This is a genomic window from Neotabrizicola paludis, from assembly GCF_044142105.1.
Taxonomy (GTDB): Bacteria; Pseudomonadota; Alphaproteobacteria; order Rhodobacterales; family Rhodobacteraceae; genus Pseudogemmobacter.
Genome location: NZ_JBGTYM010000007.1, coordinates 55,565 through 111,288 on the forward strand (window position 1 = coordinate 55,565; position 55,724 = coordinate 111,288).

Genomic DNA, 55,724 nt, shown 5'->3' on the forward strand with positions numbered 1-55,724 from the left:
ACCGCTTAGCGAAGAGGATTTCGTCCGCATCCTGACCGAGACCGACAATGCGCTAACCCGGCAATATGCCGGGCTGATGGGCACGGAAGAGGTGAAGGTCAGCTTCACCGAGAACGGGATCGCTGCTTTGGCCCGCATTGCGGCCGAGGTGAATCGCAGCGTCGAGAATATCGGGGCACGGCGGCTGTATACGGTGATGGAGCGTGTGTTCGAGGAACTGTCCTTCACCGCGCCGGACCGCGGCGGCGAGGCGGTGGTGGTGGACGAAGGCTTTGTCGAGGCCAATGTCGGCAAGCTGGCGCGGTCGGCCGACATCTCGCGCTACGTGCTTTGAGCCCCTGATTTCGGCGTCTTCCGAAGGTCTTCCAAACGTCTTCCGAAGGTCTTCCGCCTTGTCTTGCACGGGCGGCCCCGCAAAAGGGCCGCCCGTGGCGTCTCAGAAGCCTTCCAGCACGATCTTGCCGCGCGCTGTGCCGGTCTCGATCAGGCCATGCGCCCGGCGCAGATTGGCGGCGGTGATGGGGCCATAGGTCTCGGTCAGGGTGCTGCGCAGCTTGCCGCTGTCGACGAGCGCGGCGACCTGCGCCAAGAGCTTGCCCTGTTCGTCCATGTCCGGCGTGGCAAAGAGCGGGCGGGTGAACATGAGTTCCCAATGGACCGACACGGATTTGCGCTTGAACGGGCGGATGTCCAGCTCGGTCGGGTCGTCGATCAGCCCGAAGCGACCCTGCGGGGCGATCAGCTCGACAATGCCGGCAAGGTGGTCTTGCGTCTGGGTGGTCGAGAAGACATGGCCCGGCGCGCCAAGGCCCAGCGCGGCGACCTGCGGCGCGAGAGGCTGGCGGTGGTCGATGACGTGATGCGCGCCAAGCTCGCGCACCCAGGCCTGCGTTTCGGGGCGCGAGGCAGTGGCGATCACGGTCAGATCGGTGCGGGCACGCAGAAGCTGGATCGCCATCGACCCGACGCCGCCCGCGCCGCCGATGATCAGCACGGCAGGGGCCGCGCCGGGCACCGGGCGGATGACATTCAGCCGGTCGAACAGCATTTCCCAGGCGGTGATCGCGGTCAGCGGCAGGGCGGCGGCCTGCGAAAAGGACAGGCTGGCGGGTTTCGGCCCGGTGATGCGGGAATCGACCAGGTGATATTCGGCATTGGTGCCCGAACGCGCGATGGACCCGGCATAAAAGACCTGATCGCCCGGTTTGAAGCCGGTCACCTCGGGGCCGGTGGCAACCACGGTTCCAGCGGCATCATAGCCCAGAACCTTCCATTCCCCGGCGGGCGGCGCGGCGGATTTACGCACCTTGGTATCGACGGGGTTCACCGAGACGGCCTGCACCTGCACCAGAAGGTCATGGCCCTGCGCCACGGGCAGCGGCAGGTCGATATCGACAAGAGCTTCGGCGCGGTCGATCGGACCGGGGGATTGATAGGCGACGGCTTTCATCTGGCTCTCCATTGTTCTGGGCCAGAGGATAGGGTAACTACGTCAAACGCCAATACGCACAAAACTCGCCAGTAGTGTCGAAAAGGATACCATGATGGGCAAGCTGCCCCATTCGCGGTTCAATTGCAGCCCGGGCTGCGCGGTCGAGGCGGCGGTCAGCCTGATCGACGGCAAGTGGAAATGTGTGGTGCTGTGGCATCTGCTGAACGAGGGCACGCTGCGCTTTGGCGATCTGCGGCGGCGCGCGCCGGGGGTGACGCAGCGGATGCTGACCAACCAATTGCGCGAGCTGGAGTCGGATGGTCTGGTCCATCGCGAGGTCTATGCCCAGGTGCCGCCGCGGGTGGACTATTCGCTGACCGAGATGGGCCGCGGACTGGAGCCGATCCTGCGCGCGCTGAAAGGTTGGGGCGAAGAGCATATGTCTCTGTTCCAGCCCAAACCGGCCTCGGCCGCCTGAGGCCCGCGCCGAAAGCGTGGCAACGGCCGGGGGACCCGACCGTTGCCCGAGCAGGGGTTAATCCTGGACGCAGAGCTGCTTCTGGGTGCCGAGACCGTCGATCCCCAGTTCGACCACCTCGCCCGCCTTCAGGAAGCGCGGCGGCTTCATCCCCAGTCCGACACCGGGCGGCGTGCCGGTCGAGATGATGTCGCCCGGATGCAGGGTGAAGAATTGCGACAGGTAGGAGATCAGGAAGTTGACCCCATAGACCATCGTCTTGGTCGAGCCGTTCTGCATCATCTGGCCATCGACCGTGAGCCACATCTTCAGGTCCTGCGGATCGGCCACCTCATCCGGGGTCACCAGCCAGGGGCCGGTCTGACCGAAATTGTCACAGCTTTTGCCCTTGGTCCATTGCCCCGAGCGTTCGGCCTGGAAGGCGCGTTCCGAGACGTCGTTGATCACGCAGAAGCCGGCGATATGGGCGGGGGCCTCGGCCTCGGTCACATATTTCGCGGGTTTGCCGATGACGACGCCCAGCTCGACCTCCCAATCGGTCTTCTCACTGCCGCGCGGGATCAGGATCGGGTCGTTCGGGCCACAGATGGCCGAAGTGGCCTTCATGAAGATGATCGGCTCGGGCGGGACCTTGGCGCCGGTCTCGGCCGCGTGGTCAGAGTAGTTGAGGCCGATGCAGATGAATTTGCCAGTGCCGGTGACGCAGGGGCCAAGGCGCGGCGTGCCCGAGACAACGGGCAGGCTGTCGGGATCTGGCAGGGTGGACAGGCGGGTCAAGACCTCTCCCGACAGGTCGGGGATCACCCCGGAAAGGTCACGGATCGTGCCGTCCTTGTGCAGAAGGCCGGGCTTTTCCTGGCCGGTCTCACCATAGCGGAGAAATTTCATTGCGGTTCCCTTGTGCTGGTCGCTGACATGCTAGCGGGGTGCCGGGGTCAGGCCAAGGGCGGAAGACCGGCGGCGGCGCGCAGATCGGGATCGCGGATGTCCAGCTCCTTGCCGATCAGCGGATCGGCGGCTTGCGTGCAGAGCCAGGCAAGGGCCTGACCCGGCTGGTCGGGCGACGCGAGCGCGCTGCGGGGCAGCTGCGAGACGGGGTTGATGCCCGAGGCACGGATGACGCCCTGCATCGCGGTGTCGACCACGCCGGGGGCAAGGCCGAAGGCGCGGATGCCCTGATCGCCATATTCCAGGTGCAGCGAGCGGGTGAGCATGGCTAGCCCCGCCTTGCCGGCGCAATAGGCCGACCAACCCTCTTGCGGGCGATGGGCGGCGCCCGAGGAGACATTGACCACTGTCCCCCGCCCACGCGCCAGCATGGCGGGCAGACAGAGGCGGATCGCGTCGAACTGGGCGACGAGATTCGTCTCTATGCTGGCGGAAAATGCCTCGACCGTCAGGTCGGTGATGCGGCCGATCGGGTTCACCGTGGCGGCATTGTTGATCAGGATGTCAAAGCCGCGCCCGGCCAGCGCCGCAAGTGCCGCCCGGTCGGTGATGTCGCAGAGCACGCCGGCGGCGATGCCCGCCAAGTCGGTCTGCGCCGCGTCAAGGCTGGCGGCGCTGCGGGCGGTGAAGGTGACGCGCGCGCCCAGCGCGGCCAGCGCGCGGCAGGTGGCAAGGCCGATGCCGCCGGCGCCGCCGGTGACGAGGGCGCTTTGGCCGGTAAGGGATTGGGTCATCTGGGCCTCCTGTCCTGGGTCATGGCGGTGATATGTGACGGCGGCGTGTAGGTCACGGCGAAAACGCGCCGCAGCCCTGCAAGGTCCGGCCTTGACCCGGCGCCGCGCCGCCGCATTGATGTGCAGATGATGCGCCATATCCTTGCCCCTCTGCTGATCCTGCTGCTGGTTGCCTGCTCGCCGCGCGGCGAATTCGTTCTGGTCGACCAGATGCCGCCCGAAAAGGCCGCCGCCGCCGCCGCGAGCGGGGTGCGCGAAGTGGTGTTCGTGGGCACCTCGCGCAAGAAAGACCAGGGCGCGTCCGGCTTTGGCTATGGCCGTTCGGAGGCCGCGACCTTTCTGCGCATCGATGTGCGCGTGCCGCCTGAACGTGCCGTGGGCGAGGTGAAATGGCCGACGAATGCCCGCCGCGCCAATCCCGACACCGAGTTCCTGACCTATGGCGAGACGGTCTATGACCGGCCGGAGGAGTTTCGGAAGGCGCTGCGCGGCGCGATGGATATCCGCAAGCAGCGCGACGTGGTGGTTTATGTCCATGGCTTCAACAACACCATGGCCGAAAGCGTCTATCGCGTGGCGCAGATGCATACCGACCTCAAGGTGCCGGGCGTGGCGGTGCATTATTCCTGGCCCAGCCGCGGCTCGCCCCTTGGCTATGTCTATGACCGCGACTCCGCGCTTTTCGCGCGCGACGGGCTGGAAGATCTGCTGAATCAGGTGGCGATGGCCGGGGCGAACCGGATCATCATCGTGGCGCATTCGATGGGCGCCGCGCTGACCATGGAATCGCTGCGGCAGGTCTATCTGTCGAAAGACCATCAGGTGAACCGTCATCTGGGCGGCGTGGTGCTGTTATCGCCCGATCTGGATGTGGATCTGTTCCGCGCCCAGGCCCATGCCATCGGCAAGCTGCCCGAGCCCTTCATCATCTTCGGCAATACGCGCGACACGGTGCTGAACATCTCGTCAAAGCTCTCGGGCGCGCCGGACAGGCTGGGCAATCTCAAGAACCTGACGCCGATTTCCGATCTGGACGTGACCTATCTGGACACAGCCGCCTATAGCGTTGACGGCGGGCATTTCAACCTGGGCAATTCCCCGGCGCTGATCCAGCTTCTGGGGGGCATCGCCAATATCGACGCGGCCTTCCGGGCCGAAGCGGCAGCGCGGGTCGGCCTGTTGCCGGGCGTGGTGCTGACGGTGCGCAATGCGACGGGCATCATCCTTGCCCCGGTCGAAGGGCTGGCGACGCAGAACTAGGCTCTAGCGCCGCCGGAGATAGACATAGAAGGCACCGCTGCCGCCGTGTTTCAGATGCGCCTCGGCGACCTGCTGGACCGACAGCGCCAGGGGCGGCAGGCGGAGCCAATGCGGCACCTGATGGCGCAGCGCGCCGATGGGGCGCGGCACCGGATCGGCCACGCCCTTGCCCTTGCCGGTGATGACCAGCACCAGCCGCAGCCCGTCACTCTGGGCGTTGAGGATGAAGCGGATCAGCTCGGGATGCGCCTCGGCCAGCGTCATGCCGTGCAGGTCGATCCGCGCCTCGGGGGCAAGCTTGCCGCGCGTCATCTTCTGATGGGTGCGGGCATCCATGCGCAGGGGGTCGGAGGGCGGCGCGGCGGGTGCGGGGGCGGCTTTCTCGCCCAGACGGAAGGCGGGAATCCGGCTCTGGGCCGGCTGTTTCACGGGCTGGGGCTCGGGGGTCGTCGGCTCGACCGGGTCGGGCAACTGCAGGTGGCGGTTGTGCATCGGCGTGATGCTGCGCGCGACCGTGCTCCAGAGTTCAGCCTCGTCCGAGGTCAGGCGGCGGCGCATCCGGCTAAAGGCCCGAAGCCAGCACATAGGCGCGGTCGATGGGCATCAGGATGACCATGCGTCCGCCATCCTTGACCTCGCCCGCCGCATCGCCTGCCGCATCGCCGAAGCCGTAGAAGATATCGGCCCGCTGCGCCCCTTTGATCGCGCCGCCGGTATCCTGCGCCACCATCAGGCGATTCATCGGCACCCGGCCTTCCTTCTCGATCCAGACCGGCGCGCCAAGGGGCGTGAAGGCGGGGTCGACCGCCAGCGAGCGCAGCGGCGTGATCGAGCGGCCCATGGCCCCGATCGGACCCTTGTCGGCGGGCAGATCGGCCAGTTTGCGGAAGAAAACATAGGACGGATTGGCATTCAGGAGGTCGTCGCCCAGGCCGGGATTGCGCCGCACCCAGGCGCGGATCGCCCCGGCCGAGACCTCATCCACCGTCATGATGCCGCGGCGCACCAGTTCCTGCCCGACCGAGCGGTAAGGATGACCGTTCTTGCCGGCATAGCCCACGCGGATCACCCGGCCATCGGTCATACGGATGCGGCCCGAGCCCTGGATATGCAGGAAGAAGACTTCGACCGGGTCGTCGATCCAGGCAATCTCCAGCCCACGGCCGCGCAGGATGCCGCTTTCGATCACCGCGCGGGAATGCCAGACCGCACCATCCTGCAATTCGGGCGGGCGGCGGTAGATCGGCCAGGCATAGCGCGCGGTGCGGACGGGGGAGCCATTCAGTTCCGGCTCATAATAGCCGGTGAACAGCGCGGGGGGCGTGCCCACGATCACCGGCTTGAAGAACAGCTCGAAAAAGGCGCGGGCCGAGGCATCGTCGGACGGCACATCGGCGGCAAGGGCGCAGAGCGGGCCCCATTCCGGCGCCTGAAGCTGATCACAGGTGACAAGAAAGGCCGCCAGAGCGGCGGCCTGACCATCCTCGCGCCACCCCGCGAGCCCTTCGAAATCGACGACCTGCGCCCGGGCCATCGGCGGCGCCATCAGCGCCAGAAGCAGGGCAAGGCAGCGGAGCGGCGGCTGGCCCATGGCAAGGCGTCAGTCGCCCGTCGCCACGAGCTGCCAATTCGGGTCGTCCACGCCCATGCGGCGGGCGAAGGTCCAGACATCGCGCTGGCGCTTGATGCTCTTGGCATCGCCCTCGACCACCTCGCCCGCCTTGTTGCGGACGACCTGGGTCAGCTCGCCCACAAAACGCACGGTGATTTCGGCAAAGCCCGAATTGCGATCGAAGGTCGCCTCTTGCAGCGCCATTTCCTTGAGGCCGACGAAATTGGCCTCGATGGTCAGCCCGTCGCGGGCGCGCTGTTCGATCACTTCGGTAAAGCTCGCCTCGACCTCATCGGCCAGGAAGGGGCGGACCGGGTCGATATCGCCACGTTCGAAGGCCATGAGGATCATCTCATAGGCCTGGCGCGCGCCGGCCAGGAAGGGGCTGACGCTGAACGAGGGTTCAGCCAGTTTCATCGCGGCGAGGGCCTTGGCGGAGGACGAGCCATCGGGCACATGGTCGATGATATCGCGGTCGGGGCCGCCCTCGATCACCTCAAAGTCACGCTTGACCTGGGGACGCACATCTTCCAGCGGGATGGGGGGCTTTTCAAAGCCGTCGCGAGTGCCCAGAACCGAGCGGAGTTTCAGGATCAGGAAGACCGCGATCCCGGCGAGAACAAGAAGTTGGATCAGCGAGGAATTCACGGGCAAGCTCCGAAGGAATAGGAAAGCCCGGCTTGAGGCCGGGGGGTTGGTCCCTATGTAGGGGCGGGGCGGGTTCAAGTAAACCTTGGGCCCCATCTTGCAGGCAAAGGATATGAGAAATGTGGTTGATCCTGGCGTTTCTTGCCTGGCCGCTGGTGGAAATCGCGCTTTTTGTCGCGATTGGCGGGACGATCGGGGTCTGGGCCACGCTGGCCTGGGTGCTTCTGAGCGGGGTTCTGGGCGTCTTGGTGATGCGGCTGACTGCCGCACGCAGCGCCCTGAAGCTGCGCCAGGGCCTGTCGGCCTTGCGCCAGCCGGGGGCAGAAATCGCAGGCGGCGCCTTCGGCATGCTGGCGGGGGTGCTGCTGATCCTGCCGGGCTTTCTGACCGACGCCCTGGGCCTGTTGCTGTTGGTGCCGCCCGTGCAGCGGCTTCTGGCCCGCGCGCTCCTGGCCAGGGCCGTGGTGATGACCCGGAGCACAGGCACGGCGCGGCCGGGTGGCCGCGACGATGTGATCGACGGCGACTGGACGGAAGTGCCCCCCGAAACGCCGCGCGGAATCGGACGGCCGCAGGGCACTTCGGGCTGGACGCGGGACGAGGGGCACCGGCACTAGACGCCTATTGCATTGAGCGTGCGCGGCCCCTCTGCTAGGCAACCGTCAGGTCATTCGGGCCGATAAGGCCCCCGAGGAGGTACTGATGACGGAAGACGTCACCGCGCCCAACGGCGCCCCATCGCCCGCCGCGCCGCAAGTGCGGATGCAGGTCCTGGCACAATATGTCCGGGACATGAGCTTTGAGAACATGGTCGCCCGCAAGGGTCTGGCCGGGGGCGACGTGCAGCCCGATATCGAAGTGGCGGTCAGCCTGGATGCGCGCAAACGCGCAGCCGAGCACCAGTATGATATCGTGATGAAGTTCAAGGTCACGTCGAAGAACAAGGTCAACAGCGAGATTCTGTTCCTGCTGGAACTGGAATATGGCGGGACCTTCCATGTCGAGGGCATTCCCGAAGCGCAGCTTCACCCCTTCCTGCTGATCGAATGCCCGCGCATCCTGTTCCCCTTCGTGCGCCGCATCATCAGCGACGTGACGCGCGATGGCGGCTTCCCGCCCTTGAACGTGGATCAGGTGGATTTCATGGCGCTGTATCGCCAGGAGATGGCCCGCCGCGCCCAGGCCGCGGCCGCGCCGGCCGCCGCCACGCCGAACTGAGGCGTCAGGCCAGCCTTTCCCCGCCGCGCCACACGCCGCGCAGGGAAAGGTCTGGCCCCAGATGCACGAAATCCGCCCGGGCGCCCGGGCGGAGATGCCCCAGATCGGCGCGGCCCAGCAGCGCCGCCGGGCGCGCGCTGGCCATGGCGAAGGCCGTCTCGGGTGCCACGCCGCAAAGCCGGACCAGATTGGCGATGGCCTGCGGCAGGGTCAGATCGGCCCCGGCCAGCGTGCCATCGGCCAGGGTCAGCCGCCCGTCGCGCCGCAGGATGCGCCGCCCGCCCAGCGTGAATTCGGTGATCGCGCTGCCCGCCGGGGCCATCGCATCGGACACCAGATAGATCCTGTCGCTGGCGGCCAGGGCGATCCGCATCACCGCCGGATGCACATGCAGCCCATCGGCGATCAGCCCGCATTGCACCTGCTGTGTCATCGCCGCCCCGGCAAGCCCGGGCTCGCGGTTGCCAAGCTGGCTCATGGCGTTGAAGAGATGGGTCACCGCCCGCGCCCCGGCGGCGAAGGCGGCTGTCGCCTCGTCATGGCTGCATTCGCTATGGCCCAGCGCCACGATCACGCCCGCCGCCGAAAGACGCGCGATCTGCTCGGGCGTGACCGCCGCCGGGGCGACCGTGATCAGCAGGGCGGGCAGGCGTTTCCGGGCATCGCAGAGCCTGTTCAGGTCGTCTTCCACCATCGGCCGGATCAGCGCCGGATCATGCGCCCCCTTGCGGCGCGGGTCGAGATGCGGGCCTTCCAGATGCAGGCCCAGGAAACCGGGATGGCGGCAGGCGGCCGCCGCCTCGATCAGCGCGGCGGTCGCCTGGGCCGTGTCGGTGATCAGCGTCGGCAAGACGCCCGTCGCGCCAAGCCGGGCATGGATGTCGCAGAAGGCATTCAGATCTTGGGTCGTGGTGGAACCCGAGATCATCCTGCCGCCCGCCCCGTTCACCTGCAGGTCGAGAAGACCGGGCAGCACGTAGCCGCCATCAAGCAGAATCGTCTCTGCGCCTGCGGATTCGGCGATCTTTCCATCCTGAACCGTCAGGCCGCCCGGGCGCAGCGCCGTGCCATCGAAGATCCGGGCGCCGGCATAGGTGACAGCCATCAGACGGTCTCCGTGACCTTGCGCAGATGCGGCGGGGTGTCGGGGTCAAAGCCGCGGCGGCGCGACAGGCCCTCGGCAAAGGCATAGAAGGAGACGCTGGCCACCAGCGGCGCGACAAGCGGATGCAGGTTGGCCACCGAAGGCAGGGTGACGGCACCCCTGGCATTGGCGCCGGTCAGGAAGACATCGGCCCCCTGCCCAGCCAGATGTTCCGCCGTGGCGACGACATGGGACAGCGCCGCATCCTGAACGCCCAGGGCGAAGACCGGGAAATGCGCCTGCACGATGGCGGCGGGGCCATGCAGCACCTCAGCCGCCGAATAGGCCTCGGCATGAAGGCCGCAGACCTCTTTCAGCTTGAGCGCCGCCTCGCTGGCAATGGCGAAGGCCGGGCCGCGGCCCAGAACATAGGCCTGACCCGCCCGCGACAGCCGGTCGGACAAGGGCGACCAGTCGAGCGTCAGCGCCTGATCAAAGGCGCGGGGCAGGTCTTGCAGGGCGGCAGCGAGCTCAGCATCCTGCCGCCAGGCCGCGAGAAGGGCCAGGCCCGCCAGAACCGAGGTCACGAAAGTCTTGGTCGCGGCGACGCTTTGTTCGGTGCCCGCGCGCAACGGCAGGCAATGGGCGCTGACCTGGGCCATAGGGCTGTCGGCGAAGTTGGTGATCGCCACCGTCGCCGCCCCGCCCGAACCCGCTGCGCGCATCATCTCGACAATGTCGGGGCTGCGGCCGGATTGCGAGATGCCCAGGCAGGCCGCGCCCTGAAGGCGCAGGGGGCGGCCATAGACCGACGCGACCGAAGGCCCGACCGAGGCGACGGGAATGCCCGCCAGCAACTCGACCGCATATTTCAGATAGGTCGCCGCATGATCGGACGAGCCGCGCGCCACGGTGATCACCAATGCCGGGTCGAGATTCCGCAGTGTCAGAGCCGCTTTTTCGACATCCGCGCCGCTGTCGCGCAGAAAGCGCGCCGTCACTTCGGGGATTTCTGCCACTTCGCGTAGCATATGCGAGGTCATGCCGGGCCTCCTTCGGGGGCGAGTTTCAGTTCGACAGCGAAGTCATAGGCATCGCCGCGATAGAGCGATCGGGTGTATTCGACGACACGGCCATCCGGCAGGTAGCCGATCCGCTCGATCCGCAGGCCGGCAGCGCCGGAGGCGACACCCAGATGCTCGGCATCACGGGGCGAGAGGTTGGCGGCAGAGATACGCTGCACGGCGCGGACCGGGCGCTGGCCATTGCGCTGAAGCACGGCATAGAGACTGGTCTCGACCGCTTCGGGGTCGGGCAGGGCGGAAAGCGGCAGGGCGGCGCGCTCGATTGCCAGGGGGACACCATCGGACCGGCGCACCCGTTCCAGCCGCGCCACCCGCGCGCCGGGGCCAAGGCCCAGCGCCATGCTTTCCTCGGGCGCGGGCGCGTCGATGCGGCGCGAGAGCCAGATCGAATCGACCGTGCGTCCCCGCCGAGCCATGTCTTCGGTGAAGGAAGTCAGCAGCGAGAGCGCCTGCTCCAGCCGTTCGACCCGGGGGGCGACGAAGGTGCCCGAACCCCGGCGCTGCACCAATTGACCGGCGGAAACCAGTTCTTGAATGGCCTTGCGCACGGTGACGCGCGACAGGCCGGTCATGGCGGCAAGGTCGCGCTCGGGCGGCAGGCTGTCGCCGGGGGCAAGCCGCGCGGCCTGGATGCTCTCGGCGATACGGCGCTGGAGTTGCAGGTAAAGCGGACCGGAGCCCGGATCCGCGAAATCGCCGGGATCGAAGGCCAGGTTCATGCTGCCTGCCCCGCCCGGATGCAGGCGGAGATATCCGTTTTGCCGAAGAAAGCCGCCATGCCGCACCCCCGTGCCGATCTGGCCATGGAAGATACCATGATAATACCAATTTGGAAGTGGTATTGCCAATCTTCGGCAAATCTAGCCAGATTCGGCGTTTCTGCACAAGAGGCTTTACAAGTGGTATTATTTTGGCATCATCAAATCATCAGGGGGAATCACATGGCCGAACGCTCTACCGAAGCGCGTCATCCGTCTGCGGACGGGCTGCACCGGGTTCCGGCTGCCGAGGCGCTGGCCCGGTTGCTTGCGGCGCAGACGGCGTCTTTGGGCTGTGTTCTGCCTGCCCTTCCGGCCTTGGAGCGCGCCGCCGTGGCGGCGACCGAGGCGCTGCGATCGGGGGGCAAGCTGGCCTATGCCGGGGCGGGGTCTTCGGGCGTGATGGCCCTTTCGGATTGTCTGGAACTGGCCGGAACCTTCGGCATCCCGCCGGAACGCACACCCATGCTTTTCGCGGGCGGGGCCGCGGCGCTGCTGCATATGCAGGGCGCGGTCGAGGATGATCCGGCGCTGGCCGCGGCGGATTTCGCCCGGGCCGGGCTGGGCAGGGGCGACGCGGTGATCTGTGTCTCCGCCTCGGGCGGCACGCCCTATACGGTCGAGGTCGCGCGGCTGGCCCGGGCAGAGGGGAGCACGGTGATCGGCATCGCCAATGTCGGCGGGTCAGCCCTGCTGGCGGGTGCCGATATTCCCGTGCTGCTGGAGACCGGGGCCGAAGTGGTGGCCGGGTCGACGCGCCTGGCGGCGGGCACCGCGCAGAAAGCCGCCCTCAACCTGATTTCGGTGCTGATGGGCCTGGGCCTGGGCCATGTGCATGACGGGTTCATGGTCAATCTGGTGGCCGACAATGCCAAGCTGCGCGACCGCGCGGCGGGGATCGTGCAGGCGCTTTCAGGCCGCGATTTCAGCCATGCCGGAGCCGCTTTGGAGATGACGCAGGGTGCCGTGAAACTCGCCATCCTGGTCGCGCGCGGGCGCAGCGCCGCCGAGGCCGCAGAGGATTTGCAACGGACGGCGGGGCATCTTGCCCCGCTGATGGACTGACGAACCAACCGGGCCGGGAACAGGCCCAGACAGCAGGGAGTTGACGATGATGAAACCGATCCGCTTGGCGCTTCTGACCAGCACGCTTCTGGCGGGCCCGGCGCTGGCCGAAACCACGCTGACCATTGAAAGCTGGCGCAATGACGACCTGACCATCTGGCAGGACACGATCATTCCGGCTTTCGAGGCGCAGCACCCCGATATCAAGGTGGTTTTCGCCCCTTCGGCGCCGACCGAATACAATGCCTCGCTGAATTCCAAGCTCGAGGCCGGATCGGCGGGCGACCTGATCACCTGCCGTCCCTTCGACGCCTCGCTGGACCTTTACAAGAAGGGCTATCTGGCCGACCTGACCAGCCTTGACGCGATGAAGAATTTCTCGTCGGTCGCGAAATCGGCCTGGCAGACCGATGATGGCGCGGCAACCTTCTGCGTCCCGATGGCCTCGGTCATCCACGGTTTCATCTATAACAAGGATGCCTTCGACGCGCTGGGCCTGACCCAGCCCGCGACGATGGACGAATTCTACGCCGTGCTCGACAAGATCAAGGCGGATGGCACCTATATCCCGATGGCCATGGGCACCAATGACCAGTGGGAAGCCGCCACGATGGGCTATCAGAACATCGGGCCGAATTACTGGAAGGGCGAAGAGGGCCGGCTGGCGCTGATCGCGGGCACCCAGAAGCTGACCGATGACGCCTGGGTCCAGCCCTATCGCGAGCTGGCGAAGTGGAAGGATTATCTGGGCGACGGGTTCGAGGCACAGACCTACCCGGACAGCCAGAACCTGTTCACCCTGGGCCGTGCGGCGATCTATCCCGCCGGATCCTGGGAAATCGCGGGCTTCAACACCCAGGCCGGGTTCAAGATGGGCGCCTTCCCGCCGCCGGTGCCTGCCGCGGGCGACACCTGCTATATCTCGGACCATACCGACATCGCCATCGGCATGAACGCGGCCTCGCCCAATGCCGAAACGGCCAAGACCTTCCTGGAATGGGTCGGCTCGCCCGAATTCGCCACCATGTATGCCAATGCGCTGCCAGGCTTCTTCAGCCTGAACTCGACTGCGGTGAAGATGGAGGACCCGCTGGCGCAGGAATTCGTGTCCTGGCGCGAGAAGTGCCAGCCGACGATCCGCTCGACCTATCAGATCCTGTCGCGCGGCACGCCGAACCTGGAAAACGAGACCTGGAACGCCAGCGCGAACGTCATCAAGGGCACCGAGACGCCGGAAGACGCGGGCAAGCGGCTGCAGGAAGGCCTGGCAAGCTGGTACGATCCGCAGAAGTAAGCGCGGGCTGAAGGCACGGTCCGGGGGGCTTCGCGCCCCCCGGACTCCCTGCGGGAATTTTGAGAACAGAAGAAGGGGGCAAAGGCATGGCGCAGGGTCGGCCGGTGCGCTGGCATATCGCGGTGTTTCTGGCACCCGCCGTGGCGGTCTATACCGCGCTGATGATCCTGCCCCTGTTCGGGACGCTGGCGCAGAGCCTGTTCAACGAGGATGCGGCCGGAACGCGGATCTTTGTGGGGCTTGCGAATTTCGCCCGGCTGTTCGGCGAAGCGCTGTGGTCGGACGCGTTCTGGAACGCCCTGGGCAATAATTTCTGGTTCTTCGTGATCCATATGATCGTGCAGAACCCCATCGGCATCGCGCTGGCCGCCTTGCTGTCTTCGCCCAAGCTGCGGATGGCGGCGTTCTACCGGACCGCGATCTTCATTCCCACCATCCTGAGCTTTGTCATCGTCGGCTTCGTCTGGAAGCTGATCCTGTCGCCGATCTGGGGCATCGCACCGGGAATGCTGGACGCGGTGGGGCTGAAATCCCTGTTCGCGCCCTGGCTAGGCAAAGAGGAATATGCCCTGACCGCGCTGGCGCTGGTCTCGGTCTGGCAATTCGTGGGCATTCCGATGATGCTGATCTATGCGGCGCTGCTGAGCATTCCCGATGAGGTGCTGGAAGCGGCCGAAATGGACGGGATCACCGGCTGGTCGCAATTCTGGAAGATCAAGCTGCCGCTGATCCTGCCCGCGATCGGCATCATCTCGATCCTGACCTTCGTCGGCAATTTCAACGCCTTCGACCTGATCTACGTGGCGCAGGGCGCGCTGGCGGGACCGGATTTCTCGACAGATATCCTGGGGACCTTCCTTTACCGCACCTTCTTTGGCTTCCAGTTGCAGATCGGCGATCCCTATATGGGCTCGGCCATTGCGGGGGCCATGTTCGGCATCATTCTGGTGGGGGTCTGCCTGTATCTTTTCGGCATCCAGACCCGGCTTCGGAGGTATCAGTTCTGATGGCCCGTGCCCGTTCCCATATCGGCCGCAGCATCGCCGCCCATGCCGTGCTGATCGCCTATACGCTGATCGCGCTGTTTCCGGTCTTCGTGATCGTGATCAACAGCTTCAAAAGCCGCAAGGCGATTTTCGCCGATCCGCTGGCGCTGCCGGGGCCAGGGAGTTTCGATCTGATCGGCTATCAGACCGTGATGAAGCAGGGCGATTTCCTGCTGTATTTCCAGAATTCCATGGTCGTCACGGTGGCAAGCCTGTTCTGCGTTCTGCTGTTCGGCGCCATGGCGGCCTTTGCCCTGTCGGAATACCGCTTTCGCGGCAACAGCCTGATGGGGCTTTACCTGGCGCTGGGGATCATGATCCCGATCCGGCTGGGCACCGTTGCGATCCTGGAGATCATGGTGACGGGCGGGCTGGTGAACACGCTGACCGCGCTGATCCTGGTCTACACCGCGCAAGGGCTGCCGCTGTCGATCTTCATCCTGTCCGAATTCATGAAGGGCGTCTCGGACGATCTGAAGAATGCCGGGCGGATCGACGGGCTGAGCGAATATGCCATCTTCTTCCGTCTGGTCCTGCCGCTGGTGCGCCCGGCCATGGCGACCGTGGCCGTCTTCACCATGATCCCGATCTGGAACGACCTGTGGTTCCCGCTGATCCTGGCCCCGGCCGAGCAGACCAAGACAGTCACGCTGGGGGCGCAGGTCTTCATCGGGCAATTCGTCACCAACTGGAACGCGGTTCTGGCGGCCTTGTCGCTGGCGATCCTGCCAGTGCTGGTGCTGTACCTGATCTTCTCGCGGCAATTGATCCGCGGCATCACCGCAGGAGCCGTGAAATGATCCGAACTCTCGTTGCAGGCCTTGGCAATATGGGCCGAAGCCATGCCCTGGCCTATCACCGCGACCCCAGCTTTGACCTGCTGGGCCTGGTGAATCGGTCGACCCCGCGGCTGGACCCGGCCTTGGCGGGCTATGCCATCACGCCGGACTATCATGAGGCTCTGAACAGGCTGAAACCCGATCTGGTCTGCGTGGCGACCTATACCGATTCTCATGCCGATTATGCCGTGGCGGCGATGGAGGCGGGGGCGCATGTCTTTGTCGAAAAGCCCTTGGCGATGAGCGTGTCCGAAGCGCGGCGGGTGGTGGATTGCGCCAAGGCGACCGGGCGCAAGCTAGTGGTGGGCTATATCCTGCGCCACCATCCAAGCTGGATGCGTCTGATCGCCGAAGCGCGCGCGCTGGGCGGGCCCTATGTGTTCCGGCTGAACCTGAACCAGCAGTCTTCGGGCTCGACCTGGGACACGCACAAGCAGCTGATGCAGACGACATCGCCCATCGTCGATTGCGGCGTGCATTATGTCGACGTGATGTGCCAGATCACCGATGCCGCCCCGGTCGAGGTGCGCGGCATGGGGTTGCGGCTGTCGGACGAGATCCCGCAGGACATGTACAATTACGGGCATTTCCAGGTGATCTTCGACGATGGCTCGGTCGGCTGGTATGAGGCGGGCTGGGGGCCGATGATGTCGGACACGGCGTTTTTCGTGAAGGATGTGGTGTCTCCGAAGGGCGCTGTATCGATCAGGATGCCGGAAAACGCGCGGTCGGACGATCACGACACCCATACCAAGACCTCGATGCTGCGGGTTCACCGGGTCGGTCAGCCGGATGAGAACCTGAACATGGCCGACGAACCGGGGCATCAAGAGCTGTGCGAGCGCGAGCAGGCCTATATGGCCCGCGCAATCCATGAAGACATCGACCTTACGCGGCATATGGAAGATGCGGTGCGGTCGCTTGCGGTCTGCCTGGCGGCGGACGAATCGGTCCGTTCGGGCCATCCGGTCAGGCTGTGAGGGGCAGATGGGCGCACTGGAACTGAAAGGCATCACCAAGCGCTTCGGCGTGACCGAGGTGATCAAGGGTGTGGATCTGCGGGTCGAAGATGGCGAGTTCTGCGTCTTTGTCGGACCATCGGGCTGCGGGAAATCGACGCTTCTGCGCATCATCGCCGGGCTTGAGGATGCCTCGGGCGGCGACATCCTGCTGGACGGGGCGCGGGTGAACGAGGTGGCGCCGGCCAAGCGCGAACTGGCGATGGTGTTCCAGAGCTATGCGCTCTACCCGCATCTGACCGTGCGCGACAATATGGGGTTGGCGCTGAAACAGGCGGGCGTCGCCAAGGCCGAGATCCGCGCCGCGACCGACCGGGCGGCGGGGATGCTGGCGCTGGAGCCGTTGATGGAGCGGCGCCCGGCGGAACTGTCGGGCGGGCAAAGGCAGCGGGTGGCGATCGGGCGGGCCATCGTGCGGACGCCGAAGCTGTTCCTCTTTGACGAGCCCTTGTCCAATCTGGACGCGGCGCTGCGGGTGGCGACGCGGATCGAGATCGCAAAGCTTCATCGCGATCTGGGCGCCACGATGATCTATGTCACCCATGACCAGGTCGAGGCGATGACCCTGGCCGACAAGATCGTCGTGCTGCGGGCCGGGCAGGTGGAACAGGTCGGGCGGCCGATGGATCTGTACAACGATCCGGCCAATGTCTTTGTCGCGGGCTTCATCGGCAGCCCCCAGATGAATTTCCTGAAGGGCGCGGCGCTGGGCGACGGGGCCGAGACCCTGGGCATCAGGCCCGAACATCTGACGGTCACCCCCGAGGGGCCGATTGTGGGCGAGGTCAGCCATATCGAGAAACTGGGTGGCGAGACGCTGGTCTATCTGCGCAGCGATCCACATGGCCTGGTGACGCTGCGCCTGTTCGGCGAGCGCGATTTCGCCTTTGGCCAGGCGCTGCGTCTGACGCCTGACCCGGGCCGTCTTTTCCGCTTCGATGCCCAGGGCAACAGGCTGCGTTAGAGCCTATTGCGTATAGCTGCGGACAAGGGCCGAGGCCAGCAGGCTCCACCCGTCCGCCACGACGAAGAAGGCGAGCTTGAAGGGCAGCGAGACCACGGCGGGCGGCACCATCATCATGCCCATCGACATCAGGATCGCCGAGACCACGAGGTCGATGATCAGGAAGGGCAGGAAGACCAGAAAGCCGATCTCGAAGGCGCGCTGGATTTCCGACAACAGGAACGAGGGAACGAGGAGCGACAGCGGCGCATCGACCATGGCCGACGGCGCGCGCGGGCGCAGCGCGTCGAGATTGGCGAAGGTGTCTGGGTCGATCCGCGCCGCCATGAAACCGCGAAACGGCTTTGCGGCCTCAAGGAAAGCCTGGGTGATGTCGAGCCGGTTTTCGGTAAAGGGCCGGATGCCCTTGACCCAGGCCTCGGTGAAGACCGGGTCCATGACATACCAGGTCAGGAACAGGGCAAGGCTGATGATCAGCATATTGGGCGGCGCCTGTTGCAGTCCGATGCCCTGGCGCAGGATCGACAGCACGGTGACGATGAAGGGAAAGCAGGTCACCATGACCGCCAGGCCCGGCGCCACCGACAGGACGGTGATCAGCGCCAGAAGCTGCACCGAGCGCGCGGCAAGGCTGTCGCCTGGGCCCAGATCCAGCGTCACCTGCTGCGCGGCGGCGGGATGGGCCAGGAACACGGCCAGGAATGCGGCAAGGATCAGGGTCCTGCGCAAGACCGCCCCCTAAAGCCCGCCCTTGAGATTGGCGACTTCGGTCAGCCGCACGCCAAGCTGGCCCGGCGTATCGCCCTCGATCTCGGTCAACTCGCCCCGCGCGATCAGCCGGTCGCCGACATAGAGCTCGACCGGGTCATCCACCCGCCGGTCCAAAGGCAGGATCGCGTCGCGCGACAGGCGGAGCAGGTCTTTCACCAGCGGCCTTGCGCGGCCGACCGAGATGGTGATCTCGATCGGAACCTGGGCGAAGGGGCTTTTCTCGGTCAGGTCATCCATGGGGCGGCCCCTCCTGGGCCAGGCTGAAGAAATCGTGCACGGCGGCGCAAACCTCTTGCGTGACGCGGGTCAGGTCGACCTTGGCCTCGGCCCCGCCCATGCGCAGATAGACCTGACCTTCGGGCAGGCTGGGTTCTTCCTCCAGCGTCAGGGGCAGGCCCGTCGCCTGGGTGACCAGCCCCCCGACCGCGTCACGCACGGCGGGGTTCAGGACCAAGGTCACGGGATGATCGGCCAGATCCTCGGCCATGGGCATGACCTGTTCAAGCACCAGCGGCGCCAGCGTCTCGCGCGCCATTTCCGGCAGGAGGTGGTGCACCATCTCGGTCAGAAGCGGCTCCAGCGCCTTGAGGATATGGGCCCGCGCCTCTTGATAGGTGAAGGACAGGGCCTGCAGGCTATGGGCCAGATCGGCGCCGATGCGGGTCTGATCGTCGGTTTGCGCGCTGGCTGCATCGTCCCAGCCGGCCTTGTAGCCCAGTTCATAGGCGGCAAGCTTGGCCTCTTCGATGGCGCCGATCTCGGTCGTGACCAGGGTCGAGTTCGGCTTGCGGCGGCCATCGGGTTCAAAGACCTCAAGCTTGGGCATCGGCATCAGGCGCGCTCCTCCTCGGGCTCCAGCCAGCCGCGCAGGATCTCGATCGTCTCGGCCTGGCGTTCCTCGATCAGACGGCGCAGCCGGGTGGCGGGGTCTTCCTGTTCTCCGCCGCCGCCGGCATCGGCGGCCATGAAATCGACCATCGGCAGATCGGGCAGGGCAAAGCCGGTGTCGATCTCTCCGGTCAGCGCCTCGCCCGCAGCACCCGCCGCGACCGCGCCGGGCAGGGCAAGCGGCGCGCCCGCGGGCGGCAGCGCGGCAGCGCCCCCGGCCCGGGCCGACGCGAAGATCGGGCGCAGCACGAAAAGACCCAGGATCAGCGCCACCAGGGCCAGCGCGGCGATCTGGATGACGGCCATCACATCGACCGGGCCGATCTGCGGGATCAGACCCGATGTCGCCTCGGTGCCCTCGACCGGCAGGGGCGAGAATTCCAGCGATTTCAACGTCAGCACATCACCCCGGCTTTCATCCAGCCCCACGGCGGCGGCAACCAGATCATGCAGGTCGGTCAGTTCGGCCGCGCTGCGCGGCGCCCAGCTCTGGCTGCCATCGGTCGCGATTGTCACCGTGCCATCGACCAGAACCGCCACGGTCAAGCGCTTCACCCCGCCCGGTGCGCGGGTCAGCGCGCGCTGGGTTTCCGAGACGTCGTAATTCACCCGCTCGCGCGTGTCATTTGCCTGCGACTGGCCGCCCGCCCCCGCCCCGGTATTGCCCTGCGGCAGGTTGGAGGCCACCGTCACACTGGGCGAAGGCTCGGTCGCCTGTTTGCTGGATTCCTCGGTTTCGGAGGAAATCGCCACCCTTCCCTGCGGGTCGAGCTTGCGTTCGGTGATCTGTTCCGTCTCGGTCACCAGATCGACCGCGACCTCGACCACCGCCTTATTGGCGCCGACCCGCGCCGCCAGCAACCGCTCGACCCGGCGGCGGATCTCTTCGGCGCGCTGGGCCGCCTCGCCGCCCAGGGCGTTCGGACCGGCCTCGTCCTCGGCCGCGATGAGACCGCCCACTGTATCGATGACCTGCACATCCTGCGGCTTCATCCCCGAAACGGCCGAGGCGACCAGATGTTTCAAAGCGCGGGCCTGCTCCTCGGTCAACGTGCCATTGGCCGTGGTCACGGTGACCGATGCGGTCGGCGTCTCGCCGCGGCGGAACGGGTCTTCCGGGCCTTGCGAGATATGGACGCGCGCCGCCCGCACCTCGGGCATGGCAAGGATGGTGCGGGCAAGTTCGCCCTCTTTCGCCCGCCAATAGGCGGCGTCGAACATCTGGCTCGTGGTGCCGAAACCCGAGAGGGTATCGAGCAGCTCATAGCCGGCGCCGCCCGCGCTGGGCAACCCCTCGCCCGCCAGAGCCATGCGCAGCGCGTCGCGCTGGTTCACATCGACATAGATCGAATCGCCGCGCACCGAATAGTCGACCCCGCGCGTGTCGAGCGCGGCCACCACCTCGCCCGCGGCGCGGCCATCAAGCCCGGCATAGAGCAGCACCATCTGCGGCCCGCCCGCCATGCGCGCCAGCGCCAGCACGGCCAGGAAGACCGCAAGCGTGGCCCCCAGCACGAAAAGGCGGCGACCCAGGCCCAGCCCAGCCCATATCGACATCAGGTTCTGCACAGGCGGCGACTCCGGCGGAATTCCTTCCCGCTGGATCGCAGGATTGAAGGGTCTCGCTTAACAATCGGTTAGTGACATCCGTTCTATTTTCGTCCCCAGCGCCGGAACGGAGGCCCAAGTGTCGGATGCCGCTGTCGTGCCCGAAGAGGCACCCAAGAAGAAGAGGTCGAAACTGCCGCTGCTGATCGGCCTTGTGCTGATGCTGGCCCTGGGCGGGGCGGGGTTCTACGCGACCTGGTCGGGCATGATCCTTGGCGGCGGGCGGGAGGGGGAGCATGCCGAAGCGCCGCCCGATCCGCTGCCCGACATCGCCTTTGTTCCGATCGAGCCGGTGATGGTTTCGCTGGGGCCGAAATCCAGCGCGAAGTTCCTCAAACTGACCTCGCAGCTTGAAGTGACAAAGGCCTATGCCGAAGAGGTGACCGCCCTGATGCCGCGCATCCTGGATGTTCTGAACAGCTATCTGCGGGCGGTCGCGGTCGAGGAGCTGGAGGACCCCACGGCCATGGCGCGCCTGCGGGCGCAGATGCTGCGCCGGGTGCAGATCGTCACCGGGGAAGGCCGCGTGCGCGACCTTCTGGTGACCGAGTTCATCGTGAACTAGGAGGCGGGAATGCAGCTGATCGCCGATTCGCTTCTGCTGGCCGCGACGATCGGGGCGGCGATCTATTGCTATGTTCTGGCGGCGCGGCTGCGCCGGTTCACCACGCTGGAAACCGGCATGGGCGGGGCCATCGCGGTTCTTTCGGCGCAGGTCGATGACATGACAAAGGCGCTGGAAAAGGCGCAGGGCGTCGCGGGCGCCTCGGAACGGCGGCTTGAGGATCTGACGGCCCGGGCCGATGTGCTGGCCAAGCGGCTGGAACTGATGGTCGCGTCTCTGCACGACATTCCCGAACCTGCCCCCCGGCCTACCGAGGCCGAACCGCCCGAGGAGTACTATCGTCGCCTGCGCTTTGTCCGGCGCCGCTCGCCGCGCGAACCGATCGAGGCCGCGGAATGAAACGCCGGGCGGGCCGGGGCGCCCTGATCATCATCGCGCTGATGTTCGCGACCTCGGGCGCGCTGCGGCTGGGCGATGGGCTGGGCGTCTCGCTTGCCCGCGCCGCCGATGGCGCACTGAGCGGCGGGAGCGGTCCGGCCGCCGCCCCCGCAGCCTGCCCGCCTCTGCCTGCCGAACTGGCCGCCGCCCTGTCGGAGCGCGAGGCGCGGGTCGCGGCGCAGGAAGCGGCGGTCAATGACAAGACCGCGGCCCTTGCGCTGGCCGAAGACACGATCAAGGGTCGGCTAGACGCGTTGAAGAAGGCCGAAGAGGAGCTGAAGGCGACGCTGGCCATCGCCAATGGCGCGGCCGAGACCGACCTTGCCCAGTTGACGACGGTTTATGAGACGATGAAGCCCAAGGATGCCGCCAAGGTCTTTGAGGCGATGGAAGCGAATTTCGCGGCGGGTTTTCTGGGGCGGATGCGTCCCGATGCCGCCGCGGCGATCATGGCGGGTCTTACTCCGGAAAAGGCCTATGAAATCAGCGCTATATTGGCTGGCCGCAACGCGCTTGCCCCGAAGGAGTGAATTGGCAGGTTCTTAACCCGGCTGCGTCAGGATCGCCGAAGGCGGGCGCAGGCCCGGCGCAGAGAAGGAAAACGGATGTTCGGCTTCATTGGCATCGGCGTCATCCTGCTGATGGTGTTCGGCGGCTACGTCATCCATGGCGGCAACCTTGCCCCGATCATCGAGGCGCTGCCCTTCGAGATAATCATGATCGGCGGCGCCGCCGTGGGCGCCTTTCTGATCTCGAACGACCTAGCCGCCGTCAAGCACACGCTCAAGGACGTGGGCAAGGTGTTCAAGGGCAACAAGTGGAAGCCCGCCGATTATCGCGACCTTCTGTGTCTGCTGTTCGAACTGGTGCGGCTGGCCCGCGCCAATCCGGTTGGTCTGGAAGAGCATGTCGAGACCCCCGAGACGTCGACGATCTTCGGCAAATACCCGAAAATCCAGCACGATCATGACGCGGTCGAGCTGATCCGCGACACGCTGCGCGCCGCCTCGATGAATTATGACGACCCCCATCAGGTCGAGGAGGTGCTGGACAAGCGGATGGAGCAGCAGTTGCACCATGCGATGCATTCCAGCCATGCCCTGCAAACCATGGCCGACGGCCTGCCCGCCCTCGGCATCGTTGCCGCCGTGCTGGGCGTGATCAAGACCATGGGCTCGATCGACCAGCCGCCCGAAGTGCTTGGCGGCATGATCGGTTCGGCTCTGGTTGGCACCTTCCTGGGCGTGTTTCTTGCCTATGGTCTGATGGGCCCCTTCGCCGCGCGGGTAAAGCAGGTGGTCGAGGAGGACGCCCATTTCTACCAGTTGATCCGTGAGGTTCTGGTGGCGAATCTGCATCGCCACCCGGCCAATATCTGCATCGAGGTCGGGCGCCAGAACACGCCCCATTCGGTGCGCCCCGGCTTCAGCGATCTGGAAGAGGCGCTGCGGGCCCTGAAACAGGATGCGGCATGATCCGGTGTTTCGCCCGCCTTCTCGCCCTTGTGCTGGCCCTGATGCTGGCAGGGCCCGCGCAGACCGAGGTTGCGCTGGTGCGGGGCGGCGAACACCCGGACTTCACCCGGATCGTGGTCGAGGCGGGCCAGACCGGCGATTGGCGATTGGGACGCACCGAGGATGGCTATGCGCTGCAATTGGGCGATGCCGTCACCGGCTTTGATCTGACCCAGGCCTTTGCCCGCATCCCGCGCGACAAGGTTTCGGCGCTGTGGCGCGACCCGGACAGCGGGCAGTTGCGCTTTTCGCTCTCCTGTCCCTGCTATGCGGTGGGGTTCGAGTTCCGCCCGGGCATCGTGGTGATCGACATCAAACCGGGCCAGCCCCCTGCCAGTTCCGCCTTTGAAGAGCCGCTTTCCCCGCCAGAACCGCCGCCGCCCATCCCGGCGCCCGCCATCGCCGCCGGCACCGATCCGATGGTCGATCCGACCGTTCCATCCGCCCCCGCCCCTGCGACGGGTCCGACCCCGGCCTATGACTGGCTTGCCATCTCACGCGACGCCGCCAAGCGCGCAGACCCGCTGCCCCTGCCCTTCGCGATCGCGGATCCGCGGCTTGACCCGCTGCGCGCCGCCCTGCTGGCGCAGATCAGCCGGGGGGCTGCCGCAGGCGTGGTCGAGATGGCCGAACATCCGGCCCTGCCCGATCCGGCCATGACGAGCACAGGCGACGGGATCGGCATGCGCATCGCCGATGGCGAATTGCCCGGTCTTTCAAGCAAAAGCCCGCGCGATCCTGCACCCAATCTCAGCTCGGAAGGCGCGCCCTGCCTGACGGATGCCGACCTTGAGGTGGGAAGCTGGATGTTGCCAGGGCCGGTTGCCGAACAGCTTGGCCCCGGCCGCGCCGGGTTGCTTAGCGAATTCGACGCGCCGAATGCCGATGCCATCCACCGCGCGGCGCGGCTGTACATCGCGCTGGGCTTCGGCGCCGAGGCGCGGCAATTCCTCGAGATTCTGGGCCCTGGCGAGGAGGGGGAAGACGTCACCCTTCGGGCGATGAGCCATGTCGCCGATCAAGAGCCGGGGGGGGAGGAGGTTTTCGGCCCGATGGCCGGCTGCGACACGGCCGCGGCGCTGTGGTCCGCCCTGACCCTGACCGCCGCAGGCGGCACCGCGCCGTCGCAGGTCAAGGCGTTGAATGCCGCGGCGGTGGCGCGCAGCTTCTCGGCCCTGCCCATCCATCTGCGCCGCTCTTTCGGTCCGGCGCTGGTCGATGTGTTCCTGAGCGCAGGTCAAGACGAAACCGCCCGACAGATCCGCGACGCGATCCTGCGCGCGCCGGGCGCAGCGGGGGCGGAAGTGGCGCTGATGGATGCGCGATTCGATCTGGCGACCGGCGATGGCAAGGCGGCGACGACGATCGCGCAGGACGTGGCGAAAGACGCCGGGCCGCAAAGCCCCGAAGCGCTGGTGACCCTGGTCGAGGCCGCGCTGAAAAGCGGCTCTGCGCTGCCCGAAAACCTGCCTGCCACCCTGCGCGCCTTTCTGGGCGATGCGCAGGGCACCGCGCTTGAGGCGCCCCTGCATCGCGCGATCCTGCTCGCCTCGGCACTGCAGGCCGATTTCGCCGCAGCCTTTGCCGAACTGCCCGCCTCGCCCGACAGCGCCGCCGATCTTTGGGCGCTGGCGGCAAGCGGGGCGGATGACAATCTTTTCCTCGCCCAAGCCATATCCGCCGCGGCAAAGGGCGTGCCCGCCGTGTCGCGCGATACGGGCTTTGCCGTCGCCCAGCGCCTGCAGGGCCTGGGCTTTCCCGAACAGGCCCTGGCCTGGCTGGGCGTGGTCGGGCCGGAAGAGGACGGCAAGACCCGGCTTCTGGCTGCGCAGGCGGCGATGGCGCTGGGCGATGCGCGGGCGGCAGGGGCGCTGGTCACCGGTCTTGACGACCCCGAAGCGCAGAAGATCCGCGCCGCCGCCGTGCTGCAACTGGGCGATGCCGCAGCCGCAGCCGAGGCGCTGGACAAGGCGGGCGATACGGCGGGGCGCGACCGCGCCCTGACCTGGACGCAGGATTGGCCGAAACTGGCGCAGGCAGGGGCGGATCCGTGGAAATCCGCCGCAGCGCTGACCGATGCCGCCACCGCTGCAGCAGCCGGTCCGCCCGGCGACGCGACCCTGCCGTCCGGTCAGGCCCCTGGTCAGGCGGATGCGACCACCCCGCTGGCCCGCGGCGCTGCCCTGGTGGCCGACAGCACGGCGGCGCGGACGGCGGTCGAGGCGCTTCTGGCCAGCGTCAGCCGCCCCAGCACCCCGTAACCACTTGGCAACCTTACCGCCGCTAGACTGGCACGGTCGGGCATGATGCCCCCGGAGTCCGGCCTGTTCAGAATGAACTTTCGTTGCTTCTTCCTGATCCTTCTGTTCTTGCTTGCCCTGCCAGACGGCATGGCCATGGCCCGCCGCGATGCGGCGCCGCCCGCACTTTGCACCCAGGCCGCAAGTGCTGCGGCGGATCGTACCGGCGTTCCGTTGCGCGTCCTGATGGCGATCGCCCTGACCGAAACCGGGCATCGCGCCGAAGACGGCACTTTCGCGCCCTGGCCCTGGGCGCTGAACCAAGCTGGCGACAGCGCCTTCTTCGCCAGCCGGGAAGAGGCGCTGGACCATCTGTCCGCCCTGCTCGACCAAGGGGTGACCAATGTCGATATCGGCTGCTTTCAGTTGAACTGGCGCTGGCACGGCCAGGCCTTCGCCTCGCTGGACGAAATGATCGACCCCGATCTGAACGCGCTTTATGCCGCCCAGTTTCTGGCCCGGCTGTATCGGGACAGCGGCGACTGGTCGCTGGCCGCCGGGGCCTATCATTCGGCGACACCGGACCATGCCAGCCGCTATTCCGACCGTTTCGACATGATCTATGCCGCCCTGGGCGACGACATGGCCCTTGCCCTGTCCGATGCGCCTGCCACCGGCGCCGCGGACTCCCGAACCAACGGCTTTCCGCTGTTGCAGACTGGGGCGGCAGGGGCAATGGGGTCGCTCGTGCCGCTGGATCAGGCCGCCAGGCCGCTGTTCGGGGGCTAGACCATGCCAAAACTGACAGTGCAGGAAGTGATGCGGCCGACGGTGCTTCTGGCGCTGGCGCTGATGGCGGTGATCGGCATGATGATCCTGCCGGTCCCGGCGGCGCTGCTGGATGTGGGGTTGGCGATTTCCTTCGCGCTGGCCATCCTGATGCTGACGGTCACGCTGTTCATCGAACGCCCGCTGGATTTCTCGGCCTTCCCGACCATCCTTCTGTCCAGCCTGCTGCTGCGTCTGGCCCTGAACGTGTCCTCGACCAAGCTGATCATCGGCCAGGGCCATACCGGCACCGACGCGGCGGGCCATGTCATCCAGGGCTTTGCCGAATTCATCATGGGCGGCAACCTGATCCTGGGGCTGGTGATCTTCGTCGTCCTGCTGATCGTCAATTTCATTGTCATCACCAAGGGCGCGGGCCGCATGGCCGAAGTGGGGGCGCGCTTCGCGCTGGACGGGATGCCGGGCAAGCAACTGGCCATCGATGCCGATATGTCGGCAGGCGCGATCACCCATGACGAGGCGAAGAAGCGGCGCGAGACGGAACTGGCGGAAACCACCTTCTTCGGGTCGCTGGACGGCGCGTCGAAATTCGTCAAGGGCGATGCTGTGGCGGGGCTGCTGATCACCGCGTTGAACCTGATCGTCGGGCTGATCATGGGCATCGTGGTGCATGGCATGCCCGCCGCCCATGCCTTTGAAACCTATTCCATCCTGACGGTGGGCGACGGGCTGGTCAGCCAGATCCCCGCCGTCATCATCTCGATCGCCGCAGCCCTGCTGCTGGCGCGGGGCGGCTCGAAAGGGGCGGCGGATGTGTCCTTCTTCGAGCAGCTGGGCCGCTATCCGGCGGCCCTGGCCACGGTGGCGGGGCTGATGGCGCTGTTCGCCGTGGTGCCGGGGATGCCCTTCCTGCCTTTTCTTGCCGCGGCCGCGGCGCTGGGTGCGGCGGCCTGGTTCGGCCTCCGCCGCAAGCCGCCCGAAGCCACGACAGAGGCGGGTCTGCCCACCCCGGTAAAGCGGCCCATCGGTGACGTTCTGGATTTCGACGAGATCCATATCGAATTCGCCCCGAACCTGGTCGGCATGGCGCTGGACCCGGCCACCGGCCTTGATGGCCGCATCGCCAATATGCGCAACCATATCGCCGCCAGCTTCGGGCTGATCCTGCCGGAAATCCGCCTGACGGATGAGGCAGCCCTGCCCGCCGGCGCCTATCGCATCCGCATCCAGGGTGTCGAGCGGGTGGTGAACCGCCTGATGCCCGAGCGCGCCCTGGTCTTGATGAGCGACGGCATCCCCGCGCCCGAGGGCGAGGATGTGAAAGAGCCGGTCTATGGTGCCCCCGCGCGCTGGATCCGACCCGATTTTCAGGAGGATGCGGTGCTTTCCGGGCTGACCGTGGTTTCCGCCGCCGAGGTTCTGGCAACCCATCTTCTGGAAGTGCTCAAGGGCAATCTGGCGCGGCTTCTGTCGCTGCGGGGGCTGCGGCGGCTGCTGGATGAATTCGTCAATGTCTCGGACCCCGCCCGGGCCGAGGCCAACCGCAGGCTGCTTGACGATCTGGTGCCCGACAAGGTGCCGCTTGACCTGTTGCATTCGGTGCTGCGGCTTTTGCTGGAAGAACGGGTCTCGATCCGCAACCTGCCCCTGATCCTTGAGGCCGCGGCCGAGGCGCGCGGCCTGGGCGCACCCGAGGCGGTCTGTGAACATGTCCGCCAGCGGCTTGGCTTTCAGATCGTGGCCGAGTTCAGGCGCGCCGACGGCACCATCCCGCTGATCCAGCTTGCCCCCGATTGGGAGCGCAATTTCCAAAGCCACCAGATCGATGGCAGCGGCCCCAATCGTGACGTCGCGCTGCCCCCGGACATGTTCGCAAGGCTTGCCAATGGCATTGCGGATCGGCTGAACCATGCCGCCGAACAGGGCGCGCTGCCTGCGCTGATCACCTCGGCCACGCGGCGGCGGTTCCTGCGCACGGTGGTGCAGGCCAAGGGTTTGCAGACGCCCGTCCTGTCCTATGAGGAGCTTGGCATGGAGGTGCGGCCCGCGCTTCTGGGGCAGGTGGCGGCATGAACGATCTTGTGGCGCAACTGGCGCAGGTCTTCGGTCTGGCACAGGCGGCGATCTGGCACGCGGGGCTGGTCTTTCTGCGCGTGGGCGCGGCGGTATCGCTTGTGCCGGCTTTGGGCGAACAATCGCTGCCGCGGCAGGTCAAGCTTGCCGCCGCCCTGTCGATCACGCTGATCGTGCTGCCCGCGGCCCCCGGGGCGGCTTTCACCCTGGCCGCCGTTGCGGCAGAGGTGATTGCCGGGCTGGCGCTGGGCATGGGATTGCGGCTTTTGATCCTGGGGCTTCAGACGGCAGGCACGCTGGCCGCACAATCCGTTTCGCTGACGCAAATGTTCGGCGCGGTCGGGCCGGAACCGCAGCCCATCGTCGCCAATGTGCTGACGCTGGGGGCGCTGGTGCTGTTCCTGACCATGGGCGGGCTGTCGCGTGTGGTCGAGCTTCTGGCCCTGTCCTACCAGATCGTGCCGACCGGGCAGCCGCCCGACCCTTCGGTCCTCGCTGAATGGGGGCTGAAACGGGTCGTCTGGGTGTTTGGCCTAGCCTTCTCGCTGGCCGCGCCCTTCGTGCTGGCCTCGCTGCTCTACAATCTGGCTTTGGGCGCGATCAACCGCGCGATGCCGGCGCTGATGGTCAGCTTCATCGGCGCGCCCGCGCTGACGCTGGGGGGTCTGGCCCTGCTGGCCCTGGCCACCCCGCTGATGCTTGAGGTCTGGCGCAGCGCAATGCAGCAGGCGCTGGCCGCGCCCTTCGGAACCCCGTGATGGCCGGGCCCGAGGACGAAAGCGAAAAGGAATTCGAGCCGACGCAGCGGCGGCTGGATCAGGCGCGCGCCGAGGGCGATGTGATCCGGTCCGAAGATATCCAGGCGGCGTTGGGCCTGGGCGGGCTGCTGCTGGCGGTGGCCATTCTTGGCCCTTGGACTATCCACATGGCGGGCGGCGCGGGCCTTGCGCTATTGCAAGGCGCCGGACGGTTGAGCGGGCCGGGCAGCGGCGCGGGGCCGGAAATTGCCGGGGCATTGCTGCGCATGGCAGGTCCGGTGCTGCTGCTCTTGGCGGGGCCGGCTGTGCTGGTGATGGCCTGGCTGATCGCCTCGAAAGGCTTTGTCGTCGCGCCTTCGAAACTGGCGATGAGGGGAAGCCGTATCTCGATCCTTGCCACTGCAAGACAGAAATTCGGGCGGGCCGGACTGGTCGATTTCGCCAAGCGCGGCGCGAAGATGCTGGCCTTTGGCGCCGCGCTCGCCTGGTATCTCTCCGACAGCGCCGCGATGTTGCTTCTGGCTGCAGGGCTTGCACCCGGTCAGGTCGTCAGCCTGATGGTGAAACAAGTTCTCGGCCTGCTGCTGCTGTTCCTGGCGCTGCTGGCGGGGTTCGGCCTGCTGGATTACCTGTGGCAAAGGGCCGAATTCCTGCGCCGCCACCGCATGACCCGCAAGGAACTGCTGGACGAGATGAAGGACAGCGAGGGCGACCCCCATATGAAGGCCGACCGGCGACGGCGCGCCCAGGAGATCGCCACGCGCAAGATGCTGGTCGAGGTGCCCAAGGCCGATGTCGTGCTGGTCAACCCGACACATTATGCCGTTGCGCTGAAATGGGATCGCGCCCGGGGTCGCGCGCCCCTCTGCGTGGCCAAGGGGGTGGATGAAATCGCCCTGCGCATCCGGGCGCTGGCACAGGAATCGGGCGTGCCGGTGCGCAGCGACCCGCCCACCGCCCGCGCCCTTCACGCCAGTCTTGAGATCGGCGACGAGGTGCGGCCCGAACATTACGCCGCCGTGGCCGCCGCCATCCGTTTCGCCGACGGGCTGCGCAAGCGTGCGCGGCGCAGCGTGCTGCGATGAAGGACCCGCGGCTGGCCCGCCTGGCGCAGATGGCGCAGATGGTCGAAGAGGCCGGCACGGCCAATCTGCGCCGCGCGGTTGCCGCGCGCGAGGCGGTGCGGGCCCAAATCGAAGCGCTGGATGCAAGCCGCGCGCGCGCCGCGCCACGGAACGCCGCCGAGGCGCGCATCGCCTATGCCTATGAGGCCTGGGCCAGCCGCCGCCGGGCCGCTCTGAACCTTGACCTCGCCAAGCATGAGGCGCTGTGCCTGTCGCTTCTCGAGGAGGCGCGCGTCGCCTTTGGTCGCGCCCGCGTCATCGACAGGCTGATCGCCCGGCAGGAGACCCGCTAGATCAGGAATTCGGCCAGCGCCTCGTCATGGGTGATATCGCGATAGGCGAAGTCAGCCGCATCCATCCGCCCAGTGAACATTGCAAAGTTTTCCGCCTTCTTCGTCTCGATCCCGATCAGGACCGAACCGAAATTGCGCGCCGATTTCTTGAGATATTCAAAGCGAGAGATGTCGTCCTCAGGCCCCAGCATCGACAGGAATTCGCGCAGGGCGCCGGGCCGCTGCGGCATGCGCAGGATGAAGTATTTCTTCAGCCCGGCATGGCGCTGGGCGCGCTCTTTCACTTCGGGCAGACGCTCGAAATCGAAATTCCCGCCAGATGTGACGCAGACCACCATCTTGCCGCGAATTTCGCTTGCCAGTTCCGGCAGCGCATCGACCGACAGCGCCCCGGCGGGTTCCAGCACGATCCCTTCGACATTCAGCATCTCGAGCATGGTGATGCAGACGCGGTCTTCCGGTGCCAGATGCACCTGCGCGGGCCTGACCCAATCGAGATGCCGCCAGGTCAGATCGCCCAGCTTCGCCACCGCCGCACCATCAACAAAGGAATTGACCTTGTTCAGCTTGACCGGTCCGCCCTGCTCCAGCGCGGCCTTCAGGCTGGCCCCGCCCAGCGGCTCGACAAAGCGGAATTGCACCTCGGGCGCCTCTTCGCGCAAAAGCCGCGTCACGCCCGAGGCCAGCCCGCCACCACCGACCGGAAGGACCACCATGTCGGGCGCGCGGCCAAGCTGTTCCAGGATCTCGGCCGCGACGCTGGCCTGGCCTTCGATCACATCCGGGTCGTCAAAGGGCGCCAGGAAATGCGCGCCCTCGGCCCGGCAAAAGGCCTGGGCGGCGGCCAGGGTCTGGTCGAAATAGTCGCCGGTCAGCTCGATCGTCACCGAGGCCCCGCCAAAGGTTCGGGTTTTGTCGATCTTCTGCTGCGGCGTTGTGACCGGCATGAAGATCGTGCCACGCACTCCGAAATGGCGGCAGGCATAGGCCATGCCCTGCGCATGATTGCCCGCGCTGGCGCAGACGAAATGCTGCTGGCCCGGATCACGCACCCGCATCTTGCGCATGGCGTTGAAAGCGCCGCGCAGCTTGTAGCTGCGCACCGGGGTCAGGTCTTCGCGCTTGAGCCAGATCTCGGCCTGGAACTTTTCCGACAGATGCGGGTTCCATTGCAACGGCGTCGCCGGGAATAGGCCGCGCAGCTCTTCGGTGGTGGCGCGGACGGCTTTGGCGAAGTCTTGCATCTGCGGCGCTCCTTCTCGGGGTGGCCTTCTTAACCACGGCCCGACGCGGGCGACAATGCTGCGCCTGCCTGCGCTTCTGTAACCCGACGCCGGGCTGCGTCAGCAAAGGATCGCCGCCGCCGCTCTAAAAACTTGCCGATATTTGCCGCCGGCCGAAAGGGGTCTGCCATCGCCTCCGCAATTCGGCCACAGTTATGCCCGATCCGCGTCAGGTTTTGGTTACCATCTGTCGCGAGCCACGTTCCCGAAGGAAACCCGCCATGATCCGCATTGCGAAAATCGCGCTTCTGCTTGGCATCAGCTGCTTTGCCCTGGCACCCGCCCTGCCCAATCTTGACCCGTCTTTTTCTGGCGCCGCCTTTGCGGGTGGAAAAGGGGACAAGGGGGATAAGGGCGACAAAGGCAAGAGCGCTGACCACGGCAACAGCGGGAACAAGGACGGCACTGCCGCAGCCAAGACCAAAGGCGCTGCCGCGACCAAGCCTGCGAAGAAATCCATTGTGCAGGCCGCGACGACCGAGACGCTGTCGCCATCGCAACTGGGCAAGATGAACGGGGCAATGAACGCCAATATCAACGCCGTTCTCGCCCATATCCGCAACGGCCAGACCACCAGCGGCCCGGTTGGCCTTCTGGCCGGCCTGGCGGTTGCCGACGCGCTGGCCGGCGAAAGCACCGGCGCCTTGGCGGAACTGGAAGCCAAGGCCCAAGCGCATACGGCTTTGGAATTCGGCCTGACCGACAGCGGCTATGCGACGCTTGACGACTATCTGGCCGCCAAGGAGGCCGGCACCGTGACCGAAGAGGACCTTGCCAAAATCGATGGTCTGATCGAGGGCGCGGGCGGGCTGACCGAAGACGGCACCGCCCTGGCCGAAGCCGCGCCCACGGCCGAAGAACTTGCCGCCGCCGAAGAAGCCGCCGCTGCGGCCGGAGAAGGCGTGACTGCCGCCGAAGACGCGCTTGTCGCCGCCTGGAACAAGGATGGCGATGCGGAGACGCTGCTTGATATGGCCCGCGACAAGCTGGAGCCCTATCAGGAAGAAATCGCCGCCACGGTGGAAGCCACGGCCGCGGGCACGGACCCGGTGACCGAGGAAGAGGCGACCGACGACGATCTGGCGGAAACCCCCGAGGACGCGCTGCCAGAAGATGGCGTCGTCGTCGAGACGCCGCTGCTTCTGCCGGAGGAAACCACGGGCGGCTAAGCCGGGCCCGACACTCTGCGGCAATCCTTGCCCTTGGCGCTCTTTCCCGGTAATCGCCTGCGAAACCGGGACGGAGCCTTCCATGCAGAAGCCGAAGAAAGTGGTGCTGGCCTATTCGGGCGGCCTTGATACCTCGATCATCCTGAAATGGTTGCAGACCGAATATGGCTGCGAGGTGGTGACCTTCACCGCCGATCTGGGCCAGGGCGAGGAGCTGGAGCCCGCCCGCCAGAAGGCGGTGCTGCTGGGCATCAAGGAAGAGAACATCCATATCGTCGACGTGCGCGAGGAATTCGTGCGCGACTTCGTCTTCCCGATGTTCCGCGCCAATGCGGTCTATGAAGGGCTTTACCTTCTGGGCACTTCGATCGCGCGGCCGCTGATCGCCAAGCACCTTGTGGAAATCGCCCAGAAATCGGGGGCCGATGCGGTGGCCCATGGCGCGACTGGCAAGGGCAATGACCAGGTCCGCTTCGAACTGGGCGTCGCGGCGCTGGACCCTTCGATCCGCGTCATCGCGCCGTGGCGGGAATGGGATCTGTCCAGCCGCACCAAGCTGATCGAATTCGCCGAGAAGAACCAGATTCCGATCGCCAAGAACAAGCGCGGCGAGGCGCCCTTCTCGGTCGATGCGAACCTGCTGCACACGTCCTCCGAGGGCACCGTGCTGGAAAACCCGGCCGAAGAGGCGCCGGATTACGTGGCCAGCCGCATCGTCGCGGTGGAAGACGCCCCGAACACGCCTGAATTCATCGAGATCAGCTTCGAGAAGGGCGATGCCGTCGCGATCAATGGCGAGGCGATGTCGCCCGCCACGATCCTGACCCGCCTGAACGAGCTGGGCGGCAAGCATGGCATCGGCATCCTGGATTTCGTGGAAAACCGCTTCGTCGGCATGAAATCGCGCGGCCTGTATGAAACCCCCGGCGGCACGATCCTGCTCGAGGCGCATCGCGGCATCGAGCAGATCACGCTTGATTCCGGCGCGGGCCATCTGAAGGATTCGATCATGCCGCGCTATGCGGAACTGATCTATAACGGCTTCTGGTTCAGCCCCGAGCGCGAGGCGCTCCAGGCGCTGATCGACAAGACCCAGGAACATGTGACCGGCACGGTGAAGCTTAAGCTTTACAAGGGCATGGCCCGCACCGTCGCGCGTTGGTCGGACCATTCGCTGTATAGCGAAAAGCATGTGACCTTCGAAGAAGACGCCGGCGCCTATGACCAGAAGGATGCCGCGGGCTTCATCCGGCTGAACGCCCTGCGCCTGCGCCTGATCGCCACGCGCAATGCGCGGGTGGCGAAGAAGCGCTAAGTCTCTTGGGCGGCGGGTCTTCCCGCCGCCTCATGCAGCGCTTCCTCGGCCCGCACCACCTCGCCCGCCAGCCGCAGGGGGACATCCAGCTCTCCGGTTGCGGTGCGGATATCGGCCATCAGCTCCTCATGGGTCGAGAAGACGCCGCCGATGCGGAACATCTCGCGTTTGTGGCGCAGCGCGACATAGATGTAATGGCCGGTGCAGGCGACCGAGTAGAGCGACGAGCCTGATCCCAGCGATCCGCCCAGGTTCAGCATCCGGTCCATCAGCGCCTCCATCACTTTGCGCTCGGCCGGTTGCTGCGAGGGTGACCACAGCCCGTATTCCTCGTCATTGCCGCCCGTGGCACTGTGCCAGCGCGACTGGTTCTCGACATTCACATTGCCCTTGAAGATCCAGAACCCCTTGGTCTGCCTGACCGGGGCGATGAGGAATTCCGGTAGCATTTCCCGGGCCTTGACCTCGATCACCACGCCATCGAACAGGGTCGAGGAATTCTTGCCTCCGGTCTCGGTCTTCACCTCGGCAAAGCAGAACGGGCGGGCGGCGATCTGACCGCTCATCAGGTCGTCGCAGCTTTGCTTGCTGCCGCGCGGGATGAAATTCTCGGGGATTTGGGTGATGAAATGCTTGGCGCTTTTCTGATGCGACAGGTTCAGGGTCGAGGCGAGGATCGGCATGATCGCCGCCTCATGGCTTTTCTTGACCCAACCCGCCAGGGCGATCATCGCGAAGACCCCCGCGAAGCCCGCAATAATGGCCCAGCTTTGCGCATCCTTGCCCCTGTTCAAAAGCGTGATGACCAGAAAAACCGTGCCGACCAGCAAAGCCGCCATACCCGCAAGCCCTTGGATTCGAAGGCTTCTTAAATACGGAAGCGCATCAGACAGCGCAGTCTCCAAAGGATCGCGGGCGGAAGAATCGGGGTCGGACATGGCGGGCGTCCTTATGGGAAATCGATTCAGGTAAAGGGGATCAGTCTTTCATAATAGGAAAGCGCCTGATCGACCAAGCGCTGATACGGCAGGGACAGTTCGGGAAGCGGGCCTTCGGGCTTGTCGAAGCCGGTGCTGGCATGGACGGCGTTGTACCAATGCGGGGCCCAGGCGCCGTCATAGGGTTTGGGGCCTGCGGGCCAGGACAGCATGTTTTCGGTGAAGGGAATCCCCAGGCGGGCGCAAAGATTTTGAAGTGATTCCCGAGGGTTGGCGCGGATGGTGGCGGAATCGATCACCGGGGGGGCGCTGCCGGTTTGTTGGGCGACCTGGTCGAAGAGTTCGGCCTGCTGGACGAAGCCGATATCCATGAGCGTGGGCGCCTCGCGCTTTTTCGAATAGCTGGCCACCACATGGGCGGGATGGCGGATCAGGAAGACATTGGTCAGCCCGCGCAGGAAGCCCCGGTCGAATTCCGGGATCATGTGGAGCGTCATGTGTTTCTGGTAAAACAGGCTCTGTGCCTGCGGAATCGGCCCCAGGCAGGCCTGGGCGACCTTGGCCGGATCAGGCTCGCCCGCAGCGATGACCGCATCCGCCATCGGGTGATCAATGCCCGTTGCAGATAGGTAAGCGGCATAGAAAGGTTCGTCCCAGACCGCGCAATCGCCCCGCGCGGCGAAGCTGTACATCATCGCGGTCGAGAGATTGCGGGGGCCGCTCCACATGGCGATTCGCATAGTTTTTTCCCTGTCTTCCAAACGTCTTCCCAGCGTCTTCCGAACGTCTTCCGCAACGCGCGGGGATCATCCGCCCACCAGGGCCTTGTACAGCCCGCGAATCCGCTGGGTCACCGGCCCCATCTGGCCGCTGCCGATCACCCGCCCGTCGATCATGCCCACCGGCGTCTGCGCACCGAACGTGCCGGTCAGAAAGGCCTCGTCGGCCGAATAGGTCTCGACCAGAGAAAAGTTCTTCTCGCGTGCGACGATTCCGTTCGCCCGGCAGAGGTCGAGCACTTTCTGGCGCGTGATGCCGTTCATGCAGTAATCGCCGGTCGAGGTCCAAACCTCGCCCTTGCGGACGATGAAGAAGTTGCAGGCATTCGTCGTGTTCACGAAGCCATGTACATCCAGCATCAGCGCCTCGTCCGCGCCGGCCTTTTCGGCGGCGATGCAGGCGAGGATGCAGTTCAGCTTGGAATGGCTGTTCAGCTTGGGGTCCTGCGTCATCGGCAGGCCGCGCAGATGTGGAACGGTCGCCAGGTTGATCGGGCGCGGCAGTTTCTGGCGCGAATGTTCCATGATGATCACCATGGTCGGCCCGCGCTGCGACAGTTTCGGATGCTGGAAGGGCCGCGTCTTCACGCCGCGCGTCACCATCAGCCTGGCATGGGCATCGGTGACCATGCCGTTGGCCTTCTGCGTCTCGAGCACAGCGAAAATCACCTGATCCGGGGTCAACCCAATGTCGAGATCAATCGCTTTCGCCGCCTCGAACAGCCGGTCGATATGTTCGTCCAGAAAGGTCCAACGCCCGTTATAAAGGCGGATGCCTTCCCAGACGCCATCGCCCAGCATGAAGCCGGAATCATAGACCGAGACCACGGCCTCGGCCTTGGGCTTGAGCGCCCCGTTCACCCAGATCAGCAGATCCTCGTTGCGGGCGTCTTCCTCGGCCTGGTGGGTCGACACGTTGTCGGTCATCGCGCGCTCTCCTGTTCGTGAGGTAACGCTAGGCTGCGGCCGTGCGAAGGGAAAGGGGTGGCAAGCAGACGGAGGGTTGCGGGATGCGGACTATGCTGATGGCGGCGTCACTGGTTCTGGCGGCGGGGGCGGCCCATGCGGAAAAGGCCGTGCTGGCCGGGGGCTGCTTCTGGTGCATGGAGGCGAATTTCGAGACGGTGAAGGGCGTGCGCGACGTGGTGTCCGGCTATACCGGCGGCCCAGCACAGAACCCAAGCTATGACGACCATGACGGGTTCGTGGAGGCGGTGGAGATCAGCTTCGATCCCAAGCAGATCAGCTATGACCAGATCCTGACCCTGTTCCTGCATTCGGTCGACGTGACCGATGCGGGCGGGCAGTTCTGCGATCGGGGGCCAAGCTATACGACAGCGATCTTCGTCTCGAATGCCGCCCAGAAGGCCAGCGCCGAGGCGGCGGTGGCGGCAGCCGGGAAGGAATTGGGCGCGAAGATCGTGACGCCGATCCGCAAGGCGGAGAAATTCTGGCCGGCCGAGGACTACCATCAGGATTACTGGCGCAAGAGCGACATCATCCTGACCCGCGTCGGCCCGAAAACGAAGAAGAACGCCTATAGCTATTACCGCAAGGCTTGTGGCCGCGACGCGCGGGTGCGGGAATTGTGGGGCAGCACCGCCACCTTCCTGCATTGAAGGCGGCGGCCAAGGCGCAGGGCAGGATCAGGCCAGCGCGACGTGCGGCTTCTCGGCGGTCTCGTCCTTGTTCGCGCCGTCTTGCGCCGCGATCCCGGGCGCAGTGATCTCGGGCGTCGCGGCTGGTATCTCGGCATCGTCAGGCGCCGGGGTATCGGGACCGGCTTCGATGGCGGGGCCGGGCAGGATGCGGTCAAGCAGGCGGAAGACAAAGGGGTTGAGCACGATCGAGACCAGCGCCCCGGCCACAACCAGATCGCGGGCTTCCGGCGGCACGATATCCAGCTTCACCCCCATCACGATCAGGATGAACGAAAACTCGCCGATCTGGGCCAGCGCGGCGGCGATGGTCAGCGCCGTGGTGCGGTCGCGGCCGAACATCCGCACGATGCCATAGGCCGCCGCCGATTTGACGCCCATGATGATCAGGATCGTCACCATGACCGAGAAGGGCTGTTCCAGCAGGATGTCGGGGTTGAAGAGCATGCCGACCGAGACGAAGAACAGCACGGCGAAAGCGTCTCGGAAGGGCAGCACGTCCTTGGTGGCCTGGGCCGACAGGGTGGATCCCGCCATCACCATGCCCGCGAAGAAGGCGCCCAGCGCGAAGGAGACGCCGAAGATCGCGGCGGCGGCGAAGGCGACGCCCAGCGCGATGGCAAGGACGGAGAGCCGGAACAGCTCGCGCTGGCCGGTGCGGGAGACAAGTTCCAGCGCATGGGGGATGACACGGCGGCCGACGATCAGCATCACGGCGACAAAGGCCGCGACCTTGATGAGCGTGATCAGGAGGACCGCGCCGACCGTGCCGAAGCCAAGCTGGGCGATTTCCGCCGTCTCGCCCTCGACCGGCTGGGCAACGCCGCCAAGAAGGCCCGAGATCGCCGGGATCACCACCAGCGCGACGACCATGGCCAGATCCTCGACGATCAGCCAGCCGATGGCGATGCGGCCCTGGCCGCTGTGCTCGATCCCGCGATCCTGAAGGGCGCGCAGAAGAACGACGGTCGAGGCGACCGAAAGGGCAAGGCCAAAGATGATGCCCGCGCCCCAGCCCCAGCCCAGCACCAGCGCAAGCAGCGTGCCGGTCCCGGTTGCGACCGCGATCTGCGCGATGGCACCGGGAATGGCGATGGTGCGGACCGACATGAGGTCCTTGAACGAGAAATGCAGACCCACGCCGAACATCAGCAGGATCACCCCCATTTCCGCCAGCTCTGTCGCAATCTCCTGATTGGCGACATAGCCCGGCGTAAACGGCCCGATCAGGACGCCCGCCGCCAGATATCCGGCGATCAGCGGCAATTTGAGCCGGTGCGCCAGAAGTCCGAGCAGGCAGGCCAGCCCGAGGCCGACGGAAATGGTGGTGATCAGCGGAATCTCATGCGTCATCGGCTCATGGTCAGGGAAAAGGATGTTTCAGGGAAGCGCGACCCGGACGGGCCGCTTTCCTCACTTATACACACCCTGTCCCGGATCAAGTCACGTCCGGCTGAAACACGATCACGGAAATCGGCTTTTTGTTGCCGTATCTTGCAGCGATGCACAGGATCAGCCGATCCGGCAGGCCGCCATGGCCGCCATATTGAGGATATCGTTCACCGTGGCGCTGGTGGAGCAGATCTGGATCGGCTTTTTTACCCCGGTCAGGATCGGGCCGATCACCGTGGCGCCGGCCATTTCCTGCATGAGCTTGACCGAGATGCTGGCGGAATGCCGCGCGGGCACCACCAGGATATTGGCCGGGCCGGACAGGCGGCAGAACGGGTAGTGCTTCATCTGATCGGGGTTCAGGGCGACATCGACGGTCATCTCGCCCTCATATTCGAAATCCACCTTCAGCGCGTCCAGCACGGCAGGGGCGCGGTGCATCTTCGTGGCGCGTTCCGAGACCGGATAGCCGAAGGTCGAGAAGGAAACGAAGGCGACGCGCGGCTCAAGCCCCAGGCTGCGCGCCACCCCGGCCGAGCGGATGGCGATGGTGGCAAGGTCATCGGGTTCGGGCCATTCATGGACCAAAGTGTCCGAGATCAGCACGATGCGGCCCTTGTGCAGCAGGGCCGTCACCCCCACGGCGCCATCGGTGGCCTTGGCGTCGAAGACGGTGTTGATCAGCGACAGGACATGGGCCGATTTGCGGGTGGCCCCGGTGATCAGCCCGTCGCCGTGGCCGTGCTGCAGCATCAATGCCGCAAAGACATGGCGGTCGCGGGCGGCGAGGCGGTGGATGTCCTGGCGGTCATGGCCCTGGCGTTGCAGGCGGCTGTAGAGGAAATCCTTGTAGGTCTCGAGATGCCGGGTATTGGCGGCATTGACGATTTCCAGCTCGCGCACCGCATCGCCCAGACCTGCAGCCTCAAGCTTCTCGCGCACATCCGGCTCGCGCCCGACGATCAGCGCCTTGCCATAGCCGCCGCGCTGATAGGCCACGGCGGCGCGCAGCACACGCGGCTCGTCGCCCTCGGCAAAGATCATCCGCGCCTGGGCCTGGCGCGCCCGGGCGTGGACGCCCTGCAACATGCTGGCGGTCGGGTCCATGCGCGAGCGCAGCGAGGCCTCATAGGCCTTCATGTCGATGATCGGGCGGCGGGCGACGCCGGTATCCATCCCGGCCCGGGCCACGGCAGGCGGAACGACATAGATCAGGCGCGGGTCGAAGGGCGTGGGGATGATGTAGTCGCGGCCGAAAGACAGCTTGCGGCCATAGGCCATTGCCACCTCGTCCGGCACATCCTCGCGCGCGAGGGCGGCAAGGGCGCGGGCGCAGGCCAGCTTCATCTCGTCATTGATGGCGCGGGCGTGAATGTCGAGCGCACCGCGGAACAGATAGGGGAAGCCCAGGACGTTGTTGACCTGGTTCGGATAGTCGCTGCGTCCGGTGGCGACGATGGCGTCGGCGCGCACGGCATGAGCCTCTTCCGGGGTGATTTCCGGGTCGGGATTGGCCATGGCGAAGATCACCGGATTGTCGGCCATGCTGGCGACCATGGCCGGCGTCACCGCCCCCTTGGCCGAGACGCCCAGAAAGACATCGGCCCCGACCATCGCATCTTCGAGACTGCGCGCATCAGTCCTGACCGCATGGGCGGATTTCCACTGATTCATGCCCTCGGTGCGGCCCTGATAGATCACGCCCTTGGTGTCGCACATGATGCAGTTTTCATGCCGCGCGCCCATCGTCTTCAGCAGTTCCAGACAGGCGATCCCCGCCGCCCCGGCCCCGTTCAGCACGATGCGCACGTCCTGGATCTTCTTGCCCGAGATTTCCAGCGCGTTGATCAGGCCGGCGGCGCAGATCACCGCCGTGCCGTGCTGGTCATCGTGAAACACCGGAATGTCGCAGATTTCCTTGAGCCGCTGCTCGATGATGAAACATTCCGGCGCCTTGATATCCTCAAGGTTGATGCCCCCGAAGGTCGGCGACATCAGCTTGACCGCTTGGATGATCTCGTCGGCGTCTTCGGTGTCCAGCTCGATGTCGATGGCATTCACATCGGCGAAGCGCTTGAAGAGCACGGCCTTGCCTTCCATCACCGGCTTCGAGGCCAGCGCGCCCAGATTGCCAAGGCCAAGGATCGCGGTACCGTTCGACACCACGGCCACCATATTGCCCTTGACCGTATAGTCATAGGCGGTTTCGGGCCGCGCGGCGATGGCCTCGACCGGCACGGCCACGCCCGGCGAATAGGCCAGCGACAGGTCGCGCTGCGTGGCCATGGGCGTCGAGGGCACCACATCATATTTGCCCGGATAGGGATCAAGGTGATAGGCAAGCGCCTCTTCGGGCGTGATCTTCTGGCGGGTCATCGGCGTCCTCCTCGGGCCTTGGGGTTTAACGGCTGCCAAGGCCGCTGCAAAGCCGTCATTCACAGCCTTTTCGCGGCCGCGCGGGACGGTTAGGGTCGGCCCCGCCAAAGGGGGACGCATGACCGACGACGCCGTGACGCCGATGATGGCGCAATATCTCGAGATCAAGGCGCAGAACGCGGGCGCGCTGTTGTTCTACAGGATGGGCGACTTCTACGAGATGTTCTTTGACGATGCGCTGGCGGCGGCCGAGGCGCTGGACATCGCGCTGACCAAGCGCGGCTTTCATCTGGGCGAGCCGATCCCGATGTGTGGCGTGCCGGTCCATGCCGCCGAGGGCTATCTGCTGATGCTGATCCGCAAGGGATTTCGCGTCGCCATTGCCGAGCAGCTGGAAGACCCGGCCGAGGCGAAGAAGCGCGGCTCGAAATCGGTGGTCAAGCGCGATGTGGTGCGGCTGGTGACGCCCGGCACACTGACCGAGGAATCGCTGCTAGAAGCGAGGCGGCACAATTATCTGGCCGCCTATGCCGAGGTGCGCGAGGCGGGGGCGCTGGCCTGGGCCGATATCTCGACCGGGGCCTTTCACGTCATGGCCTGCCCCCTGCCCCGGCTGGCACCCGAACTGGCGCGGCTGGCCCCGCGCGAATTGCTGGTGTCTGAGGCGCAGGACGGCGCGCTGCGCGATCTGGCGGCCGAGGCCGGGGCGGCGCTGACGCCGCTGGCCCGATCGAGTTTCGACTCCAGCGGGGCGGAAAAGCGGTTGTGCGCCTTGTTCAACGTCGGCTCGCTGGAGGGGTTCGGGGCCTTCGAGCGCGCGGAACTGGCCGCGATGGGCGCGCTGGTCGATTACCTGGACCTGACGCAGCGCGGCCGCCTGCCCCTGCTGCGCCCGCCGGTCAAGGAAAGCCCGGGCGGCGCGATGCAGATCGACGCGGCGACCCGGCGCAATCTTGAGATCACGGCGGCATTGGGCGGCGGGCGCGACGGCTCGCTTCTGGCGGCGGTGGACCGGACGGTGACGGCGGCGGGGGCGCGGCTGTTGGAACGGCGGCTTTCGGCACCGTCGCGCGATCTGGCGGTGATCCATGCGCGGCAGGCGGCCTTGCGGGCGCTGGTGGACGACAGCGGGCTGCGCCATCAGCTGCGTGACCTGCTGCGACGGGTGCCGGATATCGACCGGGCGCTTTCGCGACTGGCGCTGGACCGGGCCGGGCCACGCGACCTGGCGGCGATCCGCGCCGGCGTGGCGCAGGCCGGGGCGCTGTCGCCCTTGCTGGCGGGCCTGCCCGACCTGCTGACGCAGGCAGCGGCGGGGCTGACCGGGCATGAAGCCCTGGTCGGTCTGCTCGAACGGGCGCTGGTGGCCGAGCCACCCTTGCTGGCCCGGGATGGCGGCTTCATCGCCACCGGCTTTGACGCCGAGCTGGACGAGACCCGGCAACTGCGGGACGAAGGGCGCGGCGTGATTGGCCGGATGCAGGCCGATTACGTCGAGCGCACCGGGGTGCAGGGGCTGAAGATCAAGCACAACAATGTGCTGGGCTATTTCATCGAGGTCACCACGACCCATGAGGAACGGCTGCGCTCGATGCCCGATCTGTTCATCCACCGGCAAAGCACAGCCGGTCAGGTGCGCTTTACCACCATTGCCCTGAACGAGATCGAGACCCGCATCCTGAATGCGGCGAACCATGCGCTGGAGATCGAGAAGCGTCACTATGAAGCCTTGAAGCGCGCCGTTCTGGATCTTGCGGCGCAGATCGGCAGCGCGGCGCGGGCCCTGGCCGAGATCGATCTGGCGGCGGCTTTCGCCGATCTTTCCGTGGCCGAGGATTGGTGCGAGCCGCGCGTCGATGCCTCGCGCGCCTTCGTGGTGGCGGGCGGGCGACATCCGGTGGTGGAACGCGCCCTGCGCCGGGCCGGGCAAAGCTTCGTCGCCAATGACTGCGCCCTGACCGAAGCCGACACCCCGGCGATCTGGCTTTTGACCGGGCCGAACATGGCAGGGAAATCCACCTTCCTGCGCCAGAACGCGTTGATCGCGCTGCTGGCCCAGGCGGGCAGCCATGTGCCGGCGCGCGAAGCGCATGTCGGGCTGGTGTCGCAACTGTTCAGCCGGGTCGGTGCCAGCGACGATCTGGCCCGGGGACGGTCGACCTTCATGGTCGAGATGGTCGAGACGGCGGCGATCCTGAACCAGGCCGATGATCGGGCGCTGGTGATCCTTGACGAGATCGGGCGCGGCACCGCCACCTATGACGGGCTGTCGATCGCCTGGGCGGTCTTGGAACATCTGCACGAGGCCAACCGCTGCCGGGCGCTGTTCGCCACGCATTACCATGAAATGACCGCGCTGGCGGGCAAGCTGGCCGGGGTGGAAAACGCCACGGTCAGCGTGAAGGAATGGGAGGGCGAGGTCATCTTTCTGCATGAAGTGCAGAAAGGCGCCGCCGACCGCAGCTATGGCGTGCAGGTGGCGCGGCTGGCGGGGCTGCCGCCCGCGGTGATCGAGCGGGCGAAGCTGGTGCTGGAAAAGCTGGAACAGGGCGACCGCGAGGGCGGCAAGCAAAGCACGCTGATCGACGACCTGCCGCTGTTCCGCGCCGCCCCGGCTGCGGCGCCAAGGCCCGCGCCGCAGAAAACCTCGGCCGTCGAGGAGCGCCTGAAGGCGATCCACCCCGATGAGCTGACGCCGATCGAGGCGCTCAAGCTGCTTTATGATCTGAAAAGCCTGACCTGATCGCCATTTTGGCCAGGATACGCGGGGCGTCCGGGGGCAGTGCCCCCGGGCACAAGCCCTTAGCCCGGATTGGACGACACGCCCACCTGCGCCGGGCGCAGCAGCCGGTCATAGAGCATGAAGCCCACGGTCATCACCTGGATGATCTGCCCGGCCTTGGTGCCCGGCAGCGGCGCCTCGAACATCGCCTGATGCTGCTGCGGGTCGAATTGATCGCCCACTTCCGGGGTGATCGCCTTGACGCCGTGCTTTTCCATCACATTGGTCAGCTCGCGCAGGGTCAGCTCCACCCCTTCAATCAGCGCGGCCGAAGCGGCGCGGCTTTCCTCGGGGATCGCCGCCAGCGCGCGCTGGAGATTGTCGAAGACCGGCAGAAGGTCGCGGGCCAGACGGGTTGAGCCATATTGTTCGGCCTCGCGCCGGTCGCGATCCGCCCGCTTGCGCGAGTTTTCGGCATCGGCCAGCGCGCGCATGAACTTGTCGCGGAAGGCGTCCCTCTCAGCCTTCAGGGCCTCGACCTCGCCATCGGCCATGAATTCTTCCAGATCGGGCAGATCGCCTTCGATCCCCTCGCCCGAATTTTCCTGCGCCATTTCGTCCTTACTCCAGTCTCAGCCGCGCCCGCGTTCCTGGACCATCCGTCCCACAAGCTGCGCGGTATAATCCACGATCGGAACGACCCGCCCGTAATTCAGCCGCGTGGGCCCGATCACGCCGACCGCTCCGATGATCTTTCGCTCGGCGTTCATATAGGGAGAAACAACCAGACTGGAACCCGAAAGTGAGAAAAGCTTGTTCTCCGAGCCGATAAAGATGCGCACCCCGTCGCCCGTCTCGGCCAGTTCCAGAAACTCGGCGATATCGCGCTTGCGTTCCAGGTCATCGAACAGGTTGCGGACCCGGTCGACATCCGCCTGACCGGGGTCAAGAAGGTTCGCCCGGCCCCGCACGATCAGCCGTTCCGAGGTCTGTCCGGCGTTTTCCCAGACCGCAAGCCCGCTTTCCACCAGATCCCGCGCCAGCGAATCAATCTCTTGCCGCCGCCGGGCGATTTCGGCCCGCATATGGCGCATCAGATCGGGCAGGCTGCGGCCTTCGGCCATGGCATTCAGGAAATTCGCCGCTTCGCGCATCGAGCTGGGCGTCTGGCCCGGTGGAGGGCGGAACAGGCGGTTTTCCACCTGGCCATCGGCAAAGACCAGCACGACCAGCGCCCGGTCGGCACCCAGGCTGACGAATTCGATATGGCGGATCGGCGCGGCCTCGGCCTTGGGCGACAGCACGATGCTGGCCCCGCGCGTCACCGCAGAAAGCGCGGCGCCGACCTGATCCAGCACCGTGCCGACATCGGTGTCATTGCCGGTCAGCGTCGCGTCGATCCGCTCGCGATCCGCCATATCCACATGACCCATCTCAAGAAAACCGTCGACGAACAGCCGCAGCCCCTGCTGCGTCGGCACCCGCCCCGCCGATGTGTGCGGGCTGCCCAGCAGGCCGAGATATTCGAGATCCTGCATGACGTTGCGGATTGTCGCGGCCGAGATCTGTTCGGTCAGGCTGCGCGTCAGGGTACGCGACCCCACCGGTTCGCCGGTGGCCAGATAGGATTCCACCACCCGCCGGAACACCTCGCGCGAGCGGTCTGTCATTTCAGAAAGAAGCGGCGATCCGTTTGACATGGTTCATCTGCACCTACTCGGAATAAAGGCGTTGCCGGCGGCGGCGTCAATCGCTGGCGTCAATCGGGGTTGCGCCACAGGCCCGGCGGGGCGTATCACGCCGCGGCAAAAGCGAAAGGAAATGCCATGCGCCCCTCGGGCCGAGCCCTCGATGAACTCCGCTCCGTCAGCATCGAAACGGGCGTGACGCGCCATGCCGAGGGCTCTTGCCTGATCAAATGCGGCGGAACGCATGTGATCTGCACGGCGACGGTCGAGGACAAGCCGCCGCCCTTCCTGCGCAATACCGGCATGGGCTGGGTGACGGCGGAATATGGCATGCTGCCGCGATCCACCCATACACGGTCGCGGCGCGAGGCGGCTGCGGGCAAGCAAAGCGGAAGAACCCAGGAAATTCAAAGACTTATCGGTCGCAGCCTGCGTGCTGTGGTGGATCGGCAGGCCCTGGGCGAGCGGCAGATCACCGTGGATTGCGACGTGATCCAGGCCGATGGCGGCACGCGTTGCGCGTCGATCACCGGCGGGTTTGTTGCGCTGCGTCTGGCGGTGAATGTGCTGCTGGAGAAGAAGCTGATCCTCAGCGACCCGATCATGGATCACGTCGCCGCCGTGTCCTGCGGCATTTATGCCGGCCAGCCGGTGCTGGACCTGGATTATGACGAGGATTCCGTCGCTGGCACAGATGGCAATTTCGTGCTGACCGGCAAGGGCAAGATGGTGGAAGTTCAGGCTTCGGCCGAAGGCGCGCCTTTCTCGTCCGAGGATCTGACCACGCTTCTGGGCCTCGCGCAGGGCGGGATCGCGGCATTGGTGGCCGCTCAGGCCGCGGCGCTGAAATGAGCCGCCGTTTCCAGGGGGACAAGCTGGTCATCGCCAGCCACAATCGCGGCAAGCTGGAAGAATTTTCCAGCCTGCTCGCGCCCCTGGGCGTGTCGTGCGTTTCGGCGGCCGATCTGGGCCTGCCCGAGCCGGAGGAAACCGAGGATACATTCCTGGGCAATGCCCGGATCAAGGCCCATGCCGCGGCACAGGCCGCGGGCCTGCCCGCCCTGTCGGACGATTCCGGCCTGACGGTCGACGCCTTGGACGGCGCGCCCGGTGTTTTCACTGCGGATTGGGCGCAGACGCCGACGGGCCGTGATTTCAAGATGGCCATGGCCAAGACCTGGTCGCATCTGGAATATCTCAAGGCCCCCGCGCCCCGCCGCGCGCAATTCCGCTGCACGCTGGTGCTGGCCTGGCCCGACGGTCAGGACGAATGGGTGGAAGGCCTGGCCGCGGGGCAGCTGGTCTGGCCCGCCCGTGGCGCCGAAGGCCATGGCTATGATCCGATCTTCCAACCTGACGGGTTCGACCGGACCTTCGCCGAGCTTTCATCCGACGAGAAGAACAGGATCAGCCATCGCGCCAAAGCCGTGGCCGCTTTGCTGCGAAAGTGTTTCACGTGAAACAGCCCGAGGACTGGCAAGAGGGCGGCTTCGCGCTGTACTTGCACTGGCCCTTCTGCAAGGCGAAATGCCCCTATTGCGATTTCAACAGCCATGTCCGCGCGGCGGTGGACCAGAAGGATTGGCAAGCCGCCTATCTGGCCGAGATTGACCGCGCGGCCGCCGAGACGCCCGATCGACTCTTGCGGTCGGTGTTTTTCGGCGGCGGCACGCCCTCACTGATGGAGGGCCCTTTGGTCGCGGCGATTCTGGAGCGGATCGCCAAGCATTGGCGTTTTGCCAATGACATCGAGATCACGCTCGAGGCCAATCCGACTTCGGTTGAAGCGGGGCGGTTCCGCGAGTATCGCGCGGCAGGGGTGAATCGGGTCTCGCTGGGCCTGCAAGCCTTGAACGATGAGGATTTGCGCCGCTTGGGGCGTCAGCATTCCGCGGCGGAGGCTTTGGCGGCTTTCGCTTTGGCGCGCGACGTGTTTCCACGCGTTTCGGGCGATCTGATCTATGCAAGGCAGGATCAGACCTTGGCGGCCTGGCAAGAGGAATTGCAGCGGCTGATCGCCTTGGGGCCGGATCACCTGTCGCTGTATCAGCTGACCATCGAAGATGGTACGGCTTTTGGTGCCCTGGCGCGGGCAGGCAAGCTCAAAGGCCTGCCGGATGAGGATCTGGCGGCCGACATGTATGCCGCAACCAGCGAAATCACCGCAAAAGCCAGGCTTTCGGCCTATGAAGTGTCCAACTATGCCGCCGCCGGCGCGGAATCACGGCACAATCTGGTTTACTGGCGGATGGGCGACTATCTGGGCATCGGCCCGGGCGCGCATGGGCGGCTGACGCTGGATGGCAAGCGCTACGCCACCGACACGCAACGCAATCCCGAGGCATGGCTGGCCGCTGTGCGGAACGGATCGGGGGAAAAGCCCCGCGAACTCGTCGATCCGGCCGCGCAGGGCACCGAATATCTGCTGATGGCGCTGCGCTTGACCGAGGGCGCATCCCTACGGCGGTTTGCGCGGATGACAGGGCAGGAAATTGCCCCGGACAGGGTGAAATCCTTGGTCGAAGATGGTTTTCTGACCGTAGACGGCGAAATGATCGCCGCGACCGAGGCCGGGCGGTTGCTGCTGAACCGCCTCGTCCTGGAATTGATGCCGGATTAACCCTCGGCCAGCCGCCCGCCACCGGCCGACAGCAGCGAACACAGCTGGTCAAGCGCATCGAAACTGTCATAGCGGATCGTCAGCGCGCCGCCCTGGCCATGATGGTCGATGCTGACCTTCATGCCCAGCTGCGCCGAAAGATCGGCCTCCAGCGCACGGGTATCGGCGTCCTTCTCGGCGCTTTTCGGCGCCCGGGCCGGACGATCGCGCGCATCCGACGACTCGCGCATCAGCTTTTCGGTCTCCCGCACCGAAAGCCCGCGCAATGCGACCGTGCGCGCCAGGGACACAGCATCCGGCGCCCCGATCATCGCTCGGGCATGGCCGGCCGAAAGCGCGCCTTCGCGCACCATGAGCTGAACTTCCTCGGGAAGATTGAGCAAACGCAACAGGTTGGCCACATGGCTGCGGCTTTTCGACAGGGCTTCGGCAACCTTTTCCTGCGTATGGCCGAAACGGTCGATCAGCGCCTTCAGCCCAAGCGCTTCTTCGATCGCGTTCAGATCTTCGCGCTGGATGTTCTCGATGATCGCGACTTCCAGAACTTCGGTATCGTCCAGATCGCGGATCACCACCGGCACATCATGCAATTGCGCCAGTTGCGCCGCGCGCCAACGCCGTTCGCCCGCGACGATTTCATAGGCGTCGCCCTGGGGCCGCACGACGAGCGGCTGGATCACACCCTTCTGACGCAGCGATTCCGCCAACGCCTGAAGCGCGTCGCTGTCAAAATCCTTGCGCGGCTGATGCGGGTTTGGCCGCAGCTTCTCAACCGGCAGGCGCGTATCGGCGCGACGCGGCCCTTCGCTTTCGGGGCGCAGATTCACATCCGACATCAAAGCCGAAAGCCCCCGGCCCAAGCCCTTGCGTTCCATCCCTGCCCCTCTCGATTCGTCTCTGTTATTGACTAATCAGCGCTTCAGCCGCGCGCCGATCTCATTCGCCAGTGCCCGATAGGCCTCGGCCCCTTTGGAGGCCGTATCATATTCCGTGACCGGCAGCGCATGCGAAGGCGCTTCGGACAGGCGCACATTGCGCGGAATCACGGTGTGGAACACCATGTCGCCCAGGTTTTCACGCGCATCGGCCTCGACCTGCTGGGCAAGGTTGTTGCGGCCATCATACATGGTCAGCAGAACACCTTCGATCCGCAGATCCGGGTTGGCGCTGCGGCGCACGTCGCGCACGGTCAGAAGAAGCTGCGACAAGCCCTCCAGAGCGAAAAATTCGGCCTGCAAGGGCACGAGCACGGCATGCGAGGCGACGAGCGCATTGACCGTGAGCAGGCTGAGCGAGGGCGGGCAGTCGATCAGTACCACATCAAAGGCGCGGGCGTCGAAATCGGGGTGGCGCAGCGCGTCATGCAGCAGGAAACTGCGTTTTTCATTGGCGACAAGGTCGATATCTGCCGAGGCAAGATCGGAATTTGCCGGGCAAATCCAAAGGTTAGCCACCGAAGTCGGCCGGATGATCGCGTCGGGCTGGCCATCGGACAGAATAAGGTCATAGGTGGTCAGCTGACGCTCGGCGGGGGCCACGCCCAGCCCGGTCGAGGCATTGCCCTGCGGATCAAGGTCGATGAGCAGCACGCGAAACCCCTGCTCGGCCAGCGCCGCGGCCAGGTTTATGGCGGTCGTGGTCTTGCCAACACCGCCCTTCTGATTGGCCACGGCGATGACATGCGCGGGGCGCGCGGGTTCGGGCTTCAGCAGGGGCTCAGTCGCCGGCACGGGAGAGGTTCCTGATCACAAGAAGGGCTGCTCCCTTATGCCCCGGATCGTCGCGCGCCTCCAGTTCGAAGCGCCAGATTTTGCGGGCAGCGCTGCATTCTGCCACATGATTTTCGCCCTTCGGGAAAAGCGCATAGCCGCCGGGCAGAAGATGGCGATGGGCGAAGCCGCACAGGGTTTCCAACGGCGCAAGCGCCCGCGCAGAGACGATTCCCGCCCCCAAAGGCGCGAGAATTTCGGCCCGCTCGCTGCGCACATCGACCGCAAGGCCCAGCTGTCGCGCGGCTTCGCGCAGGAACGTGGCTTTGCGCTGGTCCGATTCGACCAGCACCATGCGGGTTGCCGCGCCGCGATCGGCCAGAATCACCGCAACCACCAGACCGGGAAAGCCGCCCCCCGCCCCCAGATCGGCCCAGAGCGCCGGCGGCGCGTCGACGGCCTGCAGCAGCCGCGCCGAATCTTCGATATGGCGCGACCACAGCTCGGGCAGCGTCGACTTTGAAACCAGATTGATACGCTGGGTCCATTTCTCGACCAAAGCCGCGAAAAGGCGCAGCTTTTCAAGCCCTTCAGGCGTGGTGCCCAGGCTCTTCCACAGATCCTGATCCACCTAGATCGCCCGCTGAACCGGCTGACGCTTGAGGCTGGCGATCAGAAGAAGGATCGCGGCGGGTGTCATCCCTTCGATCTGGCGCGCCTGATGCAGGTTTTCCGGGCGGCGACGCTCCAGTTTCGCTGTCAGCTCGGCCGACAGGCCCGACAGGGCGCGGTAATCGAACCCTTGCGGGATCGCCATCGCCTCATGCTTGCGCAGATCCGCGGCATCGGCGGCCTGACGCTGGGCATATTGGGCATAAAGCGCCTCGATTTCCGCCTGTTGCAGGGTTTCGGCTACAGCTTCGGCCATTTCGGGCACCAAAGAGGCCAGGGTTTCGCGGGCGTAATCGGGCATCGCCATCAGGTCAAAGACCGGGCGGCGCAACCCGTCCTGGCTGACGGCGATGCCATGCGCGGCAAGCTCTTTCGGCGTGAAACTGCGGGATTTCAGCGCTCCGATCAGCCCGTCCAGCGCGACAAGCTTCTCCCCAAAGGCGCGGGCGCGGGTTTCCTTGACCAGGCCCACCTCGAGCCCCATCGGTGTCAGGCGCTGATCGGCATTGTCCGCGCGCAGCGAAAGCCGGTACTCGGCGCGCGACGTGAACATCCGGTAAGGCTCGGTCACGCCGCGCGTGGTCAGATCGTCGATCATCACGCCCAGATAGCTGTCGCTGCGCGAGAAGACCCGCCCGTCCTGCCCGCGCGCCAATAAGGCGGCGTTCATTCCGGCGACAAGACCCTGGGCGGCGGCCTCTTCATAGCCGGTGGTGCCGTTGATCTGCCCCGCCAGGAACAGGCCGGACAGCGCCTTCAGTTCCAGCGTGGCCTTCAGCCCGCGCGGGTCGAGGTAATCATATTCGATGGCATAGCCCGGCTGCGTGATGACGGCGCATTCCAGACCCGCGATGGTGCGGACATAGGCCTCCTGCACTTCGGCGGGCAGCGAGGTGGAAATGCCATTCGGATAGACCGTATCGTCATCAAGCCCTTCTGGCTCAAGGAAAACCTGATGGCTGTCCTTGTCGGCGAAGCGCACGACCTTGTCTTCGATCGAGGGGCAATAGCGCGGCCCGACCCCTTCGATATGGCCGCCATACATGGCCGATCGACCCAGATTGTCGCGGATGATCTGATGCGTCGCGTCGGACGTATGGGTGATGCCGCAAGAGATTTGCCGGGCAATCGGCTTGCGATTCAGAAAGGACAGCAGGACCGGATCGTCGTCGGCGGGCTGCATTTCCAGCCGCGCCCAGTCGATGGTCTTGCCGTCCAGCCGCGGCGGCGTACCGGTTTTCAGGCGCCCCGTGGTCAGGCCAAGGCCGCGGATCTGGTCGGCCAAAGCGACCGAGGGTTTGTCGCCCACCCGCCCGCCGGGACGTTTCTGATCGCCGACATGGATCAATCCGTTCAGGAATGTGCCCGTGGTCAGGACAACAGCCGCTGCCCGCAGTTCTGACCCATCGGCCAGGCGCAACCCGCGCACGGCATCTTGCTCAATGATCAGCTCGGCCGCTTCGCCTTCAACGATTTCAAGGCCGTCTTGCGCGGCCAGCAAGCCCTGCACTGCCTGACGATAGAGCTTGCGATCGGCCTGCGTGCGCGGGCCTTGCACAGCAGGGCCTTTGCGGCGGTTCAGCAAACGGTACTGAATGCCCGCCATGTCGCCCGCCCGGCCCATGATGCCATCCAGCGCGTCGATTTCGCGCACAAGATGGCCCTTGCCCAGACCACCAATGGCCGGGTTGCAGGACATCACGCCAATCGTGTCGGCCCGCATGGTGACCAGCGCAGTAGCCGCGCCCATCCGGGCTGCAGCAGCGGCCGCATCAGCGCCGGCATGGCCGCCGCCCACGACGATGACGTCAAAATGTTTCACGTGAAACACCCTCACTTCCCGATGCAAAAGCTGGCAAAGATTTCGCCCAGCAACTCGTCTACGTCCACGCGCCCGACCAAAGCGTCCAAAGCACGGATCGCGCGGCGCAATTCTTCAGCGGCGATTTCCGGCAAGGCTTTGCCAAGCCCCGCAAGAACAATCCGAATCGCCGCAGCGCCTTGCTCCAGCGCCAGCCGATGTCGTTCGCGCACCATGATACCAGCCCCCGCCACTTTATCCGAGAGGCTGCGCGAGATTTCGGCCAGAAGCGCATCGACCCCCGCCCCGGTCTTGCCCGAGACGGCCAGCCCCGCCCCACCGCCGAGATCGGCCTTGGCGGCCACGACCAAATCGCCGTCGCGCGGCGCAACAAGGCCGGGGTTGGGGCCAAGGAAGATGCGCACATCGGCGGCTTCGGCGCGGTTAACAGCGCGGCGGATACCCTCGCGTTCCACCGGATCGTCGCTGTCGCGCAGCCCGGCCGTATCCAGCAGCGTCACCGCCAGCCCGTCCAGGTCCATGCGAACTTCGATCACATCGCGCGTCGTGCCGGCGATTTCCGAGGTGATCGCGGCTTCCCGCCCCGCCAGGCGATTGAGAAGTGTAGATTTTCCGGCATTCGGTTCGCCGAGGATCGCCACTTCGAACCCGTCGCGGATGCGTTCGGCCTGCGCCACGGCAGCGGCTTCGCGGTCGATTTCACCCAGCAAGCCCACAAGCAGCGCGCGGACTTCGGGCGTCACATCGACCGGCACATCTTCATCGGCGAAATCGATCGTGGCTTCGATCAGGGCGGCCGCCCGCACCAGGCGCGCGCGCCAGTTGGAGACGCGATCGCCGATCTGGCCCGACAGCACGCGCAATGCCTGCTTGCGCTGCGCTTCGGTTTCCGCGTCGATCAGGTCGGCCAGGCCTTCGACTTGCGTCAGGTCGAGCACGCCATTGTCCAGCGCCCGGCGGGTGAATTCGCCCGCTTGGGCCAGACGCGACAGCCCGCTTTCGGCCAGCGCCCGCAGCAGCGCCTGGGCGACGGCCGGGCCGCCATGGATGTGAAATTCGACCACGGCTTCGCCGGTAAAGCTGGCACCTTCCGCAAAGAAAACCACAAGGGATTGGTCGATCGCCTCGCCCCGCCACGAGATGTTGCGCAATGTCGCATGACGGGCCGGCGGGACCAGCCCGCACAGCGCCGCGCAAACCGCGCCCGCCTGCGGACCGGAAACCCTTACGACCGCAAGGCCCGCGCGGCCCCGCGCCGTGGCAAGCGCATGGATCGTGTCCGACATGGCAAGGCATAGCCCCTAAGCTGTCGTCACCCTCAGGTGTTCATGGATTCGAAGAATTCGGCATTGGACTTGGTCTGCTTCAACTTGCCGATCAGGAATTCGATGGCATCGGTGGTGCCCATCGGGTTCAGGATGCGGCGCAGAACATAGGTCTTTTGCAGATCGGTCTTGTCGACCAGCAGGTCCTCTTTCCGCGTGCCGGACTTGAGAATGTCCATCGCCGGGAAGGTGCGCTTGTCGGCGACCTTGCGGTCGAGCACGATTTCGCTGTTGCCGGTGCCCTTGAACTCTTCAAAGATCACTTCGTCCATGCGGCTGCCCGTATCGATCAGCGCCGTCGCGATGATGGTCAGCGAGCCGCCCTCTTCGATGTTCCGCGCAGCGCCGAAGAAGCGCTTGGGGCGCTGCAGCGCGTTCGCGTCGACACCGCCGGTCAGCACCTTGCCCGAAGACGGAACGACGGTGTTGAAGGCGCGGCCCAGGCGGGTGATCGAATCAAGCAGGATCACCACGTCGCGCTTGTGCTCGACCAGACGCTTGGCCTTCTCGATCACCATTTCGGCCACGGCGACGTGGCGGGTGGCGGGTTCGTCAAAGGTCGAGGAAACGACCTCGCCTTTCACGGACCGCTGCATATCGGTGACTTCCTCGGGACGTTCGTCGATCAGAAGCACGATCAGGTAGCATTCCGGGTGATTGGTCGCGATGGAATGGGCGATGTTCTGCAAGAGAACGGTCTTGCCGGTGCGCGGCGGCGCGACGATCAGCCCGCGCTGGCCTTTGCCGATGGGGGCCACCAGATCGATGATCCGCGCGGAACGGTCGCGGATGGTCGGATCCTCGACTTCCATCTTCAGGCGCTCATCGGGGTAAAGCGGTGTGAGGTTGTCGAAATGGACCTTGTGCTTGGCCTTTTCGGGATCGTCGAAATTGATCTTCGTCGCTTTCACCAGGCTGAAATAGCGCTCGGTTTCCAGCGGAGCCTTGATCACGCCTTCGATGGAATCGCCGGTGCGCAGGCTGAACTGGCGGATCATCTCGGGGCTGACATAGATGTCGTCGGGGCCGGGCAGATAGTTGGCCTCGGGGCTGCGCAGGAAGCCGAAACCGTCCTGCAACACTTCCAGCACGCCATCGCCGCCGATTTCATAGCCTTCCTCGGCATGTTCCTTGAGGATCGAGAACATCATCTCGCCCTTGCGCATCGAGGGGGCGTTCTCGATCTCCCATTCTTCGGCCATGGCCAGAAGGTCGGCAGGCGTCTTGGCCTTGAGGTCGGAGAGGTTCAAGCGTTCGGTCATGGAAAGTCCCTGGGGCCCGGCCACTGGCCACGGGCAGACAAGATGGGAATGGGAAGCGCATGGATCGGACGACCCTGCTGAGCCGGGGAGATAAGCGGGCCCTGAACGAAAGTCAAGATTGCCCTTCCCCGCCCCCGTGTGGCCGGGGTTCTTCTTCTTTCTATAATTAAGAAAGAGTCTTTTTGTTGATTATGCAGGGGCCGGGGATAAGGGGATTGCCCCGGCCTCCCCAAACCTTGTCCCCGGCGGATCGGGCCGGGGATAATCCGGGGATAAGCTTTGACAGGCGTGAATGTGGCAGTATTCAAATAGCGATATCAATACCTTGCCTCTTTCAGCCCTGGGGAAACAGTCCTGCACCCCCCTGGGGAAAGCCCGCCCCGCGCGTCCTTTTCCACAGTGACGGGAAAACCCGGCGCACAGGCGGATAACTGGCGCGGGGCTTGACA

Annotated in this window: 55 protein-coding genes (1 of these 55 cut by a window edge); 28 read left to right on the forward strand and 27 right to left on the reverse strand. The window is 65.7% G+C overall.

The genetic code is table 11. The annotated features are described in order from the left end of the window. A protein-coding gene (gene hslU / locus ACED67_RS14925; protein ID WP_395542506.1) for an ATP-dependent protease ATPase subunit HslU crosses the window boundary here: on the forward strand, positions 1-334 show its end. The gene continues 971 nt to the left of window position 1, outside the view; 334 of the gene's 1,305 nt are visible here — the last part of the coding sequence; its start codon lies beyond the left edge, outside the window; it ends in the stop codon at positions 332-334. A gap of 102 nt (positions 335-436) precedes the next feature. Here the strand turns inward: hslU and ACED67_RS14930 are convergent, their stop codons facing one another. Beyond that, positions 437-1,450, reverse strand: a complete 1,014-nt coding sequence (locus ACED67_RS14930; protein WP_395542507.1) for a zinc-binding alcohol dehydrogenase family protein — start codon at positions 1,448-1,450, stop codon at positions 437-439. Positions 1,451-1,544: 94 nt separating this feature from the next. On the opposite strand from ACED67_RS14930, the gene ACED67_RS14935 reads away from it, so the two are divergent. Continuing rightward, positions 1,545-1,910, forward strand: a complete 366-nt coding sequence (locus tag ACED67_RS14935; protein ID WP_395542508.1) for a winged helix-turn-helix transcriptional regulator — start codon at positions 1,545-1,547, stop codon at positions 1,908-1,910. A 57-nt stretch (positions 1,911-1,967) separates the two neighbouring features. On the opposite strand, the gene ACED67_RS14940 is transcribed toward ACED67_RS14935, so the two are convergent. Together ACED67_RS14940 and ACED67_RS14945 are read right to left on the reverse strand one after the other, a co-directional pair. Beyond that, positions 1,968-2,798: a fumarylacetoacetate hydrolase family protein gene (locus ACED67_RS14940; protein WP_395542509.1), complete on the reverse strand. Its 831-nt coding sequence runs from the start codon at positions 2,796-2,798 to the stop codon at positions 1,968-1,970. A gap of 47 nt (positions 2,799-2,845) precedes the next feature. Continuing rightward, entirely contained in the window at positions 2,846-3,592 is a 747-nt protein-coding gene (locus ACED67_RS14945) for an SDR family oxidoreductase (RefSeq protein WP_395542510.1), read from the reverse strand. Positions 3,593-3,718: 126 nt separating this feature from the next. Here ACED67_RS14945 and ACED67_RS14950 point away from each other — a divergent pair, with 126 nt between their 5' ends. Then, complete coding sequence (locus ACED67_RS14950) at positions 3,719-4,852, forward strand: alpha/beta hydrolase (protein WP_395542511.1); 1,134 nt, start codon at positions 3,719-3,721, stop codon at positions 4,850-4,852. 3 nt (positions 4,853-4,855) lie between these two features. On the opposite strand, the gene ACED67_RS14955 is transcribed toward ACED67_RS14950, so the two are convergent. The 3 genes from ACED67_RS14955 to ACED67_RS14965 are packed head-to-tail and all read right to left on the reverse strand — an operon-like array spanning position 4,856 to position 7,112. Further along, positions 4,856-5,410, reverse strand: coding sequence for a Smr/MutS family protein (locus tag ACED67_RS14955; RefSeq protein ID WP_395542512.1), 555 nt, complete (start codon positions 5,408-5,410; stop codon positions 4,856-4,858). Between the two features lie 4 nt (positions 5,411-5,414). After that, positions 5,415-6,443, reverse strand: a complete 1,029-nt coding sequence (mltA, locus tag ACED67_RS14960; RefSeq protein ID WP_395542513.1) for a murein transglycosylase A — start codon at positions 6,441-6,443, stop codon at positions 5,415-5,417. A gap of 9 nt (positions 6,444-6,452) precedes the next feature. After that, entirely contained in the window at positions 6,453-7,112 is a 660-nt protein-coding gene (locus ACED67_RS14965; protein WP_395542514.1) for a Tim44/TimA family putative adaptor protein, read from the reverse strand. A gap of 119 nt (positions 7,113-7,231) precedes the next feature. Here ACED67_RS14965 and ACED67_RS14970 point away from each other — a divergent pair, with 119 nt between their 5' ends. After that, the gene (locus ACED67_RS14970) at positions 7,232-7,729 is read left to right on the forward strand and encodes an FxsA family protein (RefSeq protein WP_395542515.1); all 498 of its coding nucleotides are present in this window, start codon (positions 7,232-7,234) and stop codon (positions 7,727-7,729) included. An 85-nt stretch (positions 7,730-7,814) separates the two neighbouring features. Continuing rightward, positions 7,815-8,330: a protein-export chaperone SecB gene (gene secB, locus ACED67_RS14975; protein ID WP_395542516.1), complete on the forward strand. Its 516-nt coding sequence runs from the start codon at positions 7,815-7,817 to the stop codon at positions 8,328-8,330. 4 nt (positions 8,331-8,334) lie between these two features. On the opposite strand, the gene nagA is transcribed toward secB, so the two are convergent. The 3 genes from nagA to ACED67_RS14990 are packed head-to-tail and all read right to left on the reverse strand — an operon-like array spanning position 8,335 to position 11,218. Then, positions 8,335-9,435, reverse strand: coding sequence for an N-acetylglucosamine-6-phosphate deacetylase (gene nagA / locus ACED67_RS14980; RefSeq protein WP_395542517.1), 1,101 nt, complete (start codon positions 9,433-9,435; stop codon positions 8,335-8,337). Further along, positions 9,435-10,457 carry an SIS domain-containing protein gene (locus ACED67_RS14985; RefSeq protein WP_395542518.1) on the reverse strand — a complete coding sequence of 341 codons (1,023 nt, stop codon included), beginning with the start codon at positions 10,455-10,457 and terminating at the stop codon, positions 9,435-9,437. The genes nagA and ACED67_RS14985 overlap by 1 nt, the downstream gene beginning before the upstream one ends. Then, the gene (locus tag ACED67_RS14990; protein WP_395542519.1) at positions 10,454-11,218 is read right to left on the reverse strand and encodes a GntR family transcriptional regulator; all 765 of its coding nucleotides are present in this window, start codon (positions 11,216-11,218) and stop codon (positions 10,454-10,456) included. Before ACED67_RS14990 ends, ACED67_RS14985 begins: the two co-directional genes overlap by 4 nt. A 222-nt stretch (positions 11,219-11,440) precedes the next feature. Between ACED67_RS14990 and ACED67_RS14995 the strand changes: the two genes are divergently transcribed. The 6 genes from ACED67_RS14995 to ACED67_RS15020 all read left to right on the forward strand — a co-directional run bounded on the left by ACED67_RS14995 (position 11,441) and on the right by ACED67_RS15020 (position 17,484). Then, on the forward strand, positions 11,441-12,322 hold the full coding sequence (locus tag ACED67_RS14995) for an N-acetylmuramic acid 6-phosphate etherase (protein WP_395542520.1): 882 nt from the start codon (positions 11,441-11,443) through the stop codon (positions 12,320-12,322). A gap of 46 nt (positions 12,323-12,368) precedes the next feature. Next, positions 12,369-13,616 (forward strand): ABC transporter substrate-binding protein, encoded by a 1,248-nt coding sequence (locus tag ACED67_RS15000; protein WP_395542521.1) that lies wholly within the window; start codon positions 12,369-12,371, stop codon positions 13,614-13,616. An 86-nt stretch (positions 13,617-13,702) separates the two neighbouring features. After that, on the forward strand, positions 13,703-14,623 hold the full coding sequence (locus ACED67_RS15005; RefSeq protein WP_395542522.1) for a carbohydrate ABC transporter permease: 921 nt from the start codon (positions 13,703-13,705) through the stop codon (positions 14,621-14,623). Further along, positions 14,623-15,462: a carbohydrate ABC transporter permease gene (locus ACED67_RS15010; protein WP_395542523.1), complete on the forward strand. Its 840-nt coding sequence runs from the start codon at positions 14,623-14,625 to the stop codon at positions 15,460-15,462. The genes ACED67_RS15005 and ACED67_RS15010 overlap by 1 nt, the downstream gene beginning before the upstream one ends. After that, positions 15,459-16,481, forward strand: a complete 1,023-nt coding sequence (locus ACED67_RS15015) for a Gfo/Idh/MocA family protein (RefSeq protein ID WP_395542524.1) — start codon at positions 15,459-15,461, stop codon at positions 16,479-16,481. The genes ACED67_RS15010 and ACED67_RS15015 overlap by 4 nt, the downstream gene beginning before the upstream one ends. A 7-nt stretch (positions 16,482-16,488) precedes the next feature. Continuing rightward, positions 16,489-17,484: an ABC transporter ATP-binding protein gene (locus tag ACED67_RS15020; protein WP_395542525.1), complete on the forward strand. Its 996-nt coding sequence runs from the start codon at positions 16,489-16,491 to the stop codon at positions 17,482-17,484. Between the two features lie 3 nt (positions 17,485-17,487). Here the strand turns inward: ACED67_RS15020 and fliP are convergent, their stop codons facing one another. From fliP to fliF, 4 genes are read right to left on the reverse strand one after another with little or no spacing between them, the layout of a single operon-like run. Further along, positions 17,488-18,213, reverse strand: a complete 726-nt coding sequence (gene fliP, locus ACED67_RS15025) for a flagellar type III secretion system pore protein FliP (RefSeq protein ID WP_395542526.1) — start codon at positions 18,211-18,213, stop codon at positions 17,488-17,490. Between the two features lie 9 nt (positions 18,214-18,222). After that, on the reverse strand, positions 18,223-18,492 hold the full coding sequence (locus ACED67_RS15030; protein ID WP_395542527.1) for a FliM/FliN family flagellar motor switch protein: 270 nt from the start codon (positions 18,490-18,492) through the stop codon (positions 18,223-18,225). After that, positions 18,485-19,087: a FliH/SctL family protein gene (locus ACED67_RS15035; RefSeq protein ID WP_395542528.1), complete on the reverse strand. Its 603-nt coding sequence runs from the start codon at positions 19,085-19,087 to the stop codon at positions 18,485-18,487. Before ACED67_RS15035 ends, ACED67_RS15030 begins: the two co-directional genes overlap by 8 nt. Continuing rightward, positions 19,087-20,700, reverse strand: coding sequence for a flagellar basal-body MS-ring/collar protein FliF (gene fliF, locus ACED67_RS15040; protein ID WP_395542529.1), 1,614 nt, complete (start codon positions 20,698-20,700; stop codon positions 19,087-19,089). The genes ACED67_RS15035 and fliF overlap by 1 nt, the downstream gene beginning before the upstream one ends. A gap of 130 nt (positions 20,701-20,830) precedes the next feature. Here fliF and ACED67_RS15045 point away from each other — a divergent pair, with 130 nt between their 5' ends. From ACED67_RS15045 to ACED67_RS15090, 10 genes are all read left to right on the forward strand, one after another. Beyond that, a complete protein-coding gene (locus ACED67_RS15045) occupies positions 20,831-21,316 on the forward strand; it encodes a flagellar basal body-associated FliL family protein (RefSeq protein ID WP_395542530.1) in 486 nt (161 codons plus the stop codon). A gap of 9 nt (positions 21,317-21,325) precedes the next feature. After that, on the forward strand, positions 21,326-21,715 hold the full coding sequence (locus ACED67_RS15050; protein ID WP_395542531.1) for a hypothetical protein: 390 nt from the start codon (positions 21,326-21,328) through the stop codon (positions 21,713-21,715). Then, positions 21,712-22,284: a MotE family protein gene (locus ACED67_RS15055; protein WP_395542532.1), complete on the forward strand. Its 573-nt coding sequence runs from the start codon at positions 21,712-21,714 to the stop codon at positions 22,282-22,284. Before ACED67_RS15050 ends, ACED67_RS15055 begins: the two co-directional genes overlap by 4 nt. Positions 22,285-22,359: 75 nt before the next feature. Beyond that, a complete protein-coding gene (gene motA, locus ACED67_RS15060) occupies positions 22,360-23,229 on the forward strand; it encodes a flagellar motor stator protein MotA (RefSeq protein WP_395542533.1) in 870 nt (289 codons plus the stop codon). Continuing rightward, positions 23,226-25,529 carry a hypothetical protein gene (locus ACED67_RS15065; protein WP_395542534.1) on the forward strand — a complete coding sequence of 768 codons (2,304 nt, stop codon included), beginning with the start codon at positions 23,226-23,228 and terminating at the stop codon, positions 25,527-25,529. Before motA ends, ACED67_RS15065 begins: the two co-directional genes overlap by 4 nt. A 72-nt stretch (positions 25,530-25,601) precedes the next feature. Continuing rightward, positions 25,602-26,297, forward strand: coding sequence for a transglycosylase SLT domain-containing protein (locus ACED67_RS15070; protein WP_395542535.1), 696 nt, complete (start codon positions 25,602-25,604; stop codon positions 26,295-26,297). A gap of 3 nt (positions 26,298-26,300) precedes the next feature. Then, positions 26,301-28,370 carry a flagellar biosynthesis protein FlhA gene (flhA, locus tag ACED67_RS15075; RefSeq protein ID WP_395542536.1) on the forward strand — a complete coding sequence of 690 codons (2,070 nt, stop codon included), beginning with the start codon at positions 26,301-26,303 and terminating at the stop codon, positions 28,368-28,370. Beyond that, the gene (locus ACED67_RS15080) at positions 28,367-29,128 is read left to right on the forward strand and encodes a flagellar biosynthetic protein FliR (protein ID WP_395542537.1); all 762 of its coding nucleotides are present in this window, start codon (positions 28,367-28,369) and stop codon (positions 29,126-29,128) included. Before flhA ends, ACED67_RS15080 begins: the two co-directional genes overlap by 4 nt. After that, positions 29,128-30,213 (forward strand): EscU/YscU/HrcU family type III secretion system export apparatus switch protein, encoded by a 1,086-nt coding sequence (locus ACED67_RS15085; protein ID WP_395542538.1) that lies wholly within the window; start codon positions 29,128-29,130, stop codon positions 30,211-30,213. Before ACED67_RS15080 ends, ACED67_RS15085 begins: the two co-directional genes overlap by 1 nt. Continuing rightward, positions 30,210-30,545 carry a hypothetical protein gene (locus ACED67_RS15090; RefSeq protein WP_395542539.1) on the forward strand — a complete coding sequence of 112 codons (336 nt, stop codon included), beginning with the start codon at positions 30,210-30,212 and terminating at the stop codon, positions 30,543-30,545. The genes ACED67_RS15085 and ACED67_RS15090 overlap by 4 nt, the downstream gene beginning before the upstream one ends. Here ACED67_RS15090 and ilvA read toward each other — a convergent pair. After that, positions 30,542-31,789 carry a threonine ammonia-lyase IlvA gene (gene ilvA, locus ACED67_RS15095; RefSeq protein WP_395542540.1) on the reverse strand — a complete coding sequence of 416 codons (1,248 nt, stop codon included), beginning with the start codon at positions 31,787-31,789 and terminating at the stop codon, positions 30,542-30,544. The two genes, ACED67_RS15090 and ilvA, sit on opposite strands and share 4 nt — an antisense overlap. Before the next feature lie 260 nt (positions 31,790-32,049). Here ilvA and ACED67_RS15100 point away from each other — a divergent pair, with 260 nt between their 5' ends. Beyond that, positions 32,050-32,997, forward strand: coding sequence for a hypothetical protein (locus ACED67_RS15100; protein WP_395542541.1), 948 nt, complete (start codon positions 32,050-32,052; stop codon positions 32,995-32,997). Positions 32,998-33,079: 82 nt separating this feature from the next. Then, on the forward strand, positions 33,080-34,312 hold the full coding sequence (locus ACED67_RS15105) for an argininosuccinate synthase (protein WP_395542542.1): 1,233 nt from the start codon (positions 33,080-33,082) through the stop codon (positions 34,310-34,312). Here the strand turns inward: ACED67_RS15105 and ACED67_RS15110 are convergent. The 3 genes from ACED67_RS15110 to ACED67_RS15120 form a co-directional block, all read right to left on the reverse strand. Next, positions 34,309-35,151 carry a hypothetical protein gene (locus ACED67_RS15110; RefSeq protein ID WP_395542543.1) on the reverse strand — a complete coding sequence of 281 codons (843 nt, stop codon included), beginning with the start codon at positions 35,149-35,151 and terminating at the stop codon, positions 34,309-34,311. The two genes, ACED67_RS15105 and ACED67_RS15110, sit on opposite strands and share 4 nt — an antisense overlap. 125 nt (positions 35,152-35,276) lie before the next feature. Further along, positions 35,277-35,990, reverse strand: coding sequence for a sulfotransferase-like domain-containing protein (locus tag ACED67_RS15115; RefSeq protein ID WP_395542544.1), 714 nt, complete (start codon positions 35,988-35,990; stop codon positions 35,277-35,279). 66 nt (positions 35,991-36,056) lie between these two features. Continuing rightward, positions 36,057-36,956: a D-amino acid aminotransferase gene (locus ACED67_RS15120; RefSeq protein ID WP_395542545.1), complete on the reverse strand. Its 900-nt coding sequence runs from the start codon at positions 36,954-36,956 to the stop codon at positions 36,057-36,059. Positions 36,957-37,039: 83 nt separating this feature from the next. Between ACED67_RS15120 and msrA the strand changes: the two genes are divergently transcribed. Then, the gene (gene msrA, locus ACED67_RS15125) at positions 37,040-37,648 is read left to right on the forward strand and encodes a peptide-methionine (S)-S-oxide reductase MsrA (protein ID WP_395542546.1); all 609 of its coding nucleotides are present in this window, start codon (positions 37,040-37,042) and stop codon (positions 37,646-37,648) included. 27 nt (positions 37,649-37,675) lie between these two features. Here msrA and ACED67_RS15130 read toward each other — a convergent pair whose 3' ends face one another. Together ACED67_RS15130 and ACED67_RS15135 are read right to left on the reverse strand one after the other, a co-directional pair. Beyond that, positions 37,676-39,040, reverse strand: coding sequence for a cation:proton antiporter domain-containing protein (locus tag ACED67_RS15130; RefSeq protein WP_395542547.1), 1,365 nt, complete (start codon positions 39,038-39,040; stop codon positions 37,676-37,678). Between the two features lie 159 nt (positions 39,041-39,199). Beyond that, positions 39,200-41,455, reverse strand: a complete 2,256-nt coding sequence (locus ACED67_RS15135; RefSeq protein WP_395542548.1) for an NADP-dependent malic enzyme — start codon at positions 41,453-41,455, stop codon at positions 39,200-39,202. 118 nt (positions 41,456-41,573) lie between these two features. On the opposite strand from ACED67_RS15135, the gene mutS reads away from it, so the two are divergent. Then, entirely contained in the window at positions 41,574-44,198 is a 2,625-nt protein-coding gene (gene mutS / locus ACED67_RS15140; RefSeq protein ID WP_395542549.1) for a DNA mismatch repair protein MutS, read from the forward strand. 59 nt (positions 44,199-44,257) lie between these two features. On the opposite strand, the gene ACED67_RS15145 is transcribed toward mutS, so the two are convergent. Together ACED67_RS15145 and hrcA are read right to left on the reverse strand one after the other, a co-directional pair. Continuing rightward, positions 44,258-44,791, reverse strand: a complete 534-nt coding sequence (locus ACED67_RS15145) for a nucleotide exchange factor GrpE (RefSeq protein WP_395542550.1) — start codon at positions 44,789-44,791, stop codon at positions 44,258-44,260. A gap of 18 nt (positions 44,792-44,809) precedes the next feature. After that, a complete protein-coding gene (gene hrcA / locus ACED67_RS15150; RefSeq protein ID WP_395542551.1) occupies positions 44,810-45,877 on the reverse strand; it encodes a heat-inducible transcriptional repressor HrcA in 1,068 nt (355 codons plus the stop codon). Between the two features lie 126 nt (positions 45,878-46,003). Between hrcA and rph the strand changes: the two genes are divergently transcribed. Genes rph through hemW form a run of 3 tightly spaced genes read left to right on the forward strand, consistent with a single transcriptional unit; the run spans position 46,004 to position 48,485 of the window. Further along, a complete protein-coding gene (gene rph, locus ACED67_RS15155) occupies positions 46,004-46,717 on the forward strand; it encodes a ribonuclease PH (protein WP_395542552.1) in 714 nt (237 codons plus the stop codon). Further along, a complete protein-coding gene (gene rdgB / locus ACED67_RS15160) occupies positions 46,714-47,325 on the forward strand; it encodes an RdgB/HAM1 family non-canonical purine NTP pyrophosphatase (protein WP_395542553.1) in 612 nt (203 codons plus the stop codon). The genes rph and rdgB overlap by 4 nt, the downstream gene beginning before the upstream one ends. After that, on the forward strand, positions 47,322-48,485 hold the full coding sequence (gene hemW / locus ACED67_RS15165; protein WP_395542554.1) for a radical SAM family heme chaperone HemW: 1,164 nt from the start codon (positions 47,322-47,324) through the stop codon (positions 48,483-48,485). The genes rdgB and hemW overlap by 4 nt, the downstream gene beginning before the upstream one ends. Here the strand turns inward: hemW and ACED67_RS15170 are convergent. From ACED67_RS15170 to rho, 6 genes are read right to left on the reverse strand one after another with little or no spacing between them, the layout of a single operon-like run. Further along, positions 48,482-49,360, reverse strand: a complete 879-nt coding sequence (locus tag ACED67_RS15170) for a ParB/RepB/Spo0J family partition protein (RefSeq protein ID WP_395542555.1) — start codon at positions 49,358-49,360, stop codon at positions 48,482-48,484. The two genes, hemW and ACED67_RS15170, sit on opposite strands and share 4 nt — an antisense overlap. 36 nt (positions 49,361-49,396) lie before the next feature. Further along, positions 49,397-50,215, reverse strand: a complete 819-nt coding sequence (locus ACED67_RS15175) for a ParA family protein (RefSeq protein ID WP_395542556.1) — start codon at positions 50,213-50,215, stop codon at positions 49,397-49,399. Then, positions 50,202-50,825: a 16S rRNA (guanine(527)-N(7))-methyltransferase RsmG gene (locus ACED67_RS15180; RefSeq protein WP_395542557.1), complete on the reverse strand. Its 624-nt coding sequence runs from the start codon at positions 50,823-50,825 to the stop codon at positions 50,202-50,204. Before ACED67_RS15180 ends, ACED67_RS15175 begins: the two co-directional genes overlap by 14 nt. Beyond that, the gene (gene mnmG, locus ACED67_RS15185) at positions 50,826-52,688 is read right to left on the reverse strand and encodes a tRNA uridine-5-carboxymethylaminomethyl(34) synthesis enzyme MnmG (RefSeq protein WP_395542558.1); all 1,863 of its coding nucleotides are present in this window, start codon (positions 52,686-52,688) and stop codon (positions 50,826-50,828) included. It lies immediately after the preceding gene. A gap of 11 nt (positions 52,689-52,699) precedes the next feature. Continuing rightward, positions 52,700-53,974 (reverse strand): tRNA uridine-5-carboxymethylaminomethyl(34) synthesis GTPase MnmE, encoded by a 1,275-nt coding sequence (mnmE, locus tag ACED67_RS15190; RefSeq protein WP_395542559.1) that lies wholly within the window; start codon positions 53,972-53,974, stop codon positions 52,700-52,702. 32 nt (positions 53,975-54,006) lie between these two features. Beyond that, positions 54,007-55,275 carry a transcription termination factor Rho gene (gene rho, locus ACED67_RS15195; protein WP_395542560.1) on the reverse strand — a complete coding sequence of 423 codons (1,269 nt, stop codon included), beginning with the start codon at positions 55,273-55,275 and terminating at the stop codon, positions 54,007-54,009. Positions 55,276-55,724: the final 449 nt, after the last annotated feature.

Coding starts and splice junctions, on each gene's coding strand:
- ACED67_RS15000 (WP_395542521.1), top strand. CDS start 12,369: ATGATGAAACCGATCCGCTTGGCGCTTCTGACCAGCACGCTTCTGGCG.
- nagA (WP_395542517.1), bottom strand. CDS start 9,435: ATGGCTGTCACCTATGCCGGCGCCCGGATCTTCGATGGCACGGCGCTG.
- ACED67_RS14935 (WP_395542508.1), top strand. CDS start 1,545: ATGGGCAAGCTGCCCCATTCGCGGTTCAATTGCAGCCCGGGCTGCGCG.
- ACED67_RS15055 (WP_395542532.1), top strand. CDS start 21,712: ATGAAACGCCGGGCGGGCCGGGGCGCCCTGATCATCATCGCGCTGATG.
- ACED67_RS14950 (WP_395542511.1), top strand. CDS start 3,719: ATGATGCGCCATATCCTTGCCCCTCTGCTGATCCTGCTGCTGGTTGCC.
- rph (WP_395542552.1), top strand. CDS start 46,004: ATGCGCCCCTCGGGCCGAGCCCTCGATGAACTCCGCTCCGTCAGCATC.
- ACED67_RS14940 (WP_395542509.1), bottom strand. CDS start 2,798: ATGAAATTTCTCCGCTATGGTGAGACCGGCCAGGAAAAGCCCGGCCTT.
- ACED67_RS15005 (WP_395542522.1), top strand. CDS start 13,703: ATGGCGCAGGGTCGGCCGGTGCGCTGGCATATCGCGGTGTTTCTGGCA.
- ACED67_RS14995 (WP_395542520.1), top strand. CDS start 11,441: ATGGCCGAACGCTCTACCGAAGCGCGTCATCCGTCTGCGGACGGGCTG.
- ACED67_RS15010 (WP_395542523.1), top strand. CDS start 14,623: ATGGCCCGTGCCCGTTCCCATATCGGCCGCAGCATCGCCGCCCATGCC.
- flhA (WP_395542536.1), top strand. CDS start 26,301: ATGCCAAAACTGACAGTGCAGGAAGTGATGCGGCCGACGGTGCTTCTG.
- ACED67_RS15170 (WP_395542555.1), bottom strand. CDS start 49,360: ATGGAACGCAAGGGCTTGGGCCGGGGGCTTTCGGCTTTGATGTCGGAT.
- ACED67_RS15080 (WP_395542537.1), top strand. CDS start 28,367: ATGAACGATCTTGTGGCGCAACTGGCGCAGGTCTTCGGTCTGGCACAG.
- ACED67_RS15035 (WP_395542528.1), bottom strand. CDS start 19,087: ATGCCGATGCCCAAGCTTGAGGTCTTTGAACCCGATGGCCGCCGCAAG.
- secB (WP_395542516.1), top strand. CDS start 7,815: ATGACGGAAGACGTCACCGCGCCCAACGGCGCCCCATCGCCCGCCGCG.
- ilvA (WP_395542540.1), bottom strand. CDS start 31,789: ATGCAAGACTTCGCCAAAGCCGTCCGCGCCACCACCGAAGAGCTGCGC.
- ACED67_RS15050 (WP_395542531.1), top strand. CDS start 21,326: ATGCAGCTGATCGCCGATTCGCTTCTGCTGGCCGCGACGATCGGGGCG.
- ACED67_RS15085 (WP_395542538.1), top strand. CDS start 29,128: ATGGCCGGGCCCGAGGACGAAAGCGAAAAGGAATTCGAGCCGACGCAG.
- msrA (WP_395542546.1), top strand. CDS start 37,040: ATGCGGACTATGCTGATGGCGGCGTCACTGGTTCTGGCGGCGGGGGCG.
- rho (WP_395542560.1), bottom strand. CDS start 55,275: ATGACCGAACGCTTGAACCTCTCCGACCTCAAGGCCAAGACGCCTGCC.
- ACED67_RS15090 (WP_395542539.1), top strand. CDS start 30,210: ATGAAGGACCCGCGGCTGGCCCGCCTGGCGCAGATGGCGCAGATGGTC.
- ACED67_RS15030 (WP_395542527.1), bottom strand. CDS start 18,492: ATGGATGACCTGACCGAGAAAAGCCCCTTCGCCCAGGTTCCGATCGAG.
- ACED67_RS14990 (WP_395542519.1), bottom strand. CDS start 11,218: ATGAACCTGGCCTTCGATCCCGGCGATTTCGCGGATCCGGGCTCCGGT.
- ACED67_RS15115 (WP_395542544.1), bottom strand. CDS start 35,990: ATGCGAATCGCCATGTGGAGCGGCCCCCGCAATCTCTCGACCGCGATG.
- ACED67_RS15120 (WP_395542545.1), bottom strand. CDS start 36,956: ATGACCGACAACGTGTCGACCCACCAGGCCGAGGAAGACGCCCGCAAC.
- fliF (WP_395542529.1), bottom strand. CDS start 20,700: ATGTCGATATGGGCTGGGCTGGGCCTGGGTCGCCGCCTTTTCGTGCTG.
- ACED67_RS15020 (WP_395542525.1), top strand. CDS start 16,489: ATGGGCGCACTGGAACTGAAAGGCATCACCAAGCGCTTCGGCGTGACC.
- hrcA (WP_395542551.1), bottom strand. CDS start 45,877: ATGTCAAACGGATCGCCGCTTCTTTCTGAAATGACAGACCGCTCGCGC.
- ACED67_RS15065 (WP_395542534.1), top strand. CDS start 23,226: ATGATCCGGTGTTTCGCCCGCCTTCTCGCCCTTGTGCTGGCCCTGATG.
- motA (WP_395542533.1), top strand. CDS start 22,360: ATGTTCGGCTTCATTGGCATCGGCGTCATCCTGCTGATGGTGTTCGGC.
- ACED67_RS15130 (WP_395542547.1), bottom strand. CDS start 39,040: ATGACGCATGAGATTCCGCTGATCACCACCATTTCCGTCGGCCTCGGG.
- ACED67_RS15100 (WP_395542541.1), top strand. CDS start 32,050: ATGATCCGCATTGCGAAAATCGCGCTTCTGCTTGGCATCAGCTGCTTT.
- ACED67_RS14970 (WP_395542515.1), top strand. CDS start 7,232: ATGTGGTTGATCCTGGCGTTTCTTGCCTGGCCGCTGGTGGAAATCGCG.
- ACED67_RS14985 (WP_395542518.1), bottom strand. CDS start 10,457: ATGACCTCGCATATGCTACGCGAAGTGGCAGAAATCCCCGAAGTGACG.
- ACED67_RS15145 (WP_395542550.1), bottom strand. CDS start 44,791: ATGGCGCAGGAAAATTCGGGCGAGGGGATCGAAGGCGATCTGCCCGAT.
- ACED67_RS14955 (WP_395542512.1), bottom strand. CDS start 5,410: ATGCGCCGCCGCCTGACCTCGGACGAGGCTGAACTCTGGAGCACGGTC.
- ACED67_RS14945 (WP_395542510.1), bottom strand. CDS start 3,592: ATGACCCAATCCCTTACCGGCCAAAGCGCCCTCGTCACCGGCGGCGCC.
- ACED67_RS14930 (WP_395542507.1), bottom strand. CDS start 1,450: ATGAAAGCCGTCGCCTATCAATCCCCCGGTCCGATCGACCGCGCCGAA.
- mnmE (WP_395542559.1), bottom strand. CDS start 53,974: ATGTCGGACACGATCCATGCGCTTGCCACGGCGCGGGGCCGCGCGGGC.
- ACED67_RS15070 (WP_395542535.1), top strand. CDS start 25,602: ATGAACTTTCGTTGCTTCTTCCTGATCCTTCTGTTCTTGCTTGCCCTG.
- mutS (WP_395542549.1), top strand. CDS start 41,574: ATGACCGACGACGCCGTGACGCCGATGATGGCGCAATATCTCGAGATC.
- mltA (WP_395542513.1), bottom strand. CDS start 6,443: ATGGGCCAGCCGCCGCTCCGCTGCCTTGCCCTGCTTCTGGCGCTGATG.
- ACED67_RS15015 (WP_395542524.1), top strand. CDS start 15,459: ATGATCCGAACTCTCGTTGCAGGCCTTGGCAATATGGGCCGAAGCCAT.
- ACED67_RS15135 (WP_395542548.1), bottom strand. CDS start 41,455: ATGACCCGCCAGAAGATCACGCCCGAAGAGGCGCTTGCCTATCACCTT.
- ACED67_RS15110 (WP_395542543.1), bottom strand. CDS start 35,151: ATGGCGGCTTTGCTGGTCGGCACGGTTTTTCTGGTCATCACGCTTTTG.
- rdgB (WP_395542553.1), top strand. CDS start 46,714: ATGAGCCGCCGTTTCCAGGGGGACAAGCTGGTCATCGCCAGCCACAAT.
- ACED67_RS15105 (WP_395542542.1), top strand. CDS start 33,080: ATGCAGAAGCCGAAGAAAGTGGTGCTGGCCTATTCGGGCGGCCTTGAT.